This window comes from Collinsella aerofaciens (assembly GCF_039062315.1).
Lineage (GTDB): Bacteria > Actinomycetota > Coriobacteriia > Coriobacteriales > Coriobacteriaceae > Collinsella > Collinsella aerofaciens_BG.
The window spans coordinates 1-57,671 of the sequence record NZ_JBCJBG010000011.1 but is presented as its reverse complement, the minus strand read 5'-3'; the positions used below and the strand labels follow the sequence as shown (position 1 = coordinate 57,671).

At 61.7% G+C, this 57,671-nt stretch carries 43 protein-coding genes and 1 tRNA gene; 28 read left to right on the top strand and 16 right to left on the bottom strand.

Features of this window, described 5'->3' with window-relative positions:
- Positions 1-7 precede the first annotated feature (7 nt).
- Positions 8-583: a hypothetical protein gene (locus ABCP74_RS06780; RefSeq protein WP_055285316.1), complete on the top strand. Its 576-nt coding sequence runs from the start codon at positions 8-10 to the stop codon at positions 581-583.
- Between the two features lie 64 nt (positions 584-647).
- On the opposite strand, the gene ABCP74_RS06775 is transcribed toward ABCP74_RS06780, so the two are convergent.
- A complete protein-coding gene (locus ABCP74_RS06775) occupies positions 648-1,925 on the bottom strand; it encodes a GHKL domain-containing protein (protein WP_343001356.1) in 1,278 nt (425 codons plus the stop codon).
- Positions 1,925-2,647 (bottom strand): LytR/AlgR family response regulator transcription factor, encoded by a 723-nt coding sequence (locus ABCP74_RS06770; protein WP_343001355.1) that lies wholly within the window; start codon positions 2,645-2,647, stop codon positions 1,925-1,927. Before ABCP74_RS06770 ends, ABCP74_RS06775 begins: the two co-directional genes overlap by 1 nt.
- A 293-nt stretch (positions 2,648-2,940) precedes the next feature.
- Between ABCP74_RS06770 and nadA the strand changes: the two genes are divergently transcribed.
- Genes nadA through ABCP74_RS06750 form a run of 4 tightly spaced genes read left to right on the top strand, consistent with a single transcriptional unit; the run spans position 2,941 to position 6,808 of the window.
- Complete coding sequence (nadA, locus tag ABCP74_RS06765; protein ID WP_343001354.1) at positions 2,941-3,966, top strand: quinolinate synthase NadA; 1,026 nt, start codon at positions 2,941-2,943, stop codon at positions 3,964-3,966.
- A gap of 56 nt (positions 3,967-4,022) precedes the next feature.
- On the top strand, positions 4,023-5,399 hold the full coding sequence (locus ABCP74_RS06760; RefSeq protein WP_343001353.1) for an L-aspartate oxidase: 1,377 nt from the start codon (positions 4,023-4,025) through the stop codon (positions 5,397-5,399).
- 3 nt (positions 5,400-5,402) lie between these two features.
- Complete coding sequence (gene nadC / locus ABCP74_RS06755; protein WP_343001352.1) at positions 5,403-6,263, top strand: carboxylating nicotinate-nucleotide diphosphorylase; 861 nt, start codon at positions 5,403-5,405, stop codon at positions 6,261-6,263.
- Positions 6,263-6,808 (top strand): transcription repressor NadR, encoded by a 546-nt coding sequence (locus ABCP74_RS06750; protein ID WP_227790459.1) that lies wholly within the window; start codon positions 6,263-6,265, stop codon positions 6,806-6,808. Before nadC ends, ABCP74_RS06750 begins: the two co-directional genes overlap by 1 nt.
- An 87-nt stretch (positions 6,809-6,895) precedes the next feature.
- On the opposite strand, the gene ABCP74_RS06745 is transcribed toward ABCP74_RS06750, so the two are convergent.
- Complete coding sequence (locus ABCP74_RS06745) at positions 6,896-7,147, bottom strand: ferredoxin family protein (protein WP_158564522.1); 252 nt, start codon at positions 7,145-7,147, stop codon at positions 6,896-6,898.
- Positions 7,148-7,676: 529 nt separating this feature from the next.
- Between ABCP74_RS06745 and dnaK the strand changes: the two genes are divergently transcribed.
- The 5 genes from dnaK to ABCP74_RS06720 all read left to right on the top strand — a co-directional run bounded on the left by dnaK (position 7,677) and on the right by ABCP74_RS06720 (position 14,728).
- Positions 7,677-9,569 (top strand): molecular chaperone DnaK, encoded by a 1,893-nt coding sequence (dnaK, locus tag ABCP74_RS06740; RefSeq protein ID WP_343001351.1) that lies wholly within the window; start codon positions 7,677-7,679, stop codon positions 9,567-9,569.
- A 2-nt stretch (positions 9,570-9,571) separates the two neighbouring features.
- Positions 9,572-10,414: a nucleotide exchange factor GrpE gene (locus ABCP74_RS06735; RefSeq protein ID WP_227790457.1), complete on the top strand. Its 843-nt coding sequence runs from the start codon at positions 9,572-9,574 to the stop codon at positions 10,412-10,414.
- A gap of 108 nt (positions 10,415-10,522) precedes the next feature.
- Positions 10,523-11,488 carry a DnaJ C-terminal domain-containing protein gene (locus tag ABCP74_RS06730; protein WP_343001350.1) on the top strand — a complete coding sequence of 322 codons (966 nt, stop codon included), beginning with the start codon at positions 10,523-10,525 and terminating at the stop codon, positions 11,486-11,488.
- Between the two features lie 72 nt (positions 11,489-11,560).
- The gene (locus tag ABCP74_RS06725; protein WP_195535675.1) at positions 11,561-11,977 is read left to right on the top strand and encodes a heat shock protein transcriptional repressor HspR; all 417 of its coding nucleotides are present in this window, start codon (positions 11,561-11,563) and stop codon (positions 11,975-11,977) included.
- 450 nt (positions 11,978-12,427) lie between these two features.
- Entirely contained in the window at positions 12,428-14,728 is a 2,301-nt protein-coding gene (locus ABCP74_RS06720) for a hydratase (RefSeq protein WP_343001349.1), read from the top strand.
- Positions 14,729-15,140: 412 nt separating this feature from the next.
- On the opposite strand, the gene ABCP74_RS06715 is transcribed toward ABCP74_RS06720, so the two are convergent.
- Positions 15,141-15,788 carry a hypothetical protein gene (locus ABCP74_RS06715; protein ID WP_117770267.1) on the bottom strand — a complete coding sequence of 216 codons (648 nt, stop codon included), beginning with the start codon at positions 15,786-15,788 and terminating at the stop codon, positions 15,141-15,143.
- A 541-nt stretch (positions 15,789-16,329) separates the two neighbouring features.
- Positions 16,330-16,998, bottom strand: a complete 669-nt coding sequence (locus tag ABCP74_RS06710; RefSeq protein ID WP_343001348.1) for a hypothetical protein — start codon at positions 16,996-16,998, stop codon at positions 16,330-16,332.
- Between the two features lie 219 nt (positions 16,999-17,217).
- Between ABCP74_RS06710 and ABCP74_RS06705 the strand changes: the two genes are divergently transcribed.
- The 4 genes from ABCP74_RS06705 to ABCP74_RS06690 all read left to right on the top strand — a co-directional run bounded on the left by ABCP74_RS06705 (position 17,218) and on the right by ABCP74_RS06690 (position 22,992).
- Complete coding sequence (locus ABCP74_RS06705; RefSeq protein WP_343001347.1) at positions 17,218-17,904, top strand: hypothetical protein; 687 nt, start codon at positions 17,218-17,220, stop codon at positions 17,902-17,904.
- 447 nt (positions 17,905-18,351) lie between these two features.
- Positions 18,352-20,979 carry an ATP-dependent chaperone ClpB gene (gene clpB, locus ABCP74_RS06700; RefSeq protein ID WP_343001346.1) on the top strand — a complete coding sequence of 876 codons (2,628 nt, stop codon included), beginning with the start codon at positions 18,352-18,354 and terminating at the stop codon, positions 20,977-20,979.
- A gap of 132 nt (positions 20,980-21,111) precedes the next feature.
- Positions 21,112-21,306 carry a hypothetical protein gene (locus ABCP74_RS06695; protein WP_040359140.1) on the top strand — a complete coding sequence of 65 codons (195 nt, stop codon included), beginning with the start codon at positions 21,112-21,114 and terminating at the stop codon, positions 21,304-21,306.
- Positions 21,307-21,639: 333 nt separating this feature from the next.
- Positions 21,640-22,992 (top strand): ATP-binding protein, encoded by a 1,353-nt coding sequence (locus tag ABCP74_RS06690; RefSeq protein ID WP_343102196.1) that lies wholly within the window; start codon positions 21,640-21,642, stop codon positions 22,990-22,992.
- Between the two features lie 73 nt (positions 22,993-23,065).
- Here ABCP74_RS06690 and ABCP74_RS06685 read toward each other — a convergent pair whose 3' ends face one another.
- From ABCP74_RS06685 to ABCP74_RS06675, 3 genes are all read right to left on the bottom strand, one after another.
- Entirely contained in the window at positions 23,066-24,613 is a 1,548-nt protein-coding gene (locus ABCP74_RS06685; protein WP_343004409.1) for a hypothetical protein, read from the bottom strand.
- 229 nt (positions 24,614-24,842) lie between these two features.
- Positions 24,843-25,850 (bottom strand): DUF5692 family protein, encoded by a 1,008-nt coding sequence (locus ABCP74_RS06680; protein WP_343001343.1) that lies wholly within the window; start codon positions 25,848-25,850, stop codon positions 24,843-24,845.
- 63 nt (positions 25,851-25,913) lie between these two features.
- Complete coding sequence (locus tag ABCP74_RS06675) at positions 25,914-26,576, bottom strand: TetR family transcriptional regulator (RefSeq protein WP_156599712.1); 663 nt, start codon at positions 26,574-26,576, stop codon at positions 25,914-25,916.
- Positions 26,577-26,765: 189 nt separating this feature from the next.
- Here ABCP74_RS06675 and ABCP74_RS06670 point away from each other — a divergent pair, with 189 nt between their 5' ends.
- The 7 genes from ABCP74_RS06670 (at position 26,766) to ABCP74_RS06640 (ending at position 34,032) form a co-directional block, all read left to right on the top strand.
- A complete protein-coding gene (locus ABCP74_RS06670) occupies positions 26,766-29,543 on the top strand; it encodes an FAD-dependent oxidoreductase (RefSeq protein WP_343001342.1) in 2,778 nt (925 codons plus the stop codon).
- Between the two features lie 190 nt (positions 29,544-29,733).
- Positions 29,734-30,162, top strand: a complete 429-nt coding sequence (locus ABCP74_RS06665) for a hydrogenase maturation nickel metallochaperone HypA/HybF (RefSeq protein WP_343001341.1) — start codon at positions 29,734-29,736, stop codon at positions 30,160-30,162.
- A 376-nt stretch (positions 30,163-30,538) separates the two neighbouring features.
- The gene (locus ABCP74_RS06660; protein WP_195246705.1) at positions 30,539-31,528 is read left to right on the top strand and encodes a PTS sugar transporter subunit IIB; all 990 of its coding nucleotides are present in this window, start codon (positions 30,539-30,541) and stop codon (positions 31,526-31,528) included.
- 18 nt (positions 31,529-31,546) lie between these two features.
- Complete coding sequence (locus ABCP74_RS06655; protein ID WP_117770278.1) at positions 31,547-32,365, top strand: PTS mannose/fructose/sorbose transporter subunit IIC; 819 nt, start codon at positions 31,547-31,549, stop codon at positions 32,363-32,365.
- A 16-nt stretch (positions 32,366-32,381) separates the two neighbouring features.
- Positions 32,382-33,302 carry a PTS system mannose/fructose/sorbose family transporter subunit IID gene (locus ABCP74_RS06650; RefSeq protein ID WP_022094170.1) on the top strand — a complete coding sequence of 307 codons (921 nt, stop codon included), beginning with the start codon at positions 32,382-32,384 and terminating at the stop codon, positions 33,300-33,302.
- Positions 33,303-33,422: 120 nt separating this feature from the next.
- A complete protein-coding gene (locus tag ABCP74_RS06645) occupies positions 33,423-33,821 on the top strand; it encodes a DUF956 family protein (protein ID WP_006235193.1) in 399 nt (132 codons plus the stop codon).
- 135 nt (positions 33,822-33,956) lie between these two features.
- Positions 33,957-34,032: transfer RNA gene (locus ABCP74_RS06640), tRNA-Arg, on the top strand.
- A gap of 278 nt (positions 34,033-34,310) precedes the next feature.
- Here the strand turns inward: ABCP74_RS06640 and pknB are convergent.
- From pknB to ABCP74_RS06605, 7 genes are all read right to left on the bottom strand, one after another.
- A complete protein-coding gene (gene pknB / locus ABCP74_RS06635) occupies positions 34,311-36,272 on the bottom strand; it encodes a Stk1 family PASTA domain-containing Ser/Thr kinase (RefSeq protein ID WP_343001340.1) in 1,962 nt (653 codons plus the stop codon).
- A 132-nt stretch (positions 36,273-36,404) separates the two neighbouring features.
- Positions 36,405-39,275, bottom strand: a complete 2,871-nt coding sequence (locus ABCP74_RS06630) for an FtsW/RodA/SpoVE family cell cycle protein (protein WP_343001339.1) — start codon at positions 39,273-39,275, stop codon at positions 36,405-36,407.
- 16 nt (positions 39,276-39,291) lie between these two features.
- Positions 39,292-41,091: a Stp1/IreP family PP2C-type Ser/Thr phosphatase gene (locus ABCP74_RS06625; RefSeq protein WP_217107477.1), complete on the bottom strand. Its 1,800-nt coding sequence runs from the start codon at positions 41,089-41,091 to the stop codon at positions 39,292-39,294.
- Positions 41,088-41,504, bottom strand: coding sequence for an FHA domain-containing protein (locus ABCP74_RS06620; protein ID WP_006235180.1), 417 nt, complete (start codon positions 41,502-41,504; stop codon positions 41,088-41,090). The genes ABCP74_RS06625 and ABCP74_RS06620 overlap by 4 nt, the downstream gene beginning before the upstream one ends.
- 6 nt (positions 41,505-41,510) lie before the next feature.
- The gene (locus ABCP74_RS06615) at positions 41,511-42,524 is read right to left on the bottom strand and encodes an FhaA domain-containing protein (RefSeq protein ID WP_035136732.1); all 1,014 of its coding nucleotides are present in this window, start codon (positions 42,522-42,524) and stop codon (positions 41,511-41,513) included.
- Positions 42,521-44,374, bottom strand: a complete 1,854-nt coding sequence (locus ABCP74_RS06610; RefSeq protein WP_217107478.1) for a serine/threonine-protein kinase — start codon at positions 44,372-44,374, stop codon at positions 42,521-42,523. The genes ABCP74_RS06615 and ABCP74_RS06610 overlap by 4 nt, the downstream gene beginning before the upstream one ends.
- A 144-nt stretch (positions 44,375-44,518) precedes the next feature.
- Positions 44,519-45,235 carry a hypothetical protein gene (locus ABCP74_RS06605; RefSeq protein ID WP_217107479.1) on the bottom strand — a complete coding sequence of 239 codons (717 nt, stop codon included), beginning with the start codon at positions 45,233-45,235 and terminating at the stop codon, positions 44,519-44,521.
- A 115-nt stretch (positions 45,236-45,350) separates the two neighbouring features.
- On the opposite strand from ABCP74_RS06605, the gene dnaX reads away from it, so the two are divergent.
- Positions 45,351-47,828 carry a DNA polymerase III subunit gamma/tau gene (dnaX, locus tag ABCP74_RS06600; RefSeq protein ID WP_217107480.1) on the top strand — a complete coding sequence of 826 codons (2,478 nt, stop codon included), beginning with the start codon at positions 45,351-45,353 and terminating at the stop codon, positions 47,826-47,828.
- Positions 47,829-47,849: 21 nt separating this feature from the next.
- On the opposite strand, the gene ABCP74_RS06595 is transcribed toward dnaX, so the two are convergent.
- Positions 47,850-48,323 carry a hypothetical protein gene (locus ABCP74_RS06595; RefSeq protein ID WP_161178034.1) on the bottom strand — a complete coding sequence of 158 codons (474 nt, stop codon included), beginning with the start codon at positions 48,321-48,323 and terminating at the stop codon, positions 47,850-47,852.
- A 340-nt stretch (positions 48,324-48,663) separates the two neighbouring features.
- Between ABCP74_RS06595 and ABCP74_RS06590 the strand changes: the two genes are divergently transcribed.
- From ABCP74_RS06590 to nifJ, 6 genes are all read left to right on the top strand, one after another.
- On the top strand, positions 48,664-48,984 hold the full coding sequence (locus ABCP74_RS06590; RefSeq protein ID WP_006235174.1) for a YbaB/EbfC family nucleoid-associated protein: 321 nt from the start codon (positions 48,664-48,666) through the stop codon (positions 48,982-48,984).
- Positions 48,985-48,997: 13 nt separating this feature from the next.
- Positions 48,998-49,594 (top strand): recombination mediator RecR, encoded by a 597-nt coding sequence (gene recR / locus ABCP74_RS06585; protein ID WP_006235173.1) that lies wholly within the window; start codon positions 48,998-49,000, stop codon positions 49,592-49,594.
- Between the two features lie 245 nt (positions 49,595-49,839).
- The gene (locus ABCP74_RS06580) at positions 49,840-50,745 is read left to right on the top strand and encodes a hypothetical protein (protein ID WP_217107481.1); all 906 of its coding nucleotides are present in this window, start codon (positions 49,840-49,842) and stop codon (positions 50,743-50,745) included.
- Complete coding sequence (locus ABCP74_RS06575; RefSeq protein WP_217107482.1) at positions 50,742-52,586, top strand: serine/threonine protein kinase; 1,845 nt, start codon at positions 50,742-50,744, stop codon at positions 52,584-52,586. Before ABCP74_RS06580 ends, ABCP74_RS06575 begins: the two co-directional genes overlap by 4 nt.
- A 3-nt stretch (positions 52,587-52,589) precedes the next feature.
- A complete protein-coding gene (locus tag ABCP74_RS06570) occupies positions 52,590-53,528 on the top strand; it encodes an FHA domain-containing protein (protein WP_217107483.1) in 939 nt (312 codons plus the stop codon).
- Between the two features lie 449 nt (positions 53,529-53,977).
- On the top strand, positions 53,978-57,517 hold the full coding sequence (nifJ, locus tag ABCP74_RS06565; protein WP_117646394.1) for a pyruvate:ferredoxin (flavodoxin) oxidoreductase: 3,540 nt from the start codon (positions 53,978-53,980) through the stop codon (positions 57,515-57,517).
- The last annotated feature ends 154 nt before the right edge of the window (positions 57,518-57,671 follow it).

Genomic DNA, 57,671 nt, shown 5'->3' with positions numbered 1-57,671 from the left:
AGAGCGCATGCCCACGTCACAAAGCCAGAAAAAAGAAGCCATCGCCCAGGCGGCCGAGCAGGAGCTCACATCGCTTGCGGTCCGTGGCGTGCGTATCGCGGGCAACGCGTGCTCGCCGATCGTGCTGGTCAAAGGCGATTTGGACGAGGCCGAGCGTTCGGGTGGCGAGCTTGCCGCCGGCCCGGATGGCGCGGCGTTGCGCAAGGCGCTTGGGGCCATCGGCTACGCGCCCGAGGATTTTTGCGTGCTGGCAAGCGTCGCCGGCGTGGGTGACGGAGCGGTCGCGGTGGGCGAGACTCTGCCGTGCGAGCTGTTCCGTGAGGCGCTTGAGGCTTTGGACCCCGAGGCGGTGCTACTGCTCGACAACAACGCGGCTGACGCCATGCGCGAGACCTACGCCGATATGCTCGTGGCGATCGATGACTTCGACACCGCCATGCTCAAGCCCGGCCTGGTCGCCCATGTGCAGGGCCGCCGCGTGCTCGCACTCGACGGCTTTGAGGCAGCACTCACCGACAAGGCTGCTAAGCAGCGCATGTGGGCCTACATCAAGCAGCTGACTCCGGCGGCCGCCCCGCTGTAGCGGATTGGCGCCGGCGAGCGATTGTCTGGCGGGCAAGGCGCGCCTCGAGATCGGCGCCGCACTTCTACATCACAGCACGCAGCTCAAACCGATCGCCGTTAATGCGGAACTGGCAGTTGCCGTTCATGCGCTCCACGGCAAGCTTAATGCTCTTGGTTCCAAAGCCGTGGCCCGCATGCCGGGTCACGGGCATGCCGTCGACCATGCGCGGCGCGCGGTCAAACGTGTTGGAAACTAACAGCAGCAGCTGGCCGTCCTCTAATCGCAGGTCAAAGTCGACGAATCGCTTTCCTTGGGGTGCAGTGCTTGCGGCGGTGATAGCGTTTTCCAAGGCATTTGAGAGCACGCTAAACAGGTCGGCGTCACCTACGTGGACGGTTTCGGGTACGGCGGCGCGCAGGTTGGCGGTAATGCCGTTTCTATTGATATCCGAGTTAAATGACGAAAGCGCGATGTTTACGGTCTCGTTGGCGCAGAAGCGGCGTACGGCGGTGCGATCGCCGGCTTCGCAGAGTTCATCGATGCGTTTGAGCGCCTCGTCGGTGTGGCCCTCCTCAATTAAAGCGGCCAGGCCGCGTAGGAAGTGGCGCATATCGTGGCGAAGAATCGACAGCTCGCGCCCAGATTGACGCCAAGCCTCGAGCTCTTTGATGGCGGCGCTGTCGCGGGTTTCGAGCATCCAGCGCTCTCGCTCGGCGGTTTCCTTTTCTTCGTATTCGCGCAGGTAAACGGCAAGAAACATAAGATAGAAGGCACAGAGCGCAAATGCCAAAAACTCAACCGTCACCACCGAGCCCGAGTGGAACAGCGTGGTGTAGACGTTGGTGGCATAGTCAAAGACGTAATAGACGAGCGGCAGGATTAAAAGGATGCCCAGCTCGGTGGTGCTTTTAATCGCCAAGCGCGGACTGATGTCGCCGGCCCAATGCAACAGGACGGCAAAGACGGCGAGTGTGGTCGCGATGCGCGCCAGATAGTACGCGATCTGAGAATCGGTTGCGGCAAATGCGGCAATGCCCATCCAATTGCTGAACTGGCAGCTCAGATAGGCACTCGTAATGCCGAGTACGGCAAGCAGCGGGCTCAGGCGGTAGCGCGCGCACAAATAGATGACGAGCGGCAGATGCACGACGAGTGGATATACCTGGCGGGCGAAAAGCTCGCCGCCGACGGCATTGGCGAGGCCAAATGCGCATCCAGTTACGGCACCGACAAGCACCAGTTCAAGCGCATGACGCCGGTTGATCTCGACACCGCACAGCGCCGCCGAGGCAAAGACGCCAAAGAGCAGCGTCGTGGCGTGGTGGATTGCCCAAAGGATCATTTCGACCGTGGAGACCATCAGTGTCTCCCACCCTCAAAGCGCACCGCAAAGTAGGCGTCTTGGAATCCCTGCTTGCAGCTGCGCGAAAGCGGGATGCACGCGCCCGAGCGCATGACGATGCCCGTGCGGTCAAAGTGATCGATATTGCGCAGGTTGACCTGGTAGCTGCGGTGGCATTTAAAGAAGGTGGCATTTTGCGCCAAACGGTCTTCGACGCTGCGGAACGACTCAAGTGCCTCGATATCGCGTCCGTCGCGCAGGTGGAAGACCACGTGCTTGTTGCGCGCCTCGGCATATTCGATGTCGGACAGGCGCAGGGCGTGGTAGCCAAAGGAAGTTTTGATCACGAGCTCGTCGGTTGCCGCCGGGCGCATGCTCGAAAGCTCGTCGAGCAACTGCGCTAGGCGTTCGTAAGCCACGGGCTTGAGCAGATAATCGAAGGCGCGGACCTCGTAGGACTCCAGTGCAAACTCGGGCGATGAGGTGAGAAACACCAGACGCACGGCGGTATCGGCCTGGCGCAATTCGCGCGCGGTGTCCATGCCGTTGACGAGCGGCATGATCATATCGAGCAAGATGATGTCGGCGCGCGATGCGGCATGGCGGGCCAGCAGGTCCTCGCCGCGCGTGACGAGCGCAACATCGACCGCCGTGCCCGTCTCGCTCGACCAACGGTCGATCATCCGGTGCAGTCTATCTAGAAAAGCGACGTCGTCGTCGCAGGCAATAATCTTGAGCATTCTGAGCCCCCTTAGTAGTTCGATTTTGCCACATTGGGTGCGGACCGCTCGCGGAGGCGTGTCCCATTTGCGCCCCACGTCGCGCAACTCGCGCCGAGCGGTATTGCGGTGGCGAAAGATGCCTCCTGCGCTATCGAGAGCTCGGCTATCCTCAGCTTGCCAGTTCGAAAATGGACCTGCCGCATGATTGAATCTTTATTTCAACTTTACACCTAGGTTTACAGCTGTCTTGTCAGCTGTAAACCTAGGTGTCATACTAAAGCCCCAAGATTCGCCAAAAGAGAGGGGCCTTGATGGCACAGAGCGCGAACATGGATGCGTCGGAGCTTGCACGCGATATCGCGGCCGGCCTAGCATCGGCAACGACGGCAACGGAGCGCGCGGCACTGGTGCCCGCAGAGCTCGTCGAGGCCATTCAGCAACTAAAAACCCAACGTGATGCGGTGATCCTGGCGCACTACTATGTGGCGCCCGAGGTTCAGGCTGTGGCCGATTACGTCGGCGACAGCTTCTACCTGGCAAAGCTCGCTAAGAGCCTGCCGCAGCAGACTATCGTGCTGTGCGGCGTGGAGTTTATGGGCGAGAGCGCCAAGCTGCTCAATCCCACTAAGACCGTGCTGCTGCCCGAGCCGGGCGCGGATTGCCCCATGGCTCATATGGTCAAGCGCGAGACGGTCGACGCTGCCCGCGCCGAGTACGGCGACGACCTGGCCGTGGTGTGCTACGTCAACTCCACGGTCGAGATCAAGAGCTGGAGCGACGTGTGCGTTACCAGCTCTAACGCCGTCAAGATTGTCTCCGAGCTGCCGCAGCAGCACATCTTGTTCATTCCCGACCAAAACCTGGGCCGCTTTGTGGCCGAGCAGGTGCCCCAAAAGCACGTCATCCTCAACAACGGCTACTGCCCGCGTCATCACATCATCACCGTCGAGCAGATCGTCGACGCGCAGGAGGCGCACCCCGACGCGCTCGTGCTGGCGCACCCCGAGTGCAAGGCCGACGTCCTGGGCGAGGCCGACTACATCGGCTCTACTGCCGGCATCATCAAGTATGCCGAGGAGTCGGACGCCAGCGAGTTCATCATCGTGACGGTCCGCGGCGTGCTCTACGAGCTTGAACGCCGCTGCCAGGGCACTGGCAAGAAGTTCTACTTCCCTGCGGTGCAGCCCACCTGCGTCAACATGGATCTCATCACGCTCGAAAAGCTCGTGCACTGCCTGGAGACGGGCGAGGGCGAGGTGCAGATTGGCGTGTCGGACGAGGCCGCCGATCAGGCCAAGCTCACGCTCGACCGCATGCTCGAGTACGCGGCGCGCTAAGCCAATGTGACATGAGGGACCATCCCTTATGCCACATTACAAGGGAGAGGATTCCTGTGGAAACCAAACAATACCCCGATATGGAGTGTGACGTCGTCATTGCCGGTTGCGGCGTGGCGGGCCTGTATGCGGCTCTCAATCTGCCGACGAGCACACGCGTGATCATGCTTTCCAAGGGCGCCGTCGATGAGTGCGATTCGATGCTCGCGCAGGGCGGCATTTGCGTGCTGCCCGAAGGCTCGGACTACGATGCCTTCTTTGAGGACACCATGCACGCCGGCCATTACGAGAACCGCCGCGAGAGTGTTGACATCATGATTCGCTCGAGCCGCTCGGTCATCAACGACCTGCTGGCCATGGGCGTGGACTTTGAGCGTAAGGCCGACGGCAGCCTCGACTTTACCCGCGAGGGCGCGCACAGCCGCCCGCGCATCGCCTTCCATGCCGATATTACGGGCAAGGAGATTACGACCAAGCTGCTCCAGGCTGTTCGCAAGCTGGATAACGTGCAGATTCTCGAACACGTTGCCATGACCGACATCCTGACCGCCGAGCGCGATGGCGCCACGGTGTGCACCGGCGTCGTCGCCGTCGCCGTGGACGAGGACGATTCAGCTCGCCCCGCCGACGAGCTGGCAAATGCCGCCGAGGGCGTGCGTGCCGGTAAGCCGTTTAAGATCCATGCCCGCCATACGCTGTGGGCAACGGGCGGTATCGGTGGCGTGTACGACCACTCGACCAACTACCCGCAGCTTACCGGTGACGCCTGCTACATCGCGCAGGAGCACGGCATCACGATGGAGCACCTGGACTACGTGCAGATCCACCCCACGGGCCTGTTCTCGCCGCAGCCGGGTCGCACGTTCCTGATCAGCGAAAGCTGCCGCGGCGAGGGCGCGATTCTGCTCAATGCCGCCGGCGAGCGCTTTACCGACGAGTTGCAGCCGCGCGACGTTGTCGCCGCCGCCATCCGCGAGCAGATGAGGCAGGACGGCACCGAGCACGAGTGGCTGAGCTTTGCCCCCGTCGAGCGCGACGTGGTGACCGGGCACTTTGCCAATATCCGCGCGCGCTGCCTGGAGGACGGCCGCGACATCCTGGACGAGCCCATTCCCGTCACTCCCACGCAGCACTACTTTATGGGCGGCGTATGGGTCGACAAGGACGGTCGCACCTCGATGCCCGAGCTCTACGCCGCCGGCGAGACGGCCTGCAATGGCGTGCACGGCAAGAACCGCCTGGCTTCTAACAGCCTGCTCGAGGCGCTGGTCTGGGGCCGCCGCGCCGCGTGGTACATGCGCACCGGCGAGTCGCTGGCCGTGGAGCAGGCCGGTGAGCCCGCGCTTGACGGGCGTCACCGCGCCCTGAGCGCCGATACCCTTGCAATCGATGATTTGGCCCGTGCCGCCGGCACGCAGGCCGTGGAGGAGTAGACCATGAATCCCATTACCATGAAGCTCGTCGTCGATGATCTGATTTTGCAGGCTCTGCGCGAGGACATCACGTTTGAGGACGTGAGTACGGCGAGCGTGTGCCCCACGGCGCGCCCCGCCACGGTGGAGCTCATCGCCAAGGCCGACGGCATTATCGCCGGCCTGGACGTATTCGCCCGCACCTTTGAGCTGCTGGATCCGCAGAGTTCGGTGCTGTTTGATGTTGCTGACGGTGACGAGGTACACGCCGGCGATCACGTGGGCCAGGTGCGCGGCGACGCGCGCGTGCTGCTTTCGGGCGAGCGCGTGGCGCTCAACTACCTGCAGCGCATGAGCGGCATCGCTACTTACACACATCGGATGGCGGCTGCGCTCGTGGGCACCAAGACCGTGCTTGTCGACACGCGCAAGACCACGCCGGGCATGCGTGTCTTCGAGAAGGCCGCAGTCGAGATCGGCGGTGGCAGCAACCACCGTTACAACCTGTCGACGGCTGTCATGCTCAAGGACAACCACATCGATGCCGCCGGTGGCGTGACGCGTGCGATCGAGATGGCGCGCGCCCATGCGTCGTTTACCACGACGGTCGAGATCGAGTGCGAGAACCTGGACATGGTGCGCGAGGCTGTGGAGGCCGGCGCCGACATCATCATGTTCGACAACATGACCCACGACGATATGGCTGCCGCGATTGAATTTATCGCCGGTCGTGCCAAGACCGAGTGCTCGGGCAACGTGGATGCCAGCAATATCCGCGCGCTCGCCGACCTGGGCGTTGACTTTATTAGTTCGGGCGCTCTGACGCACTCTGCGCCGATCCTCGACCTTTCGCTTAAGCACCTGCGTCTGCTGGACGGTAAATAATGAATGCCCGCGAGCGTCGCCGTTCCATCATGGCCGTGCTCGAGAGAGCCAAAGATCCTGTCTCGGGCAGTGCGCTTGCCCGCGAGGTGGGCGTGAGCCGTCAGGTCGTGGTGCAGGACATCGCCCTGCTGCGCGCCGACGGGCACGATATCGTCGCCACCAATCGCGGCTATGTACTACAGGAGGCCCCCAGCAGCCCGGCTGTGCCCACGCGTCTGGTCAAGGTACGCCATGGCGTGGAGCAGGCGGGCGATGAGCTCACGAGCATCGTCGACGCGGGCGGTGCCGTGCTCAACGTGATCGTCAACCACCGCGTGTACGGCAAGATCACGGCCGACCTGGACATCCGCAATCGTCGCGATGTTGAGCGCTACCTGCACGATATCGAGAGCGGCAAGAGCTTTCCGCTGCTGACGGTGACCAGCGGCTATCACTTCCATCGCATTGCGGCAGAAGACGAGCAAACCCTCGACGAGATCGAGGCCATGCTCAAAGAGAAAGGCTACCTTGCCGATTTAATGCCCTACGAGGACGATTTGTCCTAGAACACATGCAAAAGGAGGCCTCCGCGGCGATGCGGAGGCCTCCTTTTTGTGCACGGTGTACTTTTGAGTGTGCAAGTGGGGGAGTTGTTACTCCTCGACGATCTCGGTGATCGCGCCGGCGGGGCAAGCGTCCTGGCAAGCGCCACAGGCGACGCAGGAGTCCTCGTCAGCGACGGTAGCGACGTCCTGGAGCTCCAGAACGCCAGCGGGGCAGGAGTCGACGCAAACGCCACAAGCGATGCACTCGTCGGCATCAATTACGGGATGAGCCATGGTAGTTTCCTCTCTGTTGACCGACGCTACAGGCGATGCGCGCCGGTTTGATTCGGGCAAAAACATACCACGGGAGCGACCGTTTGCAATACCCTCTGACCGGCATCTTCATACCGTTCGCCGAGTATGCCGCGGCTTACTAAAAAACATGCAGGTGAGGCCGTTGAGCTGCGCAAATGTTAGCTATAGGTGACTTGAAATATAGGGCGATTGAGCGTGCTTGCGGAAACTGCGTCCCAGAATTCACGCTCAAAACGGGTCGTGCTTTCCGGTTGAGCCTTCTGGCGGAAACTGCGACCCGGAATCCACGCTCAAGCCGGGACGAGCTTTCCGCAAGGCGGCCCCAGACACCCCCGGACCCAAACCTCAGTCAACTCTACATAGATCTCAATAGATTTACCGAGAACTCAAACAGTGCATCTACCTGCGCATTTGAGAACCTAAACTCTCAGAGATAAGAAATCTTATATGAATTGACTTAGATTTTGTATATTCCGGCCCATAAGGGGATACACTACATCCTGAAAGACAAGCCGAAGCGCCGCGCGACAGACCGTCGAGGCGGCGCGAACGCAAAAGAGAGAGGGAATTTCTAATGAGTAAGATTCTTGGTATCGACCTTGGTACTACTAACTCCGCTATGGCCGTCCTCGAGGGCGGTTCTCCGACCATTATCGTGAACGCCGAGGGCGACCGCACCACCCCGTCCGTTGTTGGCTTCCGCGCCGACGGCGACCGCGTCGTGGGTAAGGCCGCTAAGAACCAGGCTGTCACCAACCCCAAGAACACCGTGTTCTCCATCAAGCGCTTCATGGGCCGCAAGTACTCCGAGTGCACCTCCGAGATCAAGACCGTGCCGTATGAGGTCAAGGAGGGCCAGGGTGGCCGTGCCGTCGTCGACATCGAGGGCAAGGATTACACCGCCGAGCAGGTGAGCGCCATGACGCTCGCAAAGATGAAGGCCGACGCCGAGAAGTATCTGGGCGAGACCGTCACCGACGCCGTCATTACCGTCCCGGCCTACTTCAACGACGCCCAGCGTCAGGCCACCAAGGATGCCGGTAAGATCGCTGGCCTCAACGTCAAGCGTATCGTCAACGAGCCGACCGCTGCTGCTCTTGCCTATGGCCTGGACAAGCAGGGCACCGACCAGCGCATCCTGGTCTTCGACCTGGGCGGCGGCACCTTCGATGTCTCCATCCTCGACCTCGCCGACGGCGTGTTTGAGGTTCTGTCCACCTCGGGCGACAACCACCTGGGCGGCGACGACTGGGATCAGCGCGTCATCGACTGGATGGCCGACAAGTTCCAGCAGGAGAACGGCGTCGACCTGCGTCAGGACCCCATGGCCCTGCAGCGTCTGAAGGAGGCTGCCGAGAACGCTAAGAAGGAGCTCTCCGCAGCCCAGCAGTCCACCATCAACCTGCCGTTCATTACCATGAACCAGTCCGGCCCGCTGCACCTCAACTACACGCTGACCCGTGCCGAGTTCGAGAAGATCACCCGCGACCTGCTCGAGCGCTGCAAGCAGCCTGTCACCAACGCCCTGCGCGACGCTAAGCTCAAGCTCTCCGATCTGACCGAGGTCATCCTCGTCGGCGGTTCCACCCGTATGCCCGCTGTCCAGGATCTGGTCAAGACCATGACCGGCAAGCAGCCCAACATGTCCGTGAACCCCGACGAGGTCGTTGCCGACGGCGCTGCCGTCCAGGGCGGCGTGCTCACCGGTGACGTCGAGGGCATCCTGCTGCTCGACGTAACCCCGCTGTCGCTGGGCGTTGAGACCATGGGCGGCATCATGACCAAGATGATCGACCGCAACACCACGATCCCGACCTCCAAGACCGAGGTCTACTCCACCGCAGCCGACAACCAGACCAGCGTCGAGATCAACGTGCTCCAGGGCGAGCGCGAGCTTGCTCGCGACAATAAGTCGCTCGGTAAGTTCCAGCTGACCGGTATTCCGGCTGCCCGCCGCGGCGTGCCGCAGATCGAGGTCACCTTCGACATCGACGCCAACGGCATCGTCAAGGTCTCCGCTAAGGACAAGGGCACCGGCAAGGAGCAGCAGATCACTATCTCCGGCTCCACCGCTCTGTCCGACGACGAAGTCGATCGTATGGTCAAGGACGCCGAGGCTCATGCCGAGGAGGACAAGAAGCAGAAGGAAGAGGTCGAGGTCCGCAACCAGACCGACAGCCTGTGCTACTCCACCGAGCAGACCCTCAACGAGCTGGGCGACAAGGTTTCCGCCGACGTGAAGTCCAAGGCCGAGGCCGCTATCGCCGACGCCAAGAAGGCGCTCGAGGGCTCTGACGTCGAGTCCATCAAGGCCGCTGGTGAGTCCCTGCAGTCCGTGGCCTACGAGCTGGCCCAGGTTGTCTACGCCGACGCTCAGCAGCAGACCGACGGTGCCGCCGGTGCCCAGTCTGCCGACGATGACGTCGTCGACGCCGACTACGAGGTTGTGGACGACGAGGACAAGTAATCATGTCCGCCCGTAAAGCTCGCACGGAGGCGGCTGCCGCTGGCGCCGCCCCCGTTGACTCTGAGGAGAAGGACGTGAAGATTCCCGTAGAGGCCGTCGACGATACCGAGGTCAACGAGACCGAGGCCGCCGAGGCTGCCGAGAACCAGGTAGAGGATTCCAACAAGGAGGCGACGATGACCGAGGACGAGATGGTGGAAGCTGCTATCCGCGCCGGTGAGGAAGCCGCCGACAACGACTTCAAGCTCAAGTTTGAACAGGCCCAAAAGGAGCTCGCCGACGTGCGCAGCGAGCTCGATGCTGCGGCAGAGGCTCAGAAGGCCGCCGAGGACAAGGCAAAGGACGCCACCGAGCGCACCGCCCGTCTGCAGGCCGACTGGGAGAACTTCCGTCGCCGCACCGCCAACGAGCGCATCGCCGAGCGCGAGCGCGCGACCGAGAAGCTCGTCACTGCGCTGCTGCCGGTGGTTGACGATATCGAGCGTGCAATTGACCATGCCCGTAGCCAGGAGCTTTCCGACGATTTTAAGCAGTTCGTCGATGGCGTTGACGCGGTGCATGCCAAGCTGCTCGATGTGTTTGCGCACGAGGGCGTTGAGCCCATCGACCCCAAGGGCGAGGCGTTCGATCCGCTCGAGCACCAGGCCGTGGGGCGTGTCGAGGACGCATCGCAGTACGACGAGACCGTCAACGACGTGTACCAGAAGGGCTACCGCATGGCGGACCGCATCCTGCGCTCCGCGATGGTGACGGTGACCTACGGTGGCGAGAAGCGCCCCGCACCGGAGCCCGAAGCGGCGCCCGAGGATGCCGCGGCCGATACGGCCGAGAGCACCGAGGAGTAATTGAGAAGGGCCCCGGGGCAACACCCGGGGCCCTTTCTGGCCTAGTGCCATATGAAAGCATGAGCCGTCGTCTGCATGGACGGCGGACGCAACAGGAGAGGAGCTACGATGGCTGCAGGCAAAACCTTCTATGACATCCTGGGCGTATCCAAGAGCGCCTCCGACAAAGAGATCAAGAGCGCGTTTCGCAAGCTCGCGCAAAAATATCACCCCGATGCCGGCGGCGACGAGGCCAAGTTTAAGGAGATTAGCGAGGCCTACGAGACGCTTTCGGACGAGAAGAAGCGCAAAGAGTACGACCAGATGCTCATGTTCGGCGGCATGCCGGGCGCGGGCGGCGCGTATAGCGGTGGCTACGGCGCCGGTGCCGGCGCGAGCGGTTGGGGCGATATCTTCGACAGCATCTTTAGTGGCAACGGCGCCTGGGGCAGCGATTGGGGCTCGGGCTTTGCCGGGGCCGCGGGTGCTGCCGGTGCGGGCGCGGGCCGCAACCGCGCGCGCAAGGGCGGCGATCTGTCGCTGACTGTCGACGTAACGGCCGAGGACGCGTTTCGCGGCGTGACGCACAAGGTCACCTACCGCATTCCCTCGACGGGCGAGCAGCAGACCATCACGGTCTCGGTGCCTGCGGGTGCGGTCGACGGCGGCAAACTGCGCTACAAGCGTCGTGGCGAGTACGGCGTTGCCGGCGGCGAGCGCGGCGACCTGGTCGTGACCACGCACGTGGAGGAGCATCCGCTGTTTAAGCGTAAAGGTGCCGACGTGACCATGGAGGTGCCGATCTCAGTCTACGAGGCGGCGCTCGGCTGCACGGTGGATGTGCCCACGCCCGGCGGCGCGACGGTTCGCCTGAAGGTGCCCGCTGGCACCCAGACGGGCAAGAAGTTCCGCTTTAAGGAGATGGGTGCGCCCGACGTTAAGCATCGCGGCCGCACGGGTGCGCTGCTCGTCGAGATCAAGGTGCAGGTTCCCACGAACCTGTCCGACGATGAGCGCGATGCCATGACCAGGCTGCGCGAGGCCGACACGCGCGATTATCGCGAGAAGGTCAACCGTTACAAGGCGACGTTCTAGGGCGGTCGTGGCGCACGCCCGCGCCCGCGGGCTTATGATGGACGATAACGAGACGGAAAGGGGTCAGGTAGCATGGCCGAGGACAATAGGAACAAACCGCTGTACATGATCAGCGTGGCGGCCGAGCTGACCGGCATGCATCCGCAGACTCTGCGCGTCTACGAGTCCAAGGGCCTGGTGAACCCCCAGCGCTCGGGCGGCAACACGCGCCTGTATTCGCGTGCCGATATCGAGCGCCTGGAGCTCATCAACCAGCTGACCGACGAAGGCATCAACCTCGCCGGCGTGGTGCGCATCCTCGATATGAAGGAGCGTGCTGAGGAGCGCGAGCGCGAGAACGAGAAGCTCCGCGCCCGCGTACGCCAGCTCGAGGAAGAGCTGCACGAGTACAAGATGCAGAAGAAGATCACCGCCCTGGCCCCGCGCGACGGCTCGGTCAACCCCGAGCAGGTCATGCGCAAGCTTTTGGGCGCCGGCGGAGATCTCTAGGTTACGCCGTTCTGCCGAACGGCGGACCGGTCGACGCTGCGCGCCGCCCAGAGCGACAATTTGTCATTCAAAAGGCAAGGCATGACCAGAAGGTCTATGCCTTGCCTTTTTCATGCCAACTTGTTCGCTCTGGACGTCGCTCGCTGTCCGTCCTCTACCTGCGGCGTTGCCTTGCTCCGGATGCGGTAGTCATTGGGTAGTCATTGGGGATGTTCTTAAATGAGTGGTCAAGGGGGACACTCTTGCGGCACTTGGCGCTTGGGGACGTTCCTTTTGTGCCGGCACTTTGGGACACTCCTTGTCAAGAGAGTGATGCAAGAGGCTCGTCCTGTACTTTAGCGAGATAAAGTGAACGTGTAGATTCGTAACCCACTCGCAACCGTTCTATGGCACGATATTGAACGAATGCATGCTATGCGCCCAAATCTTTTGGGCAGAGTGGGAGACAGTATGGTCAAGCTGTACGAGGACGGCATCTACCTGCGCGGTGGCAGCGAGGTTGTGCCTGCGGCCGAGGCTGCCGAGCGCGGTATTACGCAGACGCCCGAGGATGCCAAGCGCGGCACCATCGCGTATTCGATTCTCCAGGCACACAACACGTCCGGCGACCCCGAGGCGCTCAAGATTCGTTTCGATGCCATGGCGAGCCACGATATCACCTTCGTCGGCATCATCCAGACGGCGCGCGCCTCGGGCATGGAGCAGTTCCCGCTGCCTTACGTGCTCACCAACTGCCATAACTCGCTGTGCGCCGTGGGCGGCACCATCAACGAGGACGACCATGTCTTTGGCCTCTCGGCTGCCAAGAAGTACGGCGGCATCTTCGTCCCGCCGCACATCGCCGTCATCCACTCCTTTATGCGTGAGAACTTCGCCGGCTGCGGCAAGATGATCCTGGGCTCCGACTCGCACACCCGCTACGGCGCCCTGGGCACCATGGCCGTGGGCGAGGGCGGCGGCGAGCTGGCAAAGCAGCTGCTGCGCGACACCTACGACGTCGCCTATCCCGGCGTCGTCGCCATCTACCTCACGGGCGCTCCGCGTCCCGGCGTCGGCCCGCACGATGTGGCGCTCGCCATCATCCGAGCCGTCTTTGCCAAGGGCTACGTTAAGAACAAGGTCATGGAGTTTGTGGGCCCCGGCATCGCGAGCATGACGACCGACTACCGCAACGGCGTCGACGTCGTGACCACCGAGACCACCTGCCTGTCGAGCATCTGGGCCACCGACGAGGACACGCACGCGTTTTTGACCATGCACGGCCGCGGCGACGACTACCGCGAGCTCAAGCCCGCCGATGTTGCCTACTACGACGGCTGCGTCGAGGTCGATCTGTCGAGCATCAAGCCCATGATCGCGCTGCCGTTCCATCCTTCCAACGGCTTTGAGATCGACGAGCTCAACGAGAACCTCGAGGACATCCTCCACGAGGTGGAGCTCGAGGCCGCCAAGATCGGCGAGGGCAAGACGCACTTTAGCCTGCTCGACAAGATCATCGACGGCAAGCTGCACGTGCAGCAGGGCGTTATCGCCGGCTGCTCGGGCGGCAACTACGACTCCGTGGTCCAGGCTGCCCGCGTGCTCAAGGGCGCCAACACCGGCTGCGGCGAGTTCTCGCTGTCGGTCTATCCCACGAGCCAGCCCGTGGCACTCGAGCTTACACGCCGCGGCTATATCTACGACCTTATGGAGGCCGGCGCGATCGTACGCACGGCATTCTGCGGCCCGTGCTTCGGCGCCGGCGACACGCCCGCCAACAACGGCCTGTCCATCCGCCACACCACGCGCAACTTCCCCAACCGCGAGGGTTCCAAGCCGGGCAATGGCCAGCTGAGCGCCGTGGCCCTGATGGACGCCCGCTCCATTGCGGCGACGGCTGCCAACGGCGGCGTCCTGACGCCGGCGACCGACCTGCCCGAGGAGACTTGGGACGAGGCCTGCGAGTACACCTTTGACGACGTGCCGTACAAAAAGCGCGTGTACTGGGGCTTTGGCAAGGCGGAGCCTGCCGACGAGCTGGTCGAAGGCCCCAACATCAAGCCGTGGCCCGCGATGGAGCCCCTCGGCGACGACATCCTGCTCAAGGTGTGCTCCAAGATCATGGACCCGGTCACCACGACCGACGAGCTCATTCCTTCGGGCGAGACGAGCTCCTTCCGCTCCAACCCGCTGGGCCTGGCCGAGTTTACGCTGAGCCGCCGCGACCCGGCCTACGTGGGCCGTTCCAAGGAGGTCGACGTCGTGGAGAAGCGCCGCGTTGCCGGTGAAGCCGCGGGCGACTTGGCCGCGCTCGATGCCGAGCTTGCTGGTGTGTTTGAGGCGCTGGCCGGCGCGGGTGTCGCGGCAGACGCCAAGGCGACCGAGTACGGCTCCATGCTCTACGCCAAGAAGCCCGGTGACGGTTCTGCCCGCGAGCAGGCCGCGAGCTGCCAGCGCGTGATTGGCGGCCTGGCCAACATCGTCCACGAGTACGCCACCAAGCGTTATCGCTCCAACGTGATGAACTGGGGCATGGTGCCCTTCCAGATGGAGGCCGAGCCCAACTTTGAGGTGGGCGACTACGTCTTTGTGCCGGGTATCCGCGCCGCGCTCGATGGCGACCTGAAGAACATCGCCGCGTACGTAGTGCGCGCCGACGGCACGGTCGAGCAGATCGAGCTCTACATTGCCGATATGACGGCAGAGGAGCGTGCCATCGTCAAGGCCGGCTGCCTGATCAACTACAACAAGTTCAAGGCCGCTGCCGAGTAACGCACTTAATTGTCCGCCCGGGGCTTACCCTTTCCCGCCCGCTCACGCGCTTCGCGAGGGTCGCGTTCGGGAAAGGGTAAGCCCCGGGCTACATTTCTGCGTTCTCGTTGGGTCTTGAGGGACGCTAATAAATAGACTTGCTTGATGCCGCCTCTGTTATCGGGGCGGCTTCTTTTGTCGAAAACCACCAAGAAGGGGTAGGCGCCTTTGCGGTGGTTCCGTTTGTCTCGACCTGTAACATCTGGGCCCCTATTTGACGAGCGGTTGTTACAGATTGAGACAAACGATCGCCGCCGATCATTTCATCTCAATCTGTAACATCTAGGATCGAAAAGGGCCGCTAGATGTTACAGATCGAGACAGTGGAACATCGGAGCCGAAACCACCACAAAGGTGCCTGCCCGGCGGGTCCTTATTTCGATGGGGTCCAGGTTATTTCATCGTCAAATAGCCAAGTGCGTGCCGAGCCACTGTTGCGCGCTGTCTGCGGATCGGGCTCGCAGGTTTGTTCGTAGGCATCCTCGGTACACCGATCCATAAAATCGACGACTGCCGTCTGGTCGCCCTCCATGACGTAGATTACGTCGCCATCCGAGATATAGACCCCCGGTCCTTCATTGTCCACGCAGCCGGGGTCGTATGAGACGTTGCACAATTTGCTCCCGTTTGCCGCATCGAGCTCAAGGGTCGAATGATACCCGCCAACCATTTGGCCGTTCTTGGCTCGATATGTTGCGGCGCCGTACCACCGCTTAAACGTCTTGCCTTTGAGTAAACTGGTTGCCTTACCGATAAGCTGCTCATCTTGGGTATAGCGCGTGGCTCCAAGTTCGATTCGGGGATAGTTACTGACCCCAAGCGCTGCGGGCGTACCGTCGAAATCGACGGTGATCGAATCGGGTTTGACGATATCGGTGAGGATTTCGATGGGGTAGCTTACGGTTTCAACCGCCGCCTGCGTTGCCGAGGCAGGGAGAAATGCGAGATAGATAATTCCTACGCCGACTGCGGTAATCGCAAACGCTAAGACGAGCAGGCCGATATAGGTGGAGCGTTTCACGGCGGGTACCTCGCAAACAGTATGCATTCATTAAGATAAGTGATACCAGCTTACGACAATATTCAAAAGAAAGCGATCGGTCGAAATGACGGGGCGAAAAGGCCCTATTGGGCTTCGATTTGACCTCTAATAGGAATATTTGCCCCACTCATTCTGGGCGAGAGGTCAATAATTCAGTTCACGAGTCTTGAGCGATACTATTCTCACTAAACTCACTATTTTCACAGTAAGCACTATAAATACGATAGGGAGGACGACGAGAACGTTGTGACGTGCGATAGCTAAGCCGTTTAAGCCGGACTCTGACCTTGAATCTCCGCCTCTATCTGTGCGAACGGGCTATTGTCGGTTCTCGATTCCATCGCTGCGTTTTCGTTGGGTCTTGAGGGACGCTAATAAATAGGCTTGCTTGATGCCGCCTCTGTTATCGGGGCGGCTTCTTTTTGTCGAAAACCACCACAAAGGGGACAGGCACCTTTGTGGCGGTGGGGAATGAGCTCGATGTTGTTGTGATCGTTGAGCGGTATGTTAATGAGCGGCTCTACAGAATTTCATCCGGGTTGGCGGGTTTGGTTGTTTTGGGGATGCCGAGTTTGGATGACGCGAAATCGTCAACATCGTCCTTGATTCCATCTTTGGTGTAGACGGTGACCGTATAGGTGCTGTGCCCGAATTCGCTCTTGTCGCGTGTCGCCCAGGCCTGCCAGTAGGCAGCCCCGTTTCGCCCTTTGATTTTTCCGACACGGCGGAGTTCTGTTCGCTTTAATTGCTGGTTGCTATAGATGGTTCGACCGGCCTCCTCGGTGAGCCCGCACTGTCCAAGCATCTTGTCGAGGACTTGGTTCATGTGGCGCTCATCGGTGTTTGGTGCGTAGTCGTAGGCGAGGGCGATGGAGTCGAGGGGCTGGTCGTCGATCAAATAATTCATCGTCTGAGGTTCAAGGCTGAAATGGGGGAAGCATCCATCAATCGTTCCGAGCAGCGGTAACTTTGACCGCCAACTTCCGGTGGGAATTGCATATTCGTAGAACACGCCACGGCAGACAAAGGAGAGCGAGGTGGCACGCGAGCCGGCGTCGATCATCCCGCAAAGATCGAAGGGCGAGGCGATACCAAAAGAAAAGGGCGTGATGACGATAAGGAAGAGCATCACGATGGGTATGGCGAGAATGGCGATGACGTTGCGACCGGTGGAATGAGACGGCTTCATATGCGCTCCTCGAGACAAAGATCTGTTGAGGATAGGCAGAAATGGATATGTTCAGAGAACAATTCAAGTTTAATCTCATGGCGCGAGATGGTCGACCGTTAGCGTCGAAAACCACCACAAAGGTGCCTGTCCCCTTTGTGGTGGTGAGGAGCGCGCGGCTTCTTTTGGTAATAGTGTTAGCTGGCGGTATCATTAGTGCAGGTGGCGAAGGTTTGCATTGTGGGGTGTTTTGCCGTGAGCCGTTCTGCCCGTATTGGATTGATTGTTTTGGCGCTTGCGATCACCGTGGTTGGCATGGGCGCTGTCGGCATGGCGTTGCTGCCCGCTGCGGTGACAGAGCCGGTGGTCAAGCCTGTGACTCAATCTGTCGAACTTCTGACCGGCGACGACAAGCCCGAGGCCATTACCGTTGATTTTGATGAGCAACCGGCTGCGCTGGGCATTAGTAATTATCCACATATTCAGCTTGGGGCTATGCGCTATACCACGGAATCTGGTCTGATCGACAGGGCGTCCGAGCTGCTCAGGGGCAAAACCTTTAAGCGCTGGTATGGATATGCGTCCTATCGGGCAAAAGCGAACGACATGGTTGGCGGATGCCGCTCGTCCATCGAGTTGGACACCGCGAATGGCGCCAAGTTATGTGATGTTTCGTACGATCCCGGCTACGAGGGCAATGAGGGGCCGGGTATCTACATCTTGGACAGCGATGTCGCCTATGTCATGGAGGGCAACCAGGCCGAGCTCAACGATTTTATGGGTCAGTGCATTCAGGATGCCTATGAACAGACCTGCTTGCCCGACCCGCAGACTGCACGCGATAGTGGGTCTGCCCGTACATGGCTGTTCGAGGATGAGATGCCCTGGACCGTCGAATCGGGAAGTACGGGTTCGGCGAAGGAGTAGAGACCGCGACCACCACAAAGGTACCCGTCCCCTTTGTAGTAGTTCTCGGTTTGTCTCGATCTGTAACATCTTGGCCGCTAAAAGTGGGTCTGGTGTTACAGATTTAGATTTTCGATTCGGGTGTCTTCTGTTTGTCTCAATCTGTAACAGGTGGAGCTCTATTTGCCGAGTAGATGTTACAGATTGAGACAAACGGGTGCTACTGGTCATTTCATCTCGATCTGTAACATCTAGAGCCATAAACAGCCGCTAGATGTTACAGATTGAGATAGAAAGGGGACGAGGCTGTAGCGGGTGAGCGCGCCTGCTCCCTATCTCTCAATCACTCAGAAAATCTTATATATAGAGACTTAGATTTGTGTATAAGATCGTGCAAAGCTGGCAACAATACTTCTCGAACAACGTGAAGCCGCCCCGTAGGGCGGCCGCCCCAAGAGAGGTGATTCCATGAGAATCGATAAGCTAGCAATGACGTCGCGCGAGGCGTTGCAGACCGCCATGAGCACGGCTGCCGATGCGCAGGCCGGCGCGGTGGAGCCGATTCACCTGCTGTCTGCCCTGCTCGGTGCCGGTGAACGCAACATCTCCGTGATCATCGAGCGTATCGGCGCCGACCCGGCCCAGCTCGCACGCTCCACGCAGGATGCCATCGACCACGCGCCTAAGGTTTCGGGCGAGGGTCAGCAGATGGGCCTGTCTAACGAGCTCGTCCGCGTCATCGAAAAGGCCGAGAAGAAGGCCACCAAGATGGGCGACAGCTTTGTGGTGACCGAGCATCTGCTGATGGCGCTTGCCGAGGACAAGGGCGAGGCCGGCCGCGTTCTGCGCGACGCCGGCGTGACCAAGGAGCGCATCGAGCAAGTCTACGAGGAGCTGCGCGGCGATGACCGCGTGACGTCTGCCGAGGACAAGACGCAGTTTGAGGCGCTGGAGCAGTACGGTCGCAACATCTGCGACCTCGCCCGCGCCGGCAAGCTCGACCCGGTCATCGGCCGTACCGATGAGATTCGCCGCACCATCCAGGTCCTGTCCCGTCGCACCAAGAACAACCCCGTGCTCATTGGTGAGCCGGGCGTCGGTAAAACGGCCATCGTCGAGGGCATCGCCCAGCGTATCGTGGCCGGCGACGTGCCGAGCACCCTGCGCGACCGCGACCTCATCGAGCTCGACATGAGCGCGCTGGTCGCCGGCGCCAAGTACCGCGGTGAGTTCGAGGACCGCTTAAAGGCCGTGCTCAAGGAGGTGCAGAAGTCCGAAGGTAAGGTCATCCTGTTCATCGATGAGCTCCATACCATCGTGGGCGCGGGTGCCACCGAGGGCTCCATGGACGCCGGCAACATCCTGAAGCCGGCGCTTGCCCGTGGCGATCTGCACGCGATCGGCGCGACTACGCTCGACGAATACCGCAAGTACATCGAGAAGGACGCGGCGCTCGCGCGTCGTTTCCAGACCGTGATGGTCTCCGAGCCTACCGTCGAGGACACCATCTCGATCCTGCGTGGCCTCAAGGAGAAGTACGAGATCTTCCACGGCGTGCATATCACCGATAGCGCGCTCGTGGCCGCCGCCGACCTCTCCGATCGCTATATCGCCGACCGCTTCCTGCCCGACAAGGCCATCGACCTGGTCGATGAGGCCGCAAGCCGCCTTCGCATGGAGCTCGACAGCATGCCGGTCGAGATCGACGCCACCACGCGTCAGCTCACCCAGCTGCAGATCGAGGAACAGGCGCTCATGAAGGAGACCGACGACGCCTCCAAGGAGCGTCTGGAGGCCCTGCGCCAAGAGATTGCCGAGGTCCAGGAAAAGCTCAACGTGCAAAAGGCCGGCTGGCTCAACCAGAAGAACGCCATCGACCACGTGCAGGAGCTCAAGGGCCAGCTCGACGAGGCCAAGAGCGAAGAGGAGCGCGCGACGCGCAACGGCGATCTGGGCCGTGCGTCCGAGCTGCGCTACTCCGTGATTCCGGGCCTGCAACAGCAGATTCAGGATTCCGAGGCCGCGCTCGAGGCGCAAAAGCAGCAGGACGGCGAGGGCCTCAACGAACAGGTGACCTCCGATGAGATTGCCGAGGTCGTGAGCGCCTGGACCGGCGTGCCCGTGTCCAAGATGATGCAGGGCGAGCTCGACAAGCTGAAGGGCTTGGAGGGCGAGCTGCATAAGCGCGTCATCGGCCAGGACGAGGCCGTCTCCGCTGTCGCCGCAGCTGTGCGCCGCAGCCGTGCGGGCCTCTCCGATCCGGACAAGCCCATCGGCAGCTTCTTCTTCCTGGGCCCCACCGGCGTAGGCAAGACCGAGCTCGCCAAGGCGCTTGCCGAGTGCCTGTTCGATGACGAGCGCGCGCTCGTGCGTATCGACATGTCCGAGTACATGGAGAAGTTCAGCGTCCAGCGTCTGATCGGTGCGCCCCCGGGATACGTGGGCTACGACGAGGGCGGCCAGCTCACCGAGGCCGTGCGCCGTCGTCCGTACTCCGTAATCTTGCTCGACGAGATGGAGAAGGCCCATCCGGATGTCTTTAACGTGCTGCTGCAGGTGCTCGACGACGGCCGCCTGACCGATGGCCAGGGTCGCCAGGTGTCCTTCAAGAACACGATTATCATCATGACGTCTAACGTGGGCTCCAAGGCCATCGCCGATCTGTCCGGTAAGGACGAGGAGGAGATGCGCCATCAGGTCGACGCCGCCATGGCTCAGACCTTCCGCCCCGAGTTCCTCAACCGTATCGACGATATCGTGGTGTTCCATCCGCTCGGCATGGCGCAGATCGAGAAGATTGTCGACATCCAGCTTGCCGACGTCCGCGCACGCCTGGCCAAGGAGCGCATGACGCTTGCCATCACCCCGGCGGCCAAGCAGATGCTCGCCGTGGGCGGCCTGGACCCGGTCTTTGGCGCCCGTCCGCTCAAGCGTCTGGTTCAGCGCGAGGTCGTGGATGCCATCGCCGCCGCTATCATCGACGGCACGGTGCGCGAGGGCGATCAGGTGACGGTCGATGTCGACAAGGACGGCGGCTTTACCGTCGTGTGCGACAACACGCCGGCGGCCACCTACGAGATTCCCGACGCCGAGTAGATTTTGGGCCATGCCTTAAAATCTGCCTTTTGAGCCGAACGCCAAGGGCGGCGGATCCAATTGGGTCCGCCGCCCTTTTTCGTGCGACAATCGATGATGTTGAACGTGAGTACATGGCAAGGAGCTATGCAGATGAAAGACGAGAATAAGACGAATACGCCGGCGACCGATGCCGCACCCGCCGCACCCAAGCCTGCGCCTAAGCCGGCGCCCAAGCCGCGCGACCCCTACATCCGTGCCGAGAACGAGGACGACGACGGCTACGATCCCTACAGCGATCGCCGCCCCGAGCGCGAGCCGATGTTCGAAGCCGATCCGTGGCGCTGAGTGCCACCCAAAAGGCCACCAATAAGTTGCGGTGAAATAGGGACTGTTTTGCGGTTTGACCAGTAAAAACAATCCCTATTTCACCGCAACTGCGTTAGGGATTTTTCTGCAGGGGGAGGGTAGTCAAAAAAGCCCCGTCCCAAATTGACTGCCAAATTGGCTGCTCGGGGAGTCGCATTCGAGCTCGGTTGTCCTCTTAGCCACTCGATATCCTTCGGAGCAATAATAGTGAAAAACTTGCTTAAGTGTTAATCAAGCTACACACAATCTTGCTCTCTAATTAATCAAGAATCAGTATAATTTTGATTAGCTAGAGAGCAAGATTGGAGAATCATGGCATTCAACGACTTGATCGCCCAGAAAATAAAGGACTTTGAACAGCAGGGGGTTCCGCAGGTCTTTGAGCGAGACCTTGATCTGGGAAACCCACAGGAGCCAAAGCGCGACAACATCGTAAATGTGGTTGTGGGGGCCCGCCGTTGTGGAAAGACGTATCGCCTGTATCAGGAGATGCAGCGGCTTCAAGGCCGGGGCGTCGAGCTTGACCGGATGCTTTACTTTAATTTTGAGGACGAGCGCTTGCGCCCGTATGAGCCATCGCTGCTGGCGGACGTGCTTGACACGTTCTATGCGCTGCGTCCTGCTGCTCGAACCGAGGGCGCTTACATTTTCTTTGACGAGATCCAGGAAATTCCCGAATGGGGTGCGTTTCTGCGGCGTGTAGTCGATACGGAGAAAGCGACCGTCTATGTGACGGGATCTTCTTCTAAGATGCTGTCCTCAGAACTTAAGAGCGAGTTCAGGGGTCGTTCTCTTATAAGAGAGCTTTTTCCGTTGAGTTTTTCGGAATACGTTCGATATAAGACGGGGAGCGTTTTCGAGCCAGATGCGACCTTTTCCCCAAGCGATGCAGCGCTGCTTCGACATCATCTGATCGGATATCTTGAACGAGGGGGATTCATCGCGACACTTGAGCAGACGCCCACAGACGCGATTCAGCTGCTACAGGAATATGCTTCGCGAACGGTCGCCATGGACGTCGTTGAACGTTACGACGTCAAGAACCCTCGCCTGGCATCTCTGTTCCTGACGCGGTGTATGGCATCTTCGGGACGAGAGCTGTCGGTGAACAAAGTGTACAACGAGTTCAAGAGCAGGCAGATACCCGTCAGTCGTAATTCGCTCAGCGACTTACTTGAGTATTATGAGGATGCCTACCTGCTGTTCTCCGTGCCGGAGTTCACGCGTTCACTGGCAAATAACATGCGGTCTGCGTCTAAGGTCTACGCTGTCGATCCTGCGATGTTTGGAGCATTCTCTTCCGCATCGGCATTGGATCAGGGCCAGAGGCTCGAGACCGCAGTGTTCAACGCGCTAAGAAGAAGGACTCCCGCGGTGAGGGTCGGATCGGTCTGCCGCTTGCTGATCAAAGAGAAGAGCAAAAACCATGAGGTGGACTTTGTGGCTGGGGACGCACTTCTCATGCGGGCTTATAGCCTGATTCAGGTGAGTGTGGATATGGCAAGTGAGAAAACGCGCGAGCGCGAAATTGCCGCGCTTGATGCCTCGATGGCCCAGTTCGATCTTGGCGAGTCGGCGATCGTTACCATGGATGAGCAGGCCGATATTCCATGCGAGCACGGTGTGGTACACGTTGTTCCCGCATGGAAGTGGCTCCTTGCCTAACCATCTACGGATCTGTGGGGCCAGGACCTCCTGGCCCCTTCATCACGGTTGGGGAGCACCATGATGCGCCCGGCTAGTCCTGGGCTTTGATACTCGGCAGGAGAATCTGGGCGAGGTAGTCGGTCTCGAGTTTGGTCGCGGCGTCGGCTTTGCCGTCTTTGCCGACTAGTACGTTCTTGATCTGGCTATAGGTGTAGCGGTTGCCGGTCGTAAGCTCGACAAGCTCAATGGCCGTGTCCATGGGGTAGGTTGACACGGGATTCTGCGTCCGTCCGTTGATGGTCTGGGGCACCACGTACGGATAGACGGGGCCGCTGGCATAGACGGTATAACCGTTGCCTAGATTGGCCGCACCCAAAACCGTATCGCCCTCATCGGGCGTAAAGCTCTCTCCCTCGCGCACCGCGACAAGTGTCACGAGCGGCGTATTGGCGTCGTCGCCCAGATAAATGCACAGCGTGCTGCCATTTTGCCAAGTCTCGACTTTGCCGTACCACTCAACGGGAATATCGAGCTGATACAGCTCCGTTGCCTTATGTCGAGCATCGGCGTCGCGGGCCGCCTGCGCCTTGCGGGAGCTCACGGCGTTGGTTGCGGCGTCGCGTCGCGCGGTTGCCGCCTGCTGGAGTACCTTTGCGACCGCGGCGGAATTCACCCCGCCTTCCTCGGCATACTTTGCGGCGGCATCGATTTGGTCGTCAGTCACCGTGTCGGCCGAAGGCACCTTGAGCTTGAAGGTGGCCTGGGCACTCAAATCCTGCCCATCGCTCTTAACGGTGACCTGCGCCTTGGTGGTCGGGACGGTGTAGATGGTGCCGTCTTCCGCGATGGGGGAGGCGGCAATGGAGAGCGTGTAATCGCCGGGTAGCAGTTTGATGCCACGGCCGTGCTCGTCAACATAGAGTGTTTCGCTCACGGAGGATCCGTCAGAATCCTGGCCACTCACTTGTACGGGAATCTTGGAGCCGGCGGAACAGTCGAGCCCCGCGGCATGTACGCCAATCTGCACCGACATCATCGTGTGGGCATTGGCGGCGGTGATGGCAGCCTGCTCTTGCCGGTATCCGTTCCAGGCTGCGTAGCCTGCGCCGCCGGCGACGAGCGCGACGGCCACGACACCGGCGACCATCAGGTTGCGGCGCTTGGGCGACATCTTGCGATGACGAGCCTCGGCTTCGCGTGCCGAAGGAACGGACGGTAGGGGAATATCGCCCATGGCGATGGTCTCGTCCACGGCAGGCGCGGAGCCCAGGCCGGGAAGCTCGCGGGTCAGCGAATCTTCGGCCGGCAAGCTGTCGAGCAAGATGGTTTCCTCACTCGTGTCGGATTCGGGCCGGTCGTCGGCCTCGCTATCGTCCTCTTCGGCTTCGGCTTCGGCTTCGGCTTCGGCTTCGGCTTCGGCTTCGGCTTCGGCTTCGGCTTCGGCTTCGGCTTCGTCAGGAGCGTCTTTGGCGTCGCTGTTTTCGTCCTCGGTGCCTTCGTGTGCCTCGTCCTGCGCGTCGACGGCCGAATCGCTAAACGAGAGCTCGGCCAGCGCGATCTGGTCTAGGCTCTCCAGGGCCTCGGCACACGCTTCTGCATCTTGGGCCGCATCCTCTTGGCCCATCGTCTCATCTTTCATATATCCCCCAAGCTCAATATCGGGACAACACTGTACCCAAAAACAGGACCCCATAGAGCCGCCGCATGATTTGAAATCCAATTTAATTTGTGCGTGTGTTTTTGAATGAAAGCGCAACGACAAAAGCCCCCGGAAAGCGAGCGAAGCGCTTTCCGGGGGCTCTACGAGACATTGGATTGAAAAGCCTGGCAGGTGGGCCTATGCCCAAGTGCCAACAGCGACCAACATGTTACTCAGCGTGCGCGTAATCAACCTTGGCGCGGCGAGCGGTGGCCTTCTCCCAGTCGCTGGTGCCCTCAAAGACATCCTGCTTGTAGGGATTGCGGCCGAGCTTCTTGGCACGGTAGGCGATGTAGATGATCGCGGCGACGTTGGCGATCAGTGCGGCGATCGAGACCGCGGTAGCGGCGCCGGGGTCGAGCGTAGAGTGGGTCACAAAGATGGACTCCTCCTGGAAGTACGGGAACACCTGGGCAAACATGCACCAAATGGCCAGCGTAAAGGCGCGGTTCTGGATCCAGCCGCCCTTGTTCCAGATAAAGGCGGCGACGGTGGGCGCCAGCAGCAGCGCAAAGCCGCAGAACCAGGAGTGGGTGGGCAGGCAGTTGTAGGTGTAGCAGAAATTCCAGATATCGTAGGCGATGATGTAGACCCAGGTCATGTCGGGCCACAGCATATCGGTCTTGTCCTCGGAGGCGTAGACGCTCCACCAACCGGTCATGCAGAAGATGTTGATGAGACCGGCAATGCCGTTGAACACGTTGTTCCAGCCGGCCAGCTGCGTAGCACCTTCGGAGGTGACCCAAGTGGACTGGCCCAGGACAAAGAAGTGATAGGCGCTCTCGAAGTCGGACACGACGGCGATCAAGATGTTGATGGCGACGATCACAAACGGCCACGCGCGGAACCAATGCGCCTTGCCGATCTTGCCCCACTGATACTTAATGGCAATGAAGCCCCAGCAACCGGCGAGCGCCGCGTATACCTTGGCGTAGTGGAACCAGCTGTTCTGGTACACATGGGTGGGGTTGGTGAGCGCCCACTCGGCGCCTTGCGAAACGCCCACGGCGATGGCGACGCAGTAGATGGTCATGGCCAGCGGAGCCACGCCAAAGATGATTGCCGCGCCCAGCTTGGTGCGGCGGCCGACCTCGTTGAGCACGATCAGGCCAATAAAGACCATGGCCCAGCCGGCCCAGTGGATAAGGGTATCGCTACCCCAAACATCGAACAGCATGCTGCTCTCCTTTCACACGCCCGCGGCCCCTCTTCTGATCGCGGGCAGTTTGGCCAAATGTCGTCAGTTCTGGGGCTTGCGCTCCGGATACTTGGCGGTGTAGCCCTCGATGTGGAGTGTCGAGGCGATGATTTCCTTGACCGTCTCGTCGGGCACATCGGGGTGCGTGCGGATATACATCAAAAGACCCATGATGAGGGTGTAGAACGTCTCGTAGACATGGTCGATGCGTAGCTCATGATGGGCGACAAAATCCACCACGGTGGTGTCGCAGATATACTGCGCCACGCGCTGGACCACGTTGTGCAAAAAGCCGCCGTAGAGCGCGCCGCTGCTCGAGGTGAGCGTGCTCGGCAGCTCGTGGCCGCTGGCGACCAGACGCTTAAAGAGCGGGGCGACGGTGTCGAGCGCGCCCTCGATATCGCCGACGGTGCGGTCGGCGTTCCACTGCTCGAGCTCGGAGATAAAACCGTCGATTGCCTCGTCCATGACGGCGGTGACGGCGGCGTCCATGTCGGCGAAGTAGTGGTAGAACAATGAACGCGTGCAGCCGGCTCGCTTGGTCACGGCCGATACCGATAGGTGGGACACGCCCAGCTCGGAGCTTACGGTGCGCACGGCATCGAGGATCTCGCGACGGCGTTCGTCGCCCGTCAGGCGCTTTGCCGCGCTATCGGATGCGGGGACGGCATCGACCACAGAGGTACCTGCTGTGTTGTTGCCCATGTTTTGCCGCCTTTCATCCTCTTTTGCCTGACCGTTCGCCTAACAGTCTTGAATATTGTTGACGGTTCGTCAATACTATTTTTGACACAATGTCAACAATGGCGGGTGAACGGCATGGGGGCATGCCCGGCCTGCAAAAAAAGAGGGGTGCCGCGGTCCCGCCGGGCTGTGGCAAGAGAAGGGACAACCATGATTCTCAACGGACCGGGGATTAGCTACACCGAGCCCGACATCGGTTCGGAGTTCGTGCCGCCGCTGCCGGAGCATCCGCGCGAGGCCATCGTCAAGCTGTGCGAGCACTGCACCAACCGTCTGCTGCATCGCGATGAGCTGCTGGGCTACGAGTACTGGTCGTTTGCCGAGGCTGCAACCGACGAGCAGGCCGAAGTGCTCTGCAAGATGAAGATGCGCCGCCCCTATACGCTGCCCGAGATGGTCAAGCTCACCGGCATGCCTGAGGCCGATATCGAGAAGATGCTCGACGACATGAGCTACACAGGTCTGCTCGAGTACAACTGGGAAAACCCCGAGCGCGCCAAGCAGTGGGTGCTGCCCATGCTGGTGCCGGGTTCCGCCGAGTTCCTCAACATGCGCATGAGCCAGCTCGAGGAGCACCCGGTCTATGCCAAGTTCTTTGAGCAGGCGTCCAAGGGACCGCTGTCCAAGGCCACGCCGATGGTGCCGCCCGGTGGTGCCGGCATCGGCATGCATGTCATTCCGGTCGAGAAGGCTATCGATGCCGCGAGCACGTCGGTGCCGATCGAACATATTGAGCATTGGCTCGACAAATACGATGGCAAATATGCCGCCAGCACCTGCAGCTGCCGCGCGAGCCGTCGCGTGATGGGCGAGGGCTGTGCCGACGACCCCGCCGACTGGTGCATTGCCGTGGGCGATATGGCCGACTATGTGGTTGAGACCGACCGCGGCCATTACGTGACGCGCGACGAGGTCTACGACATCCTGCGCCAGGCCGAGGACAACGGCTTTGTGCACCAGATCACCAACATCGACGGCGAGAACAAGATCTTCGCTATCTGCAACTGCAACGTCAACGTGTGTTATGCCCTGCGCACCTCTCAGCTGTTCAACACGCCCAACCTGTCGCGCTCGGCCTATGTCGCCAAGGTCGAGAAGGACAAGTGCGTTGCCTGCGGTCGCTGCGTTGAGGTGTGCCCGGCCGGCGCCGCCAAGCTGGGCCAAAAGCTCTGCAGCAAAAAGGCGGGCGGACAGGTGCCCGAGTATCCGCGCCAGGAGCTGCCCGACGCCACCAAGTGGGACCACACCAAGTGGTCGCCCAACTACCGCAACGACAACCGCATCGAGACGCATGAGTCCGGAACCGCTCCCTGCAAGACGGCCTGCCCCGCGCACGTTGCCGTTCAGGGCTATTTGAAGCTCGCGGCTCAGGGCCGCTATGACGAGGCTCTGGCGCTCATCAAGCGCGAGAACCCGCTGCCCGCTATCTGCGGCCGTGTGTGCAACCGCCGCTGCGAGGATGCCTGCACCCGCGGCCGTGTGGACGCCGCCGTGGCTATCGACGAGGTCAAGAAGTTTATCGCCCAGCGCGATCTGGACGCCGCGACCCGCTATGTCCCACCTGTGGTGACCCCGACGCGTGCCGGCGGCTTCGACCAGAAGATTGCCATCATCGGCGCCGGTCCGGCTGGCCTGTCCTGCGCTTTCTACCTGGCCGAGAAGGGCTACAAGCCCGTCGTGTTCGAGAAGAACGAGCGCCCGGGCGGCATGCTCACCTACGGCATTCCCAGCTTTAAGCTGCAGAAGGATGTTATCGAGGCCGAGGTTGAGGTCATTCGCCTGATGGGTGCCGAGTTCCGCTATGGCGTGGAGGTCGGTTGCGACGTGACGCTCGACGATTTGCGCGAGCAGGGCTTTAAGGCCTTCTACGTGGCTATTGGCTGCCAGGGCGGCCGCCTTGCCGGTATTCCGGGCGAGGATGCCGAGGACGTGACCGTGGCCGTCGACTTCTTGCGCGAGGTCAACAGCGGCAAGATCGACGCGCTGCCCGGCCGTACCATCGTGGTGGGCGGCGGCAACGTGGCTATCGATGTCGCGCGCAACGCCTGCCGTCTGGGTTCCGAGCACGTTGAGATGTTCTGCCTGGAGAGCGAGGCTCAGATGCCCGCCAGCGAGGAAGAGCGTCGCGAGGCCATTGAGGACGGTGCCCACATCAGCTGCGGCTGGGGCCCCAAGGAGGTTCACCTGGACGAGGCCGGTCGTGTGTGCGGTATCACCTTCAAGCGCTGCACACGTGTCTTTGACGACGAGGGCCGGTTTGCGCCCGAGTATGACGAGAACGATCTGCGCCGTGTCGATGCCGACCGTGTCGTCATGTCGATTGGCCAGTCCATTGTGTGGGGCGACCTGCTAGCTGGCTCCAAGGTGGAGCTTGGCCGCGGCCAGGGTGCCCTTGCTGATCCCCAGACCTATCAGACCGCCGAGCCCGACATCTTTGTGGGCGGCGACGTCTATACCGGTCCGAGCTTTGCCATCGATGCCATCGCCGCCGGTCACGAGGCCGCCGTGTCCATCCATCGCTTTGTGCAGCCGGGCTCTACGCTCACCATCGGCCGCAATCAGCGCCGCTACACCGCGCTCGACCGCAACGACGTTGTGCTCGAGAGCTACGACAACGCGAGCCGCGAGGTTGCGCATGTGGACCGCGAACGCGAGAAGGCTGCGCCGTTTAGCGAGTATGTTGAGACCTTTACCGAGGAGCAGGTGCGCGCCGAGACCGCCCGCTGCCTGGGCTGCGGCGCCTCGATCGTCGACCCCAACAAGTGCATCGGCTGCGGCCTGTGCACCACCAAGTGCGCGTTTGACGCCATCCATCTGGATCGCGACCGCCCCGAGTGCTCCACGATGGTCAAATACGAGCAAAAGCTCCCCAGCCTCGGCAAGTACGCTTTGAAGCGTGCGATCAAAATCAAATTTGGGAAGAAATAAAAAACGCAACAAACAAGAGAACGGCGTAGAGAACGGTTGGACAGCGAGCGAGTCCCAGGCGTGGCGAGGTGCCTTGAAAGAGGAGGGCATAGGGCTTTTGCCCATGCCCGACGATTGAAAGGCAGATCGTCCGTCTGGGGCTCGCGCAGCGTCAAGTCGACCGCCGTTCGTTAGAACGGCGGAAGAAAAAGTGCATGAATTGGGAATCGTCTATCACATTATTCGCGATGTTGAGAACGTGGCGCGCGCCAATGGCGTGCGTCGCGTTTCGAGCGTCACGCTGCTGCTGGGCGAGGTCTCGGGCGTCGTTCCTGACTTGCTGCTCGACGCTTGGCGCTGGGCGGCAGATAAAAAGTCCATCACCGAGGGTGCGGAGCTTATTGTGGAGCCTGTCGAGGCCGTGACGCATTGCGAGGCGTGCGGCCGCGACTACGCGACGGTCGAGCACGGCAAGACCTGTCCCCAGTGCGGTAGCGGCGAGACATACCTGCTGCAGGGCCAAGAGGTCATGATCAAACAGATCGAGACCCCCGACGAGGACCCGGCAGACGCTGCTCCTGACGGCCTCTCCGACGCCCCCGATGCCGTCGACGCCGCCAACCCTCTCCACATCGCCTAGCCCCCAGTCATTGGGGGCGTTCTTGTTTGACTGGTCGTTTAAGAGCGTCCCCAACGACTACTTGCGGCAAGCATAAGTTACGCTAACAGTCAAGTTATGTCTGTTTAAACAAAATGGCGGCACGCAGGAGTACTGGGATCAACCTAAAAGCGGTATTAACGAACAGTGCGCTTGTATATGTCTTTGAAAGTAATTGGCAAATCACGTTTTAGCAGGCAATGAGCTGTAAACCAGCAACGTAATCGATTTGTAACAAACTTAGACGTTTAAACAAATAATGCGACCTTTTACGAATTTAGCTATAATTCCACAAACCAAACAGGTATACTTCCTTCATGTCGTGTAGGAAATACGTAGACAAAAAGGAGGTTATGTGATGGTAAGTATTGTTCTTGCTAGCCACGGGGACTTGGCAGCTGGAATCAAGCAGACGGGCTCGATGGTCTTTGGCGATCAGCCGTCTGTTGCCGTGGTCTCGCTCGAGCCGAGCATGGGCCCCGACGATTTCCGTGCCAAGGTCGAGGAAGCAGTCGCTTCCTTCGAGGACCAGGAGCAGGTGCTCTTCCTCGTTGATCTGTGGGGCGGCACGCCGTTCAACCAGATCAGCGGGCTCATCGAGGGCCACGATTCCTGGGCTATCGTCACCGGTGTCAACCTGCCTATGCTCATCGAGGCATATTCGCAGCGCTTTGACGCAAAGAACACTGCACATGCGATCGCAAAACATCTCGTGACTGAGGCTAAGGCTGGCGTGCGTGTCAAGCCCGAGTCTCTGGAGCCCGAGGAGAAGAAGCCGGCTGCGGCCGCCGCTGCTCCTGCAGGCGCCATCCCTCCGGGAACGGTCATCGGCGACGGGCACATCAAGATCGCCCACGTCCGTATCGACACCCGTCTGCTGCATGGTCAGGTGGCCACCACGTGGACCAAGCAGATCAACCCCAACCGCATCATCGTGGTTTCCGACGGCGTTGCTCACGACGAGCTCCGCAAGACCATGATCGAGCAGGCTGCCCCTCCGGGAGTCCATGCCAACGTCGTGCCTATCAAGAAGATGGCCGAGGTCGTCAAGGACACGCGTTTTGGTGACACCAAGGCCATGCTGCTCTTCGAGAACCCGCAGGATCTGCTCAAGGCCATCGAGGCCGGCGTCGACATCAAGGAAGTCAACATCGGTTCCATGGCTCACTCCAAGGGCAAGGTCGTCGTCACCAACGCCGTCGCTATGGGCGATGACGACGTTAAGACCCTCGAGGCCCTCAAGGCCAAGGGCGTCAAGTTCGAGGTCCGCAAGGTTCCTTCGGATGCTTCCGAGGATCTCGACGCCATGTTGAAGAAAGCTAAGGCCGAACTGGCCGCTCAAGCATAGTAAAGGAGGGTCCGATACATGTCTGCAATCACTATTCTGCTTGTTGCGATTGTCGCGTTGCTTGCCGGTATGGAAGGCATTCTGGATGAGTTCCAGTTCCATCAGCCGCTCGTGGCATGCACGCTTATCGGTCTCGTAACCGGTCACCTTCAGGAGGGCATCCTCCTGGGCGGTTCGCTCCAGATGATGGCCCTTGGCTGGGCTAACGTCGGCGCCGCCGTCGCGCCTGACGCCGCTCTGGCCTCGGTCGCTTCTTCGATCATCATGGTGCTCGCCCTCAACGGCGGCGCCACTGATTCGGCCAAGGCCGTTACCGCGGCCATCGCCGTCGCCGTCCCGCTGTCGGTCGCTGGTCTGTTCCTGACCATGATCTGCCGTACCATTGCTACCGCTATCGCTCACGCCATGGACGGTTGCGCCGAGAAGGGCGACTTCTCCGGCATCGAGCGCTGGCAGTACGCTGCCATCCTCATGCAGGGCCTTCGTATCGCCATCCCGGCAGTACTTCTGTGCATCATCCCGGCCGAGGCCGTTACCAACGCGCTTAACGCTATGCCCGACTGGCTGTCCGGCGGCATGGCTGTCGGCGGCGGCATGGTCGCTTCCGTCGGTTACGCCATGGTCATCAACATGATGGCCACCAAGGAGACCTGGCCGTTCTTCATCCTCGGCTTTGTCCTTGCTGCCATCCCTCAGCTCACGCTGATCGCCCTTGGCCTCATCGGCATCTCCCTTGCCCTCATCTACCTTGGCCTTAAGGATCTGGCCAAGCAGGGTGGCGGCATGGGCGGTGGCTCCGGCGACCCGCTCGGCGACATTCTGAACGATTACGAGTAGGAGGGGAGTGATACATATGGCAGAGAACAAGATTCAGCTCACCAAGGCTGACCGCAAGAAGGTTTGCTTCCGTCATCAGTTCCTTCAGGGCTCGTGGAACTACGAGCGTATGCAGAACGGCGGCTGGTGCTTCGCAATGATCCCTGCGATCAAGAAGCTCTACACCAGCAAGGATGACCAGATTGCCGCTCTTAAGCGCCACCTGGAGTTCTATAACACCCACCCCTATGTTTCCGCCCCCGTCATTGGCGTTACCCTCGCTCTCGAGGAGGAGCGCGCCAACGGTGCCCCGATTGACGACGTCGCCATTCAGGGCGTCAAGGTCGGTATGATGGGCCCGCTCGCCGGTGTCGGCGACCCCGCCTTCTGGTTCACCCTTCGCCCGATTCTGGGTGCTCTGGGCGCTTCCCTGGCCCTGTCCGGCAGCATCGCCGGTCCGCTGCTGTTCTTCTTCGCGTGGAACATCATCCGTTACGCCTTCCTGTGGTACACGCAGGAGTTTGGCTACAAGGTCGGCTCCTCCATCGCCAAGGACCTCTCCGGCGGTCTGATGGGCAAGGTCACCGAGGGTGCTTCCATCCTGGGTATGTTCATCATCGGCGCCCTGGTCGAGCGCTGGGTGTCCATCTCCTTCACCCCGGTCGTCTCCAAGGTCACGCAGTCTGCTGGCGCCTTTATCGACTGGGCTAACCTGCCCTCCGGTTCTGAGGGTGTCAAGGAAGCACTGACGATGTATAACTCCATCGGTGCTAACGCCCTTGATCAGGTGAAGGTCACCACGCTTCAGGCCAACCTCGATCAGCTCATCCCCGGCCTTGCCGCCGTGTGCCTGACCCTGCTGGTCTGCAAGCTCCTCAAGAAGAAGGTCAGCCCGATCGTCATCATCCTGGCTCTCTTCGCCATCGGCATCATCGGTCGCGTCTGCGGCTTCATGTAAGCACGTTTCGGCTTAAGACCGAGAATTGCTAGGCAAGGGCTTTTGAGCCATTGAAACGGACCGCACCCGGTGGGTACACTGGATGCGGTCCGATTGTTTTATTTGGAGGGCGAGGCGCGCATGGCGCAATCTCAGAACAGCACGGTCGATCTGGCAACGCCGGCAACCTGCCTGATGGGGCTTACCAGCCACGGCAACGTGATGGTGGGCAATAAGGCGTTCGAGTATTACAACGAGCGCAATCCCGAGGATTATATTCAAATCCCGTGGGATGAGGTCGACTATATTGCCGCCGAGGTTTTACGCGGCACCAAGAAGATCACGCGTTTTGCCATCTTCACCAAGGACAACGGTCACTTTACGTTTTCGACGCGCGACGACAAAGAGACGCTTCGTGCTGTCCGCAAGTACGTCGACGAGGATAAGCTTGTGCGTTCGCCCGACTTTATCGATGTGACGGCCAAGGGCGCCAAGAGCATCCCCTCCGTTATCAAAAACCTCTTCCACAAAGGTAACTAGCTCCTCATAAGTTGCGGTGAAATAGTTCCTAAATACGGCTTTAGATGCTTCAGACAGGAACTATTCCACCGCAACTTCGAAGTCTAGTCATGCGACGTATTGCGATGCAGTAAATCTGCTACACTAGTACAACATGCCTCCGTAGCTCAGGGGATAGAGCACCGCTCTCCTAAAGCGGGTGTCGACGGTTCGAATCCGCCCGGGGGCACCAGAGAAATATCGAGCCCGGTACCGCTACGGTGCCGGGCTCTTCTGGTCTAAGGGCAGGATTCGAGCCGTCGACACCCGCGTCACTCATTTCCCCGCGGGGGAGTTTTCGAATCCGCCCGGGGGCACCAGAGGAATATCGAGCCCGGTACCGCTACGGTGCCGGGTTCTTCTGGTTCAATGCCATGTCAAAAACGAAGCGCCCGCTTGCTGGGGGAGCAAGCGGGCGCCTGTGAGCGAATATGTTTGCGGCGAGAGCCGTGATGAGCGGTGGGGTGGCGACTAGTTGGTCGTACCGGAATCGTCACCCGTGCCCGAGCCAGAGCCCGAACCCGAGCCAGAAAGTGCGACCGTCAGCGTAATCGTGCTGTCGGTGGACTGCTTGCCAGTGGGGGAGACGCCCGTAACGGTGGCATCCTCGTTACCGCTCACGGGGTTGCCGTTCTGATCGCAGAATGCGATGTTGTAGAACCCGGCGTTGTTGAGCGCGGTGACGGCGGCGGAGATGCTCTTGCCGTACAGGTTGCCCGGAACGCCGGCCTTGCCGGACTTCTTGGCGATGACGACGGTGATCGTGGCGCCGGGCTTCTGCTTGCCGCTGGGGTTCCAGCTAATGACAGTACCCTCGGTGACGGAATCGTTCTCCTGGTAGCTCACGTCGACGCCAAAACCGGCCATGTCGAGGGCGTTGCGTGCCTGGGCCTCGGTCATGTCGGTCAGATCGGGGACGGAGGTGGTGTCAGGACCGCTGGAGACCTTATACGAGATGGTTGTGCCCTTCTCGACTTCCTTGCCGGCATCAGTGCCCTGCTCAAAGACCTGGCCTTCGTCGGCCTCGTTGGCCTCCTCGGTTGCATTGCCCTTCAGGCCCACGCTTGCCAGTGCGGCCTCGGCCTGGTCCTTGGTCAGGCCAACGAGCTGCGGAACCTCAACCTTTTCTGAGGGCTTGGGGCCCTTGGAGATAACCAGGTTCACCTTGGTACCCTTGGGTTTCTTGGTGTTGCCGTTGGGGGTCTGCTCGACAACCTTGCCCTCGTCGACATCGTCGTTATAGCTCTGGTCGACGGTTCCGACCTCAAGGCCGGCCTCCTTGATCTGCTCGATAGCGGTCTGCTGGTCCTTGTTAAGCACATCGGGCACCGTAACCTGATCGCCCCCAAAGAGGCCGGTGGCGAAGGCCACCACAACGCCAACCACGGCGATTGCGGCGACAACGGCTGCGATAATCTTGTTCTTGTTGGACTTGGGCTGATCGACCTCGTAGGAGCCCGTGGAGCCCGAAACGGCGCTGCGGGCGTTGTTCTGGCCGCTCACACCCGAGACGGGGCGAACCATGGCGCGCGTCTGATCGGACAGCTCACGGGTCTTGGTGGCGCCCAGGTCGCCGGCGGCGCCAATGATGCGCGTGGGCTCGGAGACGTTGACGGCGCGGCCGGACAGGTAGTTGTTGAGCACCTGGCGCAGCTCGTCTGCCGTCTGGAAGCGGTTCGCCGGATCCTTTTCCATGCACTTGAGGATAATGCGCTCCAGATCGGCATCGACGCCGGAGTTGATCTGGCTTGGCGGAACCGGCAGTTCGTTGACCTGCTTGAGCGCGACCGAGATGGCGTCGTCGCCGTCAAAGGGGACGCGACCGGTGGCGCACTCGTACATGACGACACCCAGCGAGTAGATATCTGAGGTGGGGCCGAGGTCCTGGCCGCGCGTTTGCTCGGGGCTTACGTAGTGGGCGGTGCCCAGTACATTGTTGTCCTGCGTGAGGTGGCTGTTCTTGGCGCGCGCGATGCCAAAGTCCATGACCTTGATGTTGCCGTCGGGCAGCACCATGATGTTTTGCGGCTTAATGTCGCGGTGGATGATCTCGTGCTTGTGGGCGACCGAAAGCGCGGAGCTGATCTGCGAGCCGATCTGCGCGACCTTCTTGGGATCGAGAGCGCCGTGGCTCTTGATGCCGCTCTTAAGGTCGGTACCACGCAGGTACTCCATGACGATGTAATAGGTGTCGCCGTCCTTGCCCCAGTCGTAGACGCCCACGATATAGGGGGAGGACAGGCCGGCGGCTGCCTGGGCCTCCTGCTTAAAGCGGGCGGCGAAGGTGGCGTCGCCGGCATACTGCGGCAGCATGATCTTGACGGCAACCGTGCGGTCGAGGACCTGATCTTGCGCACGGAAGACGGTCGCCATGCCGCCCGTTCCCACCTTATCCTTGAGGAGGTATCTTCCCCCGAGGACCCTCTGTTCCATTCCTGCTCCTAACATAACTATTCGCTCAACGATGTGTGTAGTACCGAATGTGTGGCCGCTGGGGCCGTGTGGCGCGTTGCCGCTAGCTCATAGGTCGCGGCGCGCCCCAAGTATCCGCTTTGATCACGGGCATCACGCTCCTTGGGCGGCGAGCGCCGCGGTCAGGACGATGCCGGCAATCTTGGCCGCCTCGACGTCGTGTTTGTCGTAATCCTCCAGGGCCACCGAGATGGCAACCGTGGGTGAATCGTAAGGTGCGAAGCCGACGAACATCGAGTTGACGTTGGTGCCGCCGGTCTCGGCCGATCCGGTCTTGCCGGCGACCTTGACGCCCGGAATCTGGGCATCGGTGCCGGTGCCGGACTGGACAACCGCGAGCATGGCCTGCTTGACCTGATCGGCGGTGGTGGCGCTGACGGCCTGGCCGAGCGAGCGGGACTGTGTGGTCTTGACCACGGTTCCGTCCGGGGCGAGCACCTGGGCCACGAAGAACGGGTCCATGACCACGCCGCTGTTGGCGATGGCCGCCGCTATCACGCAGTTTTGCATGACGGTGGTCTGCGGGCCTGGCGTGTGGTCCATGCCGACAGGCTGGCCGGCGCCTGCCCAGGCGGTCTCCCACTCGGTCATGAGCGAGGGGTCGGCCATGATGGAGGCGGTGGAGGTCAGATCTTGGCCGAGCTTTTGACCGTAGCCAAAGGCGTTGGCAAACTGGACGAGCGAGCTGGCGCCGACCTCGTTTGCCACCTGGCCAAAGACGACGTTGGACGACACGGCGAAGGCCTGCTGCAGGCTGATGGTGCCGTAGCTCTCGTTGGCAGAGTTGGTGACCGGCGCGTTGCCGATGTCCATGGAGCCGGGCGCCTGGTACGTGCTGGTAAGGCTGGCGGTGCCGGTTTCGAGCGCCGCGGAGAGTGTGACGACCTTAAAGGTCGAGCCCGGGGTGTACAGCGCGTCCATGGCGCGGTCGTACATGGAGCCGTCCTCGCCGCCGCCCGACTGGAGCAGCGCGTCGATGTTGGTGTTGTCGTAGGTGGGCGAGCTCGCGCACGCAAGGACCGCACCGGTGCGCGGATCCATGACCACCACAGCGCCCTTAAAGCCCTTGAGCGCCTGCTCGGCAGCCGTCTGGATGCGCGAGTCGATGGTGAGCTTGGCGGTATTGCCCGGCTGGGTCTGCCCCGCGAGCGACGCGATGGCGTTGTTCCAGCTGGAGTAATCCTTAGAGCCGGTGAGCGTGTCGTTCATGACGCTCTCGATGGCGGTGGTGCCATACTGCTGGCTCACGTAGCCAACCACGTGCGCTGCCAGGTTACCGTTGGGGTAGGAGCGTACGTAGGTGCCGTCCTCCTGTTGCAGCGACTCGGCCAGCGTCACGCCGTCGGACGTGATGATGGAACCGCGCTGGATGTACTTGGAGCGGGCGATGGTGTGGTTGTTGGTCGGCATGTCCTGATAGTCCTTGGCCTTGATGACCTGGACATAGGTGAGGTTGCCGATAAGGATGGCGAACAGCGCCGTGAAAGCAAACACGGCACGAGTCAGACGGTTGGCGAGCGCCACGCGGCCGAGCACACCGGATTCAGGTGTGTCGAGCAGGCGACGGCGCATGCGCGAGCCGACGGAATGGCTGCCGCTGCCGTAGGAAGACGAGGTGGCAAAGCGCGTGCCCGTCGGGGCGGCGGCAGATGCGACCTGATCATCGGTGATGGCGGCCATGGTGCCGGTGCCGGTAAGCTCGGCCTCGCGTCCGGTCGCCTCGTCACCGGCGCGCAGCAGGAGCGCGACGATGATAAAGCTCGCCAGCAGCGAGGAGCCGCCCTGGCTCATAAAGGGCAAGGTGACGCCGGTCAGCGGGATCAGGCGGGTAACGCCGCCAACGATCAAGAAGGCCTGGAAGCTGATGGCGGCCGTAAGGCCCGTGGCGCTAAAGGCGGCGAGGTCGGATTTAGCGCGGGCAGCCGTGGTGAGGCCACGCACGGCAAAGAGCATAAACAGGATGAGCACGGCGCCGCCGCCCAAAAGACCCATCTCCTCGCCGATGGCCGAGAAGATAAAGTCGGACTCGACGACGGGGATGTTGTTGGCCATCCCGTTGCCGATGCCAACGCCGACCAGACCGCCGTCGGCAAGCGAGAAGAGCGACTGGACGATCTGGTAGCCCTGGCCCTGGGCGTCCTTAAACGGATCGACCCAAACCTGGAAACGCACCTGAACGTGCGACAGGAACTTGTAGGCGCCCACGGCTCCAACGGCTAAGAGCGCAAGGCCGATAACGACATACGAAAAGCGCCCCGTGGCAACGTAGAGCATCAGCAAGAAGATGGTGTAGAACAGCACGGCCGAACCCAGGTCGCGTTCGAAGACGACGACGAGCAGGCACACACCCCACACGGCAAACAGCGGCAGCAGCAGTCGCAGGCGAGGGATCTTAAAGCCCAGGATCTTGCGGTTGGAGATGGAGAGTAGCTCGCGGTTCTCGGCCAGGTACCCGGCCAGGAACAGCACGATAAAGACCTTGGCGAACTCGCCAGGCTGGATGGTAAAGCCCGCGATGCGAATCCACAGCTTGGAGCCCGAGATCGTGGTGCCGATAAAGATAGGCAGCATCAGCAGAATGATGCCGATGATGCCAAAGGTGTACTTGTAGCGCATGACCACGTCGAGGTTTTTGACTAGTGCAAGCGTTCCCACCATGAGCGCCACCGAGACAAACAGGATGATGAGCTGTGAGATGGCGAGAGCGGGGGCGAGACGCGTCACGAACGTGATGCCGATGCCCGAAAGTATAAATACGACGGGCAGGATGGCGGGGTCGGCACCGGGCGCCAAGATGCGCACGGCAATGTGGGCCGCGGCAAAGGCGGCAAAGAGGCCGATCGGTACGGCGAGCGTCTCAAAGGAGATGGCAGCGCCCGCGGTGAGGACGTACATCGCATACAGCAGGATGACGGGGAACGCCGAGGCGATGAGCAAGAGCAGCTCGGTGTTGCGGCGACTCATAAGCGGCACTCCCTTTCTAATTCTTATCGGAGGCTTCGGCCTCGGCGGACTGTTCGGCGGTTTTCTCGGAATCTGATTTGGAGGTCGATCCCTGATTGGTGTTGTCGCGAATCGTTTGCGCGTCGATCACCTGGCGGGTCTGCTCCTCGTCGATCTGGTGGCGGTACTTGGATATCGTGTCCTGCGCATCGTCGACACTTGTTTGCGGAATGCCCGCCTTGAGGCGGTTTTGCGTGTCTTCGGGCAGGTCGGACAGCTTGATGCTGGTTTCGCTTTCGAGCCAGTGGAGCTTGAGTCCGAGTGGCTTGCCGGGCAGGCCGCGCCAGACGGCGACATTGCCCTGGTAGGTACCCAGGTAGTACGAGCCGGTGACACCCGTGTAGGCCCAGATGCCAGCTGCCAGCACAAAGACGAGGGCCAGGATGGCGGCGATAGTAACGTTGCGGCGACGCACGCGTTGCGCCTCGCGCATGACGCCATCGTCAACCAGGTCAACGACTACTACGGTCACGTTGTCGTGGCCGCCGGCGGCAAGCGCCGCGTCCACTAGGTTGTCGACGCAGATTTGCGCGGTTGAGGACTGCGTGGCGATGTTCTCGATATCGCTATCGGGAATCATGCTCGAAAGGCCGTCGGAGCACAGGATCAGGCGGTCGCCTTCCTCGATATGCAGAGTGAAGTGGTCGGCATACATGGCGGGGTCCGAGCCCAGTGCGCGGGTGATGACCGAACGGTTGGGGTGGACGCGAGCCTCGTCTGCCGTGATCTCGCCGGCGTCCACGAGCTCCTCCACGTAGGAGTGGTCGCGGGTCACGCGGATGAGCGTGCCCTCGTGGAGCAGGTAGGCGCGCGAGTCGCCCACGTGGGCGATGGCGAGCGTATCGTTTTCGATATAGGCGCAGGTGGCTGTGCAGCCCATGCCGGGCTTGCCCAGGCCGTTCAGGGCCGCCTCGATTACGGCGGCGTTGGCTGCCTCGACGGCTGCGGCCAGGCGTGCTGCGTCGGCGGACTGTGGGGCCGTCTTGGCTATAGTCTCGACAGCGATAGAAGAGGCTACCTCGCCGGCGGCGTGACCACCCATGCCGTCGCATACGCAAAAGAGCGGCGACTGCACCAGGTAGGAATCCTCATTGTGCGGGCGCACACAGCCAACGTCGGAGCGGGCGCCCCACATGAGTTGCGTGGTGGTACCGGCATCATAGGTCGAGTCGGTCTCGATGCGCTCCTCGGTCAGGGGCTCAAAGCTCATGGTCGAGCCGGGGTCTTTGAGCTTGGCCTCAACGGCAGCAACGTCGATCTCGGCGGTGTCACCGGGAGAGACGGTGTCGGTCTCGGCGTTTGATTCGGAATTGTCGGTGTCCGGGGAGTCGGGCTCCTCGGACACGCGGGCGGTCGACTCGTCGTCTTGCGGGCTGACGTCTATAGGCTCGGGCGCCGGCGTAGACGCGGGCGCAACCTCGGATGCCGGGGCTATGGGAAACGCCGGCGCGGCGGGCTCGGGTGCCGCAAACACCGCAGCGCTCTCGTTGATTGCCGCGGCGACGGGCTCTGCAAAGTGAGCCGGCGCCGGGGTTGCTTCGGGCGCTGTGGGCTGTTCCGCAGCATGTGCGCCGATGGGCACCGCTACGGCATCCGCTTCGTCCTCGTTATCGGCGAGATCCGAAATATCATGCGTTACATGCGAAAGAGGCAGGGAGAACACGGTGTCCTCGGGCTCCACGGGTGCGGAGCCTGCCGGAGCGGCGTGGGCCGGCGCAGCTGTGGTGGCGGCCGGTGCCTCGGTCATAGTTGCGGACTTGTTCTCCTCGTCGATCATCGACGGTTCACCTTCATGACCACGTCGCCAATCTGGACTTCGTCGCCCTCGCGCAGCGTTGCGGGCTCCACGAGCTGGCGGCCGTTGACGAGCGTGCCGTTAAGCGAGTTGAGGTCCTCGATGATGAGTGCCGGGCCCTGCAGCGAAAAGCGCGCATGCGAGGCCGAGACGAACGGTTCGTTGATGCAGATGTCCGAAGATGGCGAGCGACCGACGATGACGGGGCCGAGCATGTCTACGTGGATGCCGCGGATACCGCGCGGACCCTTGTCCACATCGATCGTCCAGATAGCCGAGTCGCGGCGCTGCCCGCGCACAAGTCCCACGCCGGTCTTCATGACGGCGAACAAGAAGATATAGAGCAGGGCGACCAGGACGATGCGGCCTGCAAAAAGGACGATATCGATGTTCATAAGCGACTATCCCCTAAATTCAAAGGTACTCAGGCCAAACGTCAGCAGATCGCCGTTGCGCAGCGGGCAGCGCGTAATGCGGCGGTTGTTGACGAGCGTGCCGTTGGTGGAATTGAGGTCCTCGATCGACCAATCCGAGCCCGTAAAGGTGAGCTGGGCGTGGCGGCGCGACACGTTGGGGTCGCGCAGGGCAATGTCGGAAACTGAGCGCTCGCGACCGATGGTCACCTGTGCGGAGGTGATGCTATGGCTCTCGCCGCTCACGACGTCGACGAGCTGGGCGAGCGGGCGCTGCGGGGCGCGAGTGCTCGCCATGTTGGAGGCGATGCCGGCTGCGGCGCCTAGGCCCACGGCGGCACCGGTCGCGGCGGCTCCGCCCATGCCGGCAAGCGCGTCGCGCGAGACGGTCTGCGGCACCGGGATGGGTGCGGCGGCGGGGTCGGGGACGCTAGGCGCGAAGGGGTCTGCCACGGCAAGCGGGTCGGGAGCGGCGGCGCGAGGCGTCGGCTGCTGCTGGGGCATGGCGGCGGGGCGCTGCTGCTGCGGGGCGGCAAACTGCTGCTGGCCGGCGCGCGGGGCGCTGGCGGCACGGCTTGCCGCGGAGTTGTTCTGGCCCAGGCCGTTCTGATAGGCGCGCTCTTCTTCGTACAGGCGGCCGAGCGTGGGGGCATCGACGTTCTCGGCAAAGACCGAGAACTTGCCGGCGCGCAGCTGCGGATCGATCATAAAGCGCACGAGGGGCTCGCCGACAAAGACATAGCGGCGCTTTTCGGCCTGCGCCTTCACGAACTCGCGGACCTCGCGCGAAAGCTCGGGGTAGAACGGGGCGAGCATGGGATCGTCGTCGGCGGCGATAAGGATGGTATAGAGTGCCGGCGCCGTGTTGACGCCGTTAATCACCAGAGTCTGATCCTCCATGTCGCGAGCGGCCTGCTTGGCAAGCTTCTTAAAGGAGAACGGGGCACGGGTGGCACCGAAGATGCCGGCCACGTGGTCCTCGAAGATGTTCAGGAAGTTCACGAAAGATCACTCTCCGTATAGGTTCTTTGGTATCCGAGCAAATATAGGCATATCCCAACGATTATAGAGGATAGGATTCCCGCAACCGCCGCCTTGGCGATGACCGCGGCTGCAAGGCTGGCAATTTCCATATGGTGTGCAAGACAGGACGCCGCTGCGCAGCCGATGCCGGTGACAGCGATGGCGGCGATTGCGGCAAGGTTTGAGCCCTGATTGGCACGCTTGGCATGGACATTGAGCAGCGCAGATGACGCCGCGGCAGTTGCCGCGACCAGCACAAAGGCAGCCCAAAGGAGCGGGTCTCCCAGCGCTGCGGCAACGTTACCGAGCCCCAGCACGCCTTCGGCTGAAAGCGCGACCGTGGCCAGACGGGCAAAAAGCGCGCCCATGCCCGTTGCCGCGGCGGCGCTTGCCGGGCCGAGCCAAAATGACGCGACGCCGGCGGCGACCCCAGCTGCCAGGAAGGTATTGCCGGTCAGACAGCCAAGCGCGAGTGCACAGGTGAGCGTGGCGCTCGCGGCAGTCTCGGTGCGACCCCAGGCGATCCACCAACCGGACATGGCAGCGGCAAAGATCACCGCGACGGGCAGCATCGACAGGATGCCCTGTGCCTGCATGGTGGCGTTGGCCATGAGCACCAAAAAGCCCACAGCCGAGATGGCCGAGCCAATCTGGGGGGCCAGGCCAGCCGCCGCTCCGATCGCGATGGCCGCAATGACCAGGCCGGGAAGCGTCGCGACCCCGGCCGTTTGCATCAGCAAAAAGCTAAAGGTGCCGCACGTTAGCGCCGAGATAGTGCGCATGGTGTAGTCGCGCGCATGGCTCCAGCGCGTGCCCGCCCAGCCGAGTGCGGGGTCGACCTCAATGGCGTCGTCCTCGTAGTGCGACGGCTCGATATCGTCGAGCTCCTGCTCGTCATCCGAAAGTTCGCCAACCATTTGCTCCAGGCTGCGACGGCCCTCGCGCACGCTGCCCAGACCGGCAAGGAGCTGGTCGCAAAATGCCTCGATGCTGTTGGGGCGGTCCTGCGGCATGGGGGAGAGCGCGCTCATGAGCGCGGCCTCGGCTCCCGGGGGAAAGTGTGGTATCAGCTCGCCGGGATAGGTGGCGCCGCCGATGATGCGGTCGAGCGAGTCGGCGGGCGTGGCCGCCATAAAGGGAGCGCTGCCGCACAGGCCCTCGTAGATCACACAGGCGAGGGCAAAGATATCGGCGCGCTCATCGACCGTGCCGGTCTCGATATCGAGCTGCTCGGGCGGCATGTAGCCGATGGTGCCGCCGCGCGAGCCGCCAAAGCCACCGGCGGACGACAGTCGCGCCATGCCAAAGTCGGTGAGCTTTACATTGCCCGAGTGGTCGATGAGCACGTTGGCGGGCTTAATGTCCAGGTGGAGCACGCCATTACTATGGGCGAAGGTGAGCGCCTGGCCCAGGGCATCGGCAATGGCCGCGGCCTCGTCAAAGGTAAGTGAGTGGCCGTCCACGCGATGCAAAAATTCGGCCAGCGACATGCCATCGACATATTCCATAACCAGGTAGGCATAGGCTGTGTCGTGCGTAAAGTCGATGACCTGCACGATATTGGGATGTTGAAGCATGGCGGCGGTGTGCGCCTCGCGCAGGACATCCATGATGTCGCTGGCGGGCATGCCGGCACCGTTGATAAGGGGGATGCGCTTAATGGCGACGCGGCGGCGCAGGTGCGTGTCGCGGCAGATCTCGATGGAGCCAAAACCGCCGGTCGTAAGTGTCTCGAGCGGCTGGTACCGCTTGAGCAGCTCGCGAGAGCTGGTGCCCTCCAAAGGAACGTCCGGCGAGAACCGGGCGGTATGTTGCGAGAAAAGCGGCATGGCCAACCCTCGTGCGTTTAAAGTTCGTTTGCGAGCGGCGGGCGCGGGGCCGAGCCATTCGCGGTGGCATAGATGCTGCTAGTGTAGCACGCTCGGGCGGATGGCGAGGATAACGGGATGCGAGGCTGCCTGTCTGTCTTGGCCTTAGCGCTTATTCTTGTTCTTCTTCTGCTTGCGCTGCTTGCCCTTGGTCTCCTGGGGCTTGTCGCCCTGCTTGGCCTCGGCGGCGGCCTTTTCAGCCTTCATCTTCTTGCGCTTGGTCTCGATGCGGAGTTTTTTGTTGATGCGCGCCTTAAGGAAGGTGCCAAACTGCTCGGCATCGCCGCGAATAAAGGTTTCCTTAGGGATCGTCACGCCCTGGTCGGCGAACATGGCCACAAAGATGCGCTCGCCGTCGAGCACGTGGTCGAGCTTCTCAAACGGGAAAAACTGCGACTTGCCGCTCTTGCCCCAAACCATCAGGCCGTCCTCGTTGGCGGCGACGCGGCGATAGCGGCCACCCATGGACTCGTCGGCCTCGACGGAATCGATAAAGTCGCGGGCGAGGGTGTGGTGCAGGTTTTTGCTCCACCAGGCCAAAAAGGCGCCGAACACGATCAACACGACGCCAAACTTGATCCAGTTGCCGCCGGCCACCAGCATGCCGATGCCGATGAGCGCGGCAATTGCCGCGGCGACATACAGCGAGCCGCGACGCCTGGGCGAGGCGACCAGGCGGGCGAAGTCGGTGACCAGGTCGTTTTCGTACTGGTACTCGTTGAGGTACAGGATGCCGTCATCGGCTGCGGCCTGCTCCTCGAGCGCGACCTCGACCTGGTCGGCTGCTTCGGAGGGAACGAGGTTGCTCTCTGCGTCTGCCATGCTCTTTGGACTCCTATCGCGGCGGGCTCGCCGTACGGGTTATTATGAATGCAGTATGCCGTGCGACCGCATGGCCGTCGCGGCAACAAGACTCAGTATACCCGGGGGAGCACCCATGGAATCGTTGTACCGAAAGTATCGCCCGCTCACCTTCGAATCCGTGGTGGGCCAGCAGCATATCGTCTCGACGCTCGAGCACGCCATCACCGAGGGACGCCTGTCCCACGCGTACCTGTTCTGCGGACCGCGCGGCACGGGCAAGACCACCATGGCGCGCATTCTGGCCAAGGCGCTGCTGTGCCGTAATGCCGAGGCAGCGCGCGCCGAGGGTGCAAGCGGCTGCATGCCCGACGGTACTTGCGAGGAGTGCGAGCTCATTGCCGAGGGCAACCACCCGGATGTCTACGAGCTCGATGCCGCCTCCCGCACGGGCGTGGACAATGTGCGCGAGGAAATCATCAACTCCGTCAACTTTGCCCCGGTGCGCGGCAAGTACAAGATTTATATCATCGACGAGGTCCACATGCTCACAACGGCGGCGTTTAACGCGCTGCTCAAGACGCTCGAGGAGCCGCCGGCACACGTGATCTTTGTGTTGTGCACCACCGACCCGCAAAAGATTCTGGAGACCATTCTCTCACGCTGCCAGCGCTTCGATTTCCACCGCATCGGCAACGAGGATATCGAGCATCGCCTGTCTTACGTGTGCGAGCAGGAGGGCTTCGATTACGACGACGAGGCACTCGCCATTGTGGCGCGCCATGCCAAGGGCGGTATGCGCGACGCGCTTTCCACGCTGGAGCAGCTGAGCGTCTTTGGCAACGGTTCTGTGCATGCGGACGACGCCCGCTCGCTTTTGGGCGAGGTTTCGGACCAGATCCTGGGCGAGTTTTCCCGCGCCATTGCCGATCGCGATGTTGCCGAGCTCTATGGACTGATCCGTGCGCAGGTCGAGGAGGGCAATGACCTGCTGGAGCTGACGCGCGACCTGGTGGCGCATGTGCGCGACGTGTACGTTGCCTGCGTTGCCGGTGCCCGTGCCGAGCTGTTTGAGGGCGGCTCCGAGCAGGCCGAGGCGCTTGCTGCCGAGGCCGCTGCCTTTGGCGAGCATCCTGCCGACCGCCTGGCCCGCGTGCTGACGGTGCTCGACGATGCCGCACTGGAGATGAGGGGCGCGAGCGACGTGCGCCTGGTGCTCGAGATTGCCTGCACGCGTCTGGCGCGTCCCGAGGCCGATTTAACGATTGAGGCATTGGCCGAGCGCGTGGCACGCCTGGAGGCCATGATTGCCAACGGCGCCGTGCCGGCGAGCGTGGCTGCTGCTCAGGCCGCCGCGCCTGCAGCATCCGTACCCGCTGCTGCCCAACAGCCGACGCTCATTTCGGGCGCTCGTGCTGCCGCTCCGGCGGCATCCGCTGCCCCCGCTGCTACGTCCGCGCGCCAGGGCGGTATGCCTTGGGACCGCGGCGCTGCTGTTCCGGCTGCCCAGCCTGCGACCAAGTCCGCGGCTCCTGCGCCGGCGCCCAGACCTGTAACGCCTGCACCTCAGCCCGTTGCGGCTCCGGCTTCCGCGCCTGCTGCATCGACCGTGTCGGTGTCCAAGCCCAACAACGCCGCCCAGGTTGCCACCGCCGGTGCTGCCGAGACCCCCGCGGTTGAGGACGCCGGCGAGCTCCAGCGCAAATGGGCCGAGGTCGTCGAGCGCGTCAAGGCTCGTCAGGCCTCCTACGCAGGGCTTTTGCTCAACGCCCGCGCCACGGCCGACGACGGCTCCAAGCTCACGGTCTCGTTCCCCGCGGGTTCGACTTTTGCCATCAAGATGCTCGGTCGCGCCGATACGCAGTCGGTGGTCCTGCCGACGGTCTGCGCGGTCTTCGGTCGTCGTACCGTCGACTATGTCCTGGATGGGGGTGGCACGCCGGCTCCTCAACATGAGGAGCATTCTCCATCTGCACGGGCTGCGGTATCTGCGGACCCGCAACCCGTGTCCTCGGTGCCCCCTGCATCCTCGAGCGCCAGCGCGACGCAGCCAAAAGCGGCGCCGGTAGCGGCACCGACCCCGTCGGCGCCTGAACCCGCTGCGCCCAAACCGGCTGCTCCGATCCCCGCGCCCAAGTCCGCTGCCGCGCCTGCGCCCAAGTCATCCGACCTGGCCAAGGCCCCTTGGCTGCGCTCCGACAACCCTGCCGGTGCTCCTGCCACGGGCAAGCTCCCGACCGAGCCCGCGCCCCGAGCGCCCGAGCGCGCGTCCGTCCCCATGGCTCAGCCGCCTGCGCAGGCTGCGCCATGGGAATCCGAGCAGGTGCCCTACGACGATGCTATGGTCGGTGGTTTTGCTGCCGATGCCGGCGGGGACAATCTGCCCCCGTTCGACGTGCCGGGTGCGGCGTCCGCGACCAAGGCCGCTGCTGTGGCACCCGCAGCCTCTGCAAACGACGACGTCCCCGCCGCTCCCTGGGAATCCAATCCCGGTGCTGGCAGCCCCTTCGGCCATCAGGGCGCAGCCCCGAGCATCCCGCAGACCGAGGACGAGGCCAAGGCCCTCATCCGCAGCGTCTTCGGTCAGTCCACCATCTTCAAGCCGGTGGAGTAACCGTGCGGGCGGGTATGCTGCTCAAGAAGAGATCTCTTTGCCCGGGCGCATCTGTATTTCGGACATGTGCAACGTGGTGCCGCGTATGTCGCATTTGAGCAGACAGGTGCGTGACGGTCGGCCTAGGATGCTGAGGTCGATACGATACGTCGCATGGCTGTCCGTGTACTCGACTTGCTCGGCGTTAATGGTTGCTCCGATTGCCAAATAAACGCCTAGCTCGGCATCGACAATCTTGAAGTCCTTTATCTTGACCTTGAACTCTTGATAGAGGGACGGGCTGTTGTAGTAGACGGTTCGGGTTCCGTCGGTGCACTCATCGGTCGTCTCCCATTTGACGACGGGCTGGTCCGAGCTGGCTATCAGCAGTTCTGCTCCAAAAGCTATGGCATGGGTGATGACAACCAGCAATGCCCAGCCGACAAAGAGATAGAGAACCACATATGCAACGGGGTGTTTTGAGCGGATGTTTTGGAGCGCGTTGGGGGCATTCATGGGGCACCTCCAAATTACTATCTATGGCAATCAAATTATACCTCGCCGTCATGAGCGCCGCCTCGAGTAGTGGCTCGGCATTTAGCCATTTAGTGGTACGCATTAAATGTCGGATTCCGGCTCTACAAGATTTAGCTTTAAATATTATGCAGATGCGAATTATTCAACTTTGCATAATCTATGGGTGCGGCTTGCGCTCCAGGACATGTATATCGACTGAGGTAACACGTCCGCCCCGCTCGCTGGCCTCGCGCCGTGGTACGATTTTTGAGTTTGAAAGTCCCGCCGTGCTCCGGCTGCCCTTGCAGCTCGGCGTGCGGCCGCACGTAAAGGAGCCATCATGGCCGGTATGAACATGCAGCAGATGATGAAGCAGGCTCGCAAGATGCAGGAGCAGCTTGCCGCCGCGCAGGAGAACCTCAAGTCCCAGACCGTCGACGCCTCTGCCGGCGGCGGCATGGTCAAGGTGACCGTTAACGGCGAGATGGAGCTCGTCAACCTCACCATCGATCCCGATGCGCTCGATCCCGAGGACGTCGATATGCTGCAGGATATGATCATGGCTGCCGTCAACGAGGCCGTCCGCGGCGTCAACGAGCTCGCCAACAAGCAGATGGGCGCCATCACCGGCGGCCTCAACATCCCGGGCATGCCGTTCTAAGACACGCATATATATGAGTGCCAACCACAGTCTGCAAAAACTGCTCGATGAGCTGGGCCGTCTGCCGGGCATTGGTCCCAAGTCGGCCCAGCGCATCGCCTATTACCTGTTGGAGGCCGACGCCGAGGAGGCGCGCCGCCTGGCCGAGGCCATCCTGGAGGTCAAGCAGGAGGTCCACTTTTGCAGCCGCTGCTTTAACTACGCCACGGCCGACGAGTGCTCCATCTGCCAGGACCCGATGCGCGATACCACTCGCATTTGCGTGGTGGGCGAGCCGCGCGATGTCCAGGCGATCGAGCGCACGGGCAGCTACCACGGCCTCTACCACGTATTGGGCGGCGTGATCAGTCCCATGGACAAGATTGGCCCCGAGCAGCTGCACATTCGAGAGCTGCTGGCACGCTTGGGCCACGAGGACATCCACGAGGTCATCATCGCCACCAACCCCAATATTGAGGGCGAGACCACGGCGAGCTATCTGGCCCGTACCATCAAGCCGTTGGGCGTCGAGGTGTCGCGTCTGGCAAGCGGCCTTCCCGTGGGCGGCGACTTGGAGTATGCCGACGAGCTTACGCTTGGCCGCGCCATCGAGGCCCGCCGCGCGATTTAGGTGGCGAGCCTGCTCCTGCCGTATGTTTTCCTCGCGACGCACGGGGTAGTCATAATTTCCCCGTGCGACTGTGAGTTTGTTGTGCAACAAAGATGCTTCGTATCCGCTTATCGCATGGACGCTTCCGCTCGCATCCTTAATTTGTCCATTCGTTGCGCAACCTTTTTGGTTCGCTGATACACTCAAATATGGATTCGAATGAATGCGCCGCTCCCGAGCGGCGTGTTTTTGTTGGAGGAGAACGCATGCGGCCCGGTGGCACTCAGACAAAGCGCGGCGCCGCGGTGCGCATACGACGCCGACTGGGCTTGGCGCCGCGGGCGTACGCACTGCTATCGTGCTCGCTGGTGCTGGTCATAGCTGGCGTTTCTGCCTATGGCATGACCGTGCCGTCCATGATGCAGGCGCATGCCGCACGCGAACCGCGCGTGGGGCATGAGGTCAAAAGCGATCTGGGCACCACGACTGGATATGCTTGGGCAAGTGTGGTCGGGCATATTGTGTTTGGCACCGACGATGCGGACGGCGCCGAGGCCCCGGACAACGAAGTCACGCTTGCCAATGGCAAAACCATCGTGCTCACCAACACCAAGATCATCGATCGATTGTCCAACAATAGCGTGGCGGCAACGGTGAATAAGGTCGAGCAGCAAAAGGAGCAGGACGCCCAGCAGTCCGGAAAGCCCGGTAGCTCGGATACTTCTGGCTCCGGCTCGGATTCATCGAGTTCGGGCGGCGGCTCTGGGTCGGGTTCCTCTACCGGAGGGCCTGGAAACGGCGGCTCGACGGGCGGCAACACTGACAACGATGCAAACTCCGGCGGCCTTTCCGCTGCTGAGGAAGAGAGCATTCACAGTTGGCTTGTGACCAAGTACAACATGCTCGACGGCTATGTTTCTCGTGCCAATGATGTGGTCTCGACCTATAACTCTACGGGAGATCCTAGGCCGTGCGACAGCCTGGTCGGGGAGATGTTTGTCATTCGAGCCGAGTTCGGTCGTCAGACATTCTCGCCCCGGTCAAAGTGGTATCAGCAGTATGCCAATCTGTGGGGCTGTTACACCAACCTATGTCAATGGGTCGGCCATTACGGCGATGATGACGTCGCGCTCGGTAACTTCAACAATAACGTGGCGGCGCTTGCCCTATGATGACCGATCTTGCATCCACCACACCACAATCGCTCGGTCGCGATCCGATGGTCGGCCTGCGCCTGGCGCGTGTCGACGGGTTTGAGCCGGCCATTGCGCTCGGTCAGGACGAACTGCCTGCCTATCTGCGTCGTTTTACGATGTTGTTTGCCGACGATGCCACCATGCGCCGTGGCGGTATCGGCCGCGTGACGCGTGCCGTCAACGCCCAAGGCGAGGCCGTGGCGCTCAAGCAGCTCATCTTGCCGGCGCGCGATGAGTTTGACGACGATGCCGCTCACGAGGCGCTGGTCGCCAAGTTCAAGGCGGCGTTTCGCGAGGAATACGAATGCCATCGCGCCCTTTCGGGCCTTAAGGGCTTTCCCTGCCTCTATGGCTGGGGCGAGGTCGACGGTGTGCCTGCAATTGTCATGGAATGGGTCGAGGGCGAGACGCTTGCCCGCTTGCGTTCGCGACTCGCCGTGGACGATGCCGGACGCCTGTCGCCGCTTGTGGCGGCGCGTCTGGGTCGCGACCTGTTCGATCTGCTCTGCCGTATGAGCCTGGTGGGCGAGGGCTTTGTCCATCGCGATATCTCGCCCGCTAATATTATGGTGCGTACGGCGCGCCTGCCGCTTGACCGGCAGCTTGCCGAGGGCACCTTTGACCTGTGCCTGATCGACTTTGGCTCGTCGCTGGCGCTCGAGCCTGCGTCGGCCGTGGCCGGTACCGGCGGCAAGGCGTCGTTTACGGAGCGTTATGCCACGCTGCGTCGCGCGACGGTTGCCTATGCCCCGCCCGAGATGCTCACCGACGATATTCCCGACCTGCGCGCTTTGCGTATGTCGCCGGCGATCGACGTCTATGCCGCGGCAAGCACGGTTTACGAGCTCATTGCCGGCGTCGCGCCATACGAAGCCGCGCCGGGCACTTCGGGCACCTCGTGTTCGCGCAAAAAGACGCGCGACATCGCCAGCCCCTATCGTCTCAAGATGGACACGCGCCCCGACTATCCCATTGGTGTCCATGCGCCCGGTTGTGATTTGACTCAGCTGCTTCGTCGTGAGCCCGATGTGGCGCTCGCCGCGGCCGAGCAGGCCCAGCAGCTGGGGCTTGAGCCGGATTCCGAAGAGCTACGCGATGCACTGGCGTTTGTCGATGCCCAGCTGTTCGACGTGGTGATGGCCTGTCTGTCCAGCCATCAAAAAGATCGTCCCGAGCCGGCGGCGGTCGAGGCGGCGCTCTCGGCGTTTTGTGACCACTATACGCAAAATGTCGGTCGTTCGCTCCGCGGCGAGCCGCTCACGCCGTGCCCCATGGATGCGTCCGGCCGCGCGGTTCGTCGCGCGCTGATGGTCGGCGCGACGGTCGTCTGTGGCGTGGTTTGGGCTGTGGTCGTGGTTTCGGCCACGCTGCTGGCGTCGGGCGCTCGCGTGACGGCGACTTTGGGATCGCTCGTGTGGTCTGGGTCGCTACCGGGTATTATTGCCGCACTGGCGTTGGCGCTGCCAGGCATAGCCGGCGTTGCCGCGGGGGCACTTGCACGTGATCGGCGCTCGGGCTTCCTGCAGGGTGTGCTTGCGCTTTCTGCCTGCGAGGTTCCGGTGTTGGTTGTGGCTGCATGTAGCGTATTTTCCCAACGCGCCGTGATGGGCGGCCTTGTTGCCGCTCTGGTTGCAACCTATACGCTTACGTGGTTTTTGCTTGCGATGGGCTTTGCCTTTGAACTTCCCGTTTCGGCACCGCGACGCACAAAAGCCCAGATGGCGACTCCGCTTGCCGGTGGAGCCGCAGCTGCCCGTACTTTTGGCGGACCTGTCGAAGTATCGTCCGATTCTATTTCTACGACCAAGGAGGCCTAGGTCATGGCATCTCAAGTTGAGCTCACCCCATGCGGGGCCATGTTTGACATCTTTAAGCGCGCGGCGCATCTGAGCCATATCGAGCTGTGCGGCTTGGTGCTTTCGTCCCGTCCGCTCGCCGACGGCCGCAGCCCGCAGAGCCGAGCCGCCGATCGCTCTTGGGTTTCCCGCTTTATCGTTCGCGCGCCGGTCGGCACGCTTCAGCAGCGCTACTTTGCCGAATACGGTACCTCGGCTGCGCGTATTATGTCGCAACTGGCCCTGCGCCAGCGCAATCCCATGGACTCCACGGCTGTGATCAATATGGTGTGCGGTCCTGCAGGTGAACCGATGGTACACGCGCTCGAAGAATGCCACCAGGACACGAATCTCTATCGCAACGCGCTCGATCGCCTGTCCCAGGCGGCGGAACTCATGCCCGCCGAGCGCGCCGAGGCCGTGCTGGTGCTGTTTGTCGCCGTCGGTTGTTCGGCGGATGTGCGGTCCTCGGTGAACTATGCCATCGACTACGCACACGCGACCTGTGGCGGAGGCACATCCACGCCGCGTTCGCTTGGCATGTCGCTGACTGCGGGCGAACGCGAACCCGCCCCGGCGCACCCCTTGGGCTTGCTGCGCGTGCAAAACAGTTTTGTCGTGAGCGCCCCGCGCTGGATTCAGCCGAGTGAGCAGGGTGTTGAGATTGGCGCGCTGGCCACTGGTGAGGGCGATATTACCGACGTCGGCGACGATGTCTCGGCCCGCCATGCCCATATCTGGTGCGATGCTCAAAATATCTGGCACGTCGAGGACTTGTCGTCCACCAACGGAACCGTGGTGGTAAACGGGGCCACGCGCGTCTGCATTCAGGTCGAGCCCGGCCGTTCCGCCCAACTCAATCCCGGCGACGAGCTCAAGCTCGGCGAATCCACTACCTATGCCATTCTCTTCGGTGCCCTCTAGCCGGCAGTTAGGGACGTTCCTTTTCTGCCGGCACTTGGGGACACTCCTTGGCGCGCCAGGGCCGGCCGCTTGGGACGAGAGGCCATTTTGGCCCTTGGCGGTCACCCGAGGTAAACCTTTACCGCCCGCCTATATTTGCAGAAATTACACTTGAAGGCGGGGTACAATAAACCCGCATGCGGATTTCCGTTGCGGGCGCTTCCCATCGCCGGGGCGTGCCCGGGAGCATCCGGCATGCGGCCTTTGCGGCGCTCGGTCATGTGCAAGACGGGCGGTCGGGTCTGTGGGGCGCACCAGCTGTCCCTCGCCTCGGCATGTCTTCTCTCCACGCCACGTACCTGCTGCTGAGCCTGCCTGCCAGATGATTGGAAGCAACAGCGTAAATCCCATCACGCCAACATCCCGGCGATCGCCGGGGCCTGTATACCTATATGAGAGGAGAGGGGTATATGGCGCGTAAGTTTAAGTCTATGGACGGCAACGAGGCGGCCGCATATGTTTCGTATGCGTACACCGAGGTAGCGGGAATCTATCCCATTACGCCGTCCAGCCCGATGGCCGACCATGTCGACCAGTGGGCGGCCCAGGGTCGCAAGAACATCTTCGGCACCCCGGTCAAGGTCGTCGAGATGGAGTCCGAGGCAGGTGCAGCCGGTACCGTTCACGGTTCGCTGGGCGCCGGTGCTCTGACCACCACCTACACGGCTTCTCAGGGTCTGCTCCTGATGATCCCGAACATGTACAAGATCGCGGGCGAGCAGCTCCCGGGCGTCTTCCACGTCTCCGCGCGTTGCGTCGCTTCCCACGCCCTGAACATTTTTGGCGATCACTCCGACGTCATGGCCTGTCGTCAGACCGGCTTCGCCATGCTCGCCGAGGGCAACGTCCAGGAGGTCATGGACCTCTCGCCGGTGGCTCACCTTGCCGCCATCGAGGGTAAGACCCCGTTCCTTAACTTCTTCGACGGCTTCCGCACCAGCCACGAGATCCAGAAGGTCGCCATGTGGGACTACAAGGATCTGGCCGAGATGTGCGACATGGACGCCGTCCAGGCTTTCCGCGACCACGCGCTCAACCCTGAGCACCCGCACACCCGCGGCAGCCACGAGAACGGCGATATCTTCTTCCAGAACCGTGAGGCCTGCAACAAGGTCTACGACGAGCTTCCCGCCGTCGTCGAGGGCTACATGAAGAAGATCAACGAGAAGCTCGGCACCGATTACGGCCTGTTCAACTACTACGGCGCTCCCGATGCCGATCGCGTCGTCGTGTGCATGGGCTCCTTCTGCGACGTGCTCGAGGAAGTCATCGACTACCTCAACGCTCACGGCGAGAAGGTCGGCCTGGTCAAGGTTCGCCTGTTCCGTCCGTTCTCCATCAAGCACTTCGTCGACGTTCTCCCCGAGACCGTCCAGAAGATCGCCGTCATGGACCGTACCAAGGAGCCGGGTTCCATCGGCGAGCCGCTCTACCAGGACGTCGTCTCCGCTCTCTACGAGGCCGGCAAGACGGGCATCAAGGTCGTCGGCGGCCGTTATGGCCTGGGCAGCAAGGACACGCCTCCCGCGTCCGCGTTCGCTGTCTTCGAGGAGCTCAAAAAGGACGAGCCCAAGCGCGAGTTCACCATCGGCATTGTCGATGACGTGACCAACCTGAGCCTGCCCGAGGCCGAGGATGCGCCCAACACCGCAGCCCCCGGCACCATCGAGTGCAAGTTCTGGGGTCTGGGTGGCGACGGTACCGTCGGTGCCAACAAGAACTCGATCAAGATCATCGGCGACCACACCGACAAGTACGTCCAGGCCTACTTCCAGTACGACTCCAAGAAGACCGGCGGCGTCACCGTCTCGCACCTGCGCTTTGGTGATTCCCCGATCCGTTCGCCGTACTACGTGACCAAGGCCGACTTTGTCGCCTGCCATAACCCCAGCTACATCGTTAAGGGCTTCAAGATGGTCCGCGACGTCAAGCCGGGCGGCACCTTCCTGGTCAACTGCCAGTGGAGCGACGAGGAGTTCGCCGAGCACATGCCCGCCGTGGCCAAGCGCTACATCGCGAACAACAACGTCAACGTCTACCTGATCGACGCTATCGACCTGGCCGCTAAGGTCGGCATGGGCAAGCGCACCAACACGGTGCTCCAGTCCGCCTTCTTCGCGCTGGCCAAGGTCCTGCCCGCCGAGGACGCCCTGCAGTACATGAAGGACGCGGCTACCAAGTCCTACATGAAGAAGGGCCAGGCTATCGTCGACGCCAACCACAAGGCCATCGATGCCGGCGCTACCGCTTTCCGTAAGTTCGAGGTTCCGGCCGACTGGGCTACCGCCGAGGATGCCGCTCCCGTCGAGCTCTCCGAGGAGACCAAGTCCGCTATCGCCCAGCAGGTCAAGAACCTGCTCGAGCCCATCGATCGCATGGACGGCGACAGCCTGCCTGTTTCCGCCTTCGTCGATTGCGCCGACGGCCAGTTTGAGCTGGGCGCCTCCGCATACGAGAAGCGCGGCGTCGCCGTGGTCGTTCCCCACTGGGACGAGACCAAGTGCATCCAGTGCAACCAGTGCGCCTACGTGTGCCCGCATGCCACCATCCGTCCGTTCGCGATGACCGAGGACGAGGCTGCCGCCGCGCCCGAGGCTACCCGCACGCTCGACGCCATGGGCCCCAAGGCAAAGGGCATGAAGTTCACCATGGCCGTGTCCCCGCTCGACTGCATGGGCTGCACCAACTGCGTCAAGGTCTGCCCCAAGGGCGCCCTCGAGATGGTTCCCACCGAGCAGGAGATGGACCAGCAGCCCGTTTGGGACTACATGGTCGAGAACGTCTCCGAGAAGAAGGAGCTCATCGCGGCCAACGTCAAGGGCAGCCAGTTTAAGCAGCCCTACCTGGAGTTCTCCGGCTCCTGCGCCGGCTGCGCCGAGACCGCCTATGCACGTCTGGTGACCCAGGTCGCCGGCGACCGCATGTTCATTTCCAACGCCACCGGCTGCTCCTCCATTTGGGGCAACCCCGCTGCCACCGCTCCTTACTGCAAGGACAAGGACGGTCACGGCCCGGCGTGGAACAACTCCCTGTTCGAGGACAATGCCGAGCACGGTCTGGGCATGGCCGTTGGCTATGAGGCCGTTCAGCACAAGCTGATCGCCGCTACGCAGGACATCATCGCTGCCGATGGTCCGTCCGACGAGCTCAAGGCCGCCGGCCAGGCTTGGATCGACTCCGTCAACGACGCCGAGGCCTCCAAGACCGCTGCCGCTGCCTACGTTGCCGAGCTCGAGAAGTGCGGCTGCGACGCTTCCAAGGCGATTCTCGCCGATAAGGCTTACCTCACCAAGAAGTCCTTCTGGATCTTCGGCGGCGACGGTTGGGCCTACGACATCGGCTTCGGTGGCCTGGACCACGTCCTGGCTTCCGGCCATAACGTTAACGTCTTCGTCTTCGACACCGAGGTCTACTCCAACACCGGCGGTCAGGCCTCCAAGGCCTCGAACCTGGGCCAGGTCGCTCAGTTCGCTGCTGCCGGTAAGGTGACCAAGAAGAAGTCCCTGGCCGAGATCGCCATGAGCTACGGCTACGTCTACGTGGCGCAGGTCGCCATGGGCGCCAACCCGGCTCAGACCCTCAAGGCCATTCACGAGGCCGAGGCCTACGACGGCCCGTCCCTCATCATCGGCTACAGCCCCTGCGAGATGCACTCCATCAAGAAGGGCGGCATGCAGAACTGCCAGGCCGAGATGAAGAAGGCTGTCGAGTGCGGTTACTGGAACCTCTTCCGCTTCAACCCCGAGGCTGCTGCCGGCAAGAAGTTCTCGCTCGATTCCAAGGAGCCCGCGGGCGGTTATCAGGAGTTCCTGATGAACGAGGCCCGTTACGCTTCGCTGACGCGTTCCTTCCCCGAGCGCGCCGAGGAGCTCTTCAAGGAGAACGAGCAGGCCGCTATGGACCGCTACGCTCACCTGCTGAAGCTCAAGACGGTGTACAACGAGGCCTAGGTCTCTCACCGCAGGATCTGAGGGCTGACCTTCGCGGACGTCTTCGGACATGAAAGAACCCCCGCTGCGCACTACGTTGAACTGCCTCCCATTTCTTGGACATGAGAAATGGGAGGCTTTTTATGCGTGTCGACTTGAGGGTGAAGCACGACAT

Bases quoted from the DNA above. Each gene is read 5' to 3' on its own strand.
- ABCP74_RS06780 (WP_055285316.1), top strand. From the start codon at position 8: ATGCCCACGTCACAAAGCCAGAAAAAAGAAGCCATCGCCCAGGCGGCC.
- ABCP74_RS06775 (WP_343001356.1), bottom strand. From the start codon at position 1,925: ATGGTCTCCACGGTCGAAATGATCCTTTGGGCAATCCACCACGCCACG.
- ABCP74_RS06770 (WP_343001355.1), bottom strand. From the start codon at position 2,647: ATGCTCAAGATTATTGCCTGCGACGACGACGTCGCTTTTCTAGATAGA.
- nadA (WP_343001354.1), top strand. From the start codon at position 2,941: ATGGCACAGAGCGCGAACATGGATGCGTCGGAGCTTGCACGCGATATC.
- nadC (WP_343001352.1), top strand. From the start codon at position 5,403: ATGAATCCCATTACCATGAAGCTCGTCGTCGATGATCTGATTTTGCAG.
- ABCP74_RS06750 (WP_227790459.1), top strand. From the start codon at position 6,263: ATGAATGCCCGCGAGCGTCGCCGTTCCATCATGGCCGTGCTCGAGAGA.
- ABCP74_RS06745 (WP_158564522.1), bottom strand. From the start codon at position 7,147: ATGTTTTTGCCCGAATCAAACCGGCGCGCATCGCCTGTAGCGTCGGTC.
- dnaK (WP_343001351.1), top strand. From the start codon at position 7,677: ATGAGTAAGATTCTTGGTATCGACCTTGGTACTACTAACTCCGCTATG.
- ABCP74_RS06735 (WP_227790457.1), top strand. From the start codon at position 9,572: ATGTCCGCCCGTAAAGCTCGCACGGAGGCGGCTGCCGCTGGCGCCGCC.
- ABCP74_RS06730 (WP_343001350.1), top strand. From the start codon at position 10,523: ATGGCTGCAGGCAAAACCTTCTATGACATCCTGGGCGTATCCAAGAGC.
- ABCP74_RS06725 (WP_195535675.1), top strand. From the start codon at position 11,561: ATGGCCGAGGACAATAGGAACAAACCGCTGTACATGATCAGCGTGGCG.
- ABCP74_RS06720 (WP_343001349.1), top strand. From the start codon at position 12,428: ATGGTCAAGCTGTACGAGGACGGCATCTACCTGCGCGGTGGCAGCGAG.
- ABCP74_RS06710 (WP_343001348.1), bottom strand. From the start codon at position 16,998: ATGAAGCCGTCTCATTCCACCGGTCGCAACGTCATCGCCATTCTCGCC.
- clpB (WP_343001346.1), top strand. From the start codon at position 18,352: ATGAGAATCGATAAGCTAGCAATGACGTCGCGCGAGGCGTTGCAGACC.
- ABCP74_RS06695 (WP_040359140.1), top strand. From the start codon at position 21,112: ATGAAAGACGAGAATAAGACGAATACGCCGGCGACCGATGCCGCACCC.
- ABCP74_RS06690 (WP_343102196.1), top strand. From the start codon at position 21,640: ATGGCATTCAACGACTTGATCGCCCAGAAAATAAAGGACTTTGAACAG.
- ABCP74_RS06685 (WP_343004409.1), bottom strand. From the start codon at position 24,613: ATGAAAGATGAGACGATGGGCCAAGAGGATGCGGCCCAAGATGCAGAA.
- ABCP74_RS06680 (WP_343001343.1), bottom strand. From the start codon at position 25,850: ATGCTGTTCGATGTTTGGGGTAGCGATACCCTTATCCACTGGGCCGGC.
- ABCP74_RS06675 (WP_156599712.1), bottom strand. From the start codon at position 26,576: ATGGGCAACAACACAGCAGGTACCTCTGTGGTCGATGCCGTCCCCGCA.
- ABCP74_RS06670 (WP_343001342.1), top strand. From the start codon at position 26,766: ATGATTCTCAACGGACCGGGGATTAGCTACACCGAGCCCGACATCGGT.
- ABCP74_RS06660 (WP_195246705.1), top strand. From the start codon at position 30,539: ATGGTAAGTATTGTTCTTGCTAGCCACGGGGACTTGGCAGCTGGAATC.
- ABCP74_RS06655 (WP_117770278.1), top strand. From the start codon at position 31,547: ATGTCTGCAATCACTATTCTGCTTGTTGCGATTGTCGCGTTGCTTGCC.
- ABCP74_RS06650 (WP_022094170.1), top strand. From the start codon at position 32,382: ATGGCAGAGAACAAGATTCAGCTCACCAAGGCTGACCGCAAGAAGGTT.
- ABCP74_RS06645 (WP_006235193.1), top strand. From the start codon at position 33,423: ATGGCGCAATCTCAGAACAGCACGGTCGATCTGGCAACGCCGGCAACC.
- pknB (WP_343001340.1), bottom strand. From the start codon at position 36,272: ATGGAACAGAGGGTCCTCGGGGGAAGATACCTCCTCAAGGATAAGGTG.
- ABCP74_RS06630 (WP_343001339.1), bottom strand. From the start codon at position 39,275: ATGAGTCGCCGCAACACCGAGCTGCTCTTGCTCATCGCCTCGGCGTTC.
- ABCP74_RS06625 (WP_217107477.1), bottom strand. From the start codon at position 41,091: ATGATCGACGAGGAGAACAAGTCCGCAACTATGACCGAGGCACCGGCC.
- ABCP74_RS06620 (WP_006235180.1), bottom strand. From the start codon at position 41,504: ATGAACATCGATATCGTCCTTTTTGCAGGCCGCATCGTCCTGGTCGCC.
- ABCP74_RS06610 (WP_217107478.1), bottom strand. From the start codon at position 44,374: ATGCCGCTTTTCTCGCAACATACCGCCCGGTTCTCGCCGGACGTTCCT.
- ABCP74_RS06605 (WP_217107479.1), bottom strand. From the start codon at position 45,235: ATGGCAGACGCAGAGAGCAACCTCGTTCCCTCCGAAGCAGCCGACCAG.
- dnaX (WP_217107480.1), top strand. From the start codon at position 45,351: ATGGAATCGTTGTACCGAAAGTATCGCCCGCTCACCTTCGAATCCGTG.
- ABCP74_RS06595 (WP_161178034.1), bottom strand. From the start codon at position 48,323: ATGAATGCCCCCAACGCGCTCCAAAACATCCGCTCAAAACACCCCGTT.
- ABCP74_RS06590 (WP_006235174.1), top strand. From the start codon at position 48,664: ATGGCCGGTATGAACATGCAGCAGATGATGAAGCAGGCTCGCAAGATG.
- recR (WP_006235173.1), top strand. From the start codon at position 48,998: ATGAGTGCCAACCACAGTCTGCAAAAACTGCTCGATGAGCTGGGCCGT.
- ABCP74_RS06580 (WP_217107481.1), top strand. From the start codon at position 49,840: ATGCGGCCCGGTGGCACTCAGACAAAGCGCGGCGCCGCGGTGCGCATA.
- ABCP74_RS06575 (WP_217107482.1), top strand. From the start codon at position 50,742: ATGATGACCGATCTTGCATCCACCACACCACAATCGCTCGGTCGCGAT.
- ABCP74_RS06570 (WP_217107483.1), top strand. From the start codon at position 52,590: ATGGCATCTCAAGTTGAGCTCACCCCATGCGGGGCCATGTTTGACATC.
- nifJ (WP_117646394.1), top strand. From the start codon at position 53,978: ATGGCGCGTAAGTTTAAGTCTATGGACGGCAACGAGGCGGCCGCATAT.